Below are 43651 nucleotides of genomic sequence, written 5' to 3' on the forward strand. Positions count from 1 at the left end.
CACTCCTTTCGGAGCGGCGGGGGGCTTCTTACGAGCCTCAGCCGTTGTACGGGCCGTAGTCGTAGTCCTCCAGCGGGACAGCCTGGCCGGAGCCGGTGCCGAAGGGCGAGTAGTCGATGTCGTCGTAGCCGACGGCCGAGTACATCGCGGCCTTCGCCTCCTCGGTGGGCTCCACCCGGATGTTGCGGTAGCGGGCGAGACCCGTACCGGCCGGGATGAGCTTACCGATGATGACGTTCTCCTTGAGGCCGATCAGGGAGTCGGACTTGGCGTTGATCGCCGCGTCCGTCAGGACCCTGGTCGTCTCCTGGAAGGACGCCGCCGACAGCCACGACTCGGTCGCGAGCGAGGCCTTGGTGATACCCATCAGCTGCGGACGGCCGGAGGCGGGGTGACCGCCCTCGGTGACCACACGACGGTTCTCGGTCTCGAACTTCGACCGCTCGACCAGCTCGCCCGGCAGGAGCTCCGCGTCGCCGGACTCGATGATCGTCACGCGGCGCAGCATCTGCCGGATGATGATCTCGATGTGCTTGTCGTGGATCGACACGCCCTGCGAGTTGTAGACCTTCTGGACCTCGCCGACCAGGTGGACCTGGACGGCACGCTGGCCGAGGATGCGCAGCACGTCGTGCGGGTTGGTGGCACCCATGGTGAGCTTCTGGCCCACCTCGACGTGGTCGCCCTCGTGCACGATGACCTTGGCGCGCTTGGAGATCGGGAACGCCGTCTCGTCGCTGCCGTCGTCGGGCGTGATGACGATCTTCTTCGTCTTCTCGGTCTCCTCGATCCGCACGCGGCCGGCGGCCTCGGAGATCGGGGCGACACCCTTCGGGGTACGGGCCTCGAAGAGCTCGACGACACGCGGCAGACCCTGCGTGATGTCGTCACCGGCCACACCACCGGTGTGGAAGGTACGCATCGTCAGCTGGGTACCGGGCTCACCGATGGACTGGGCGGCGATGATGCCGACCGCCTCACCGATGTCGACCAGCTTGCCGGTGGCCAGCGAGCGGCCGTAGCAGAAGGCACAGGTGCCGACCGCGGACTCGCAGGTCAGGACCGAGCGGGTCTTGACCTCCTCGACGCCGTTGGCGACCAGGGCGTCGATGAGCACGTCACCGAGGTCGACGTTGGCCGGCGCGATGACCTTGCCGTCGATGACGACGTCCTCGGCCAGCATGCGGGCGTAGATCGAGGTCTCGACGTCGTCGGCCTTGCGCAGCACGCCGTCCTCGCCGCGAACGGCGATCTTCAGCTTCAGGCCGCGCTCGGTGCCGCAGTCCTCCTCGCGGATGATCACGTCCTGCGAGACGTCCACCAGACGACGGGTCAGGTAACCCGAGTCGGCGGTACGCAGGGCGGTGTCCGCCAGACCCTTACGGGCACCGTGCGTGGAGATGAAGTACTCCAGAACGGTGAGGCCCTCACGGAAGGACGCCTTGATCGGACGCGGGATGGTCTCGTTCTTCGCGTTCGACACCAGACCACGCATACCGGCGATCTGTCGCATCTGCATCATGTTTCCTCGGGCACCCGAGTCAACCATCATGAAGATGGGGTTCGTCTTGGGGAAGTTCGCGTTCATCGCCTCGGCAACCTCGGTGGTCGCCTTGGTCCAGATCGCGATGAGCTCCTGCGTGCGCTCGTCCTTGGTGATCAGACCGCGCTCGTACTGCTTCTGGACCTTCTCGTCCTGCGCCTCGTAGCCCGCGACGATGGCCTTCTTGGCCTCGGGCACGACGACGTCGGAGATGGCCACGGTGACGCCCGAACGGGTCGCCCAGTGGAAGCCGGCCGCCTTCAGGTTGTCGAGCGTCGCCGCCACGATGACCTTGGGGTAGCGCTCCGCCAGGTCGTTGACGATCTCGGAGAGCTGCTTCTTGCCCACCGAGTAGTCGACGAACGGGTAGTCCTCGGGCAGCAGCTCGTTGAAGAGCGCGCGGCCCAGGGTGGTGCGCAGGCGGAAGCTGTCGCCCGGCTGGAACTCCTGCTCGCCCTCCTCGGCGACCGGCGGCACCCAGCCGCGCGGCGGGATGGTGCCCACCGGGAAGCGGATGTCGACGGACGACTGCAGCGCGAGCTCGCCGGCGTCGAACGCCATGGTCGCCTCGGCCGTGGAGCCGAACGCGCGGCCCTCGCCCTTGGTGTCACGGAGCTCACCGTCGGTGGTCAGGAAGAACAGACCCAGGACCATGTCCTGCGTCGGCATCGTGACCGGACGGCCGTCGGCCGGCTTGAGGATGTTGTTCGAGGACAGCATCAGGATGCGGGCCTCGGCCTGCGCCTCCGCGGAGAGCGGCAGGTGCACGGCCATCTGGTCACCGTCGAAGTCCGCGTTGAACGCGGTGCAGACGAGCGGGTGGATCTGGATGGCCTTGCCTTCGACCAGCTGGGGCTCGAAGGCCTGGATGCCGAGGCGGTGCAGCGTGGGCGCACGGTTCAGCAGCACCGGGTGCTCGGCGATGACCTCTTCGAGCACGTCGTACACGACCGTGCGGCCGCGCTCGACCATGCGCTTCGCCGACTTGATGTTCTGCGCGTGGTTCAGGTCGACCAGGCGCTTCATCACGAACGGCTTGAAGAGCTCCAGCGCCATGGCCTTCGGCAGACCGCACTGGTGCAGCTTCAGCTGCGGGCCGACGACGATCACGGAACGCGCGGAGTAGTCCACGCGCTTGCCGAGGAGGTTCTGGCGGAAGCGACCCTGCTTGCCCTTCAGCATGTCGCTGAGGGACTTCAGGGGGCGGTTGCCGGGACCGGTGACCGGGCGACCACGACGACCGTTGTCGAAGAGGGCGTCGACGGCCTCCTGGAGCATGCGCTTCTCGTTGTTCACGATGATCTCGGGGGCACCGAGGTCGAGAAGGCGCTTCAGGCGGTTGTTGCGGTTGATCACGCGGCGGTACAGGTCGTTCAGGTCGGAGGTCGCGAAGCGGCCACCGTCCAGCTGCACCATCGGACGAAGGTCCGGCGGGATGACCGGGACGCAGTCCAGAACCATGCCCTTGGGCTTGTTGCTGGTCTGCAGGAACGCGGAGACGACCTTGAGGCGCTTGAGCGCACGGGTCTTCTTCTGGCCCTTGCCGGTGCGGATGATCTCGCGGAGGCGCTCGGCCTCCTCCTCCAGGTCGAAGGACTCCAGGCGCTTCTGCAGCGCCGCGGCGCCCATGCAGCCGTCGAAGTACGTGCCGAAGCGGTCACGCAGCTCGCGGTAGAGCAGCTCGTCGCCCTCGAGGTCCTGGACCTTGAGGTTCTTGAAGCGGGCCCACACCTCGTCGAGGCGGTCGATCTCGCGCTGGGCGCGGTCGCGGAGCTGCTTCATCTCGCGCTCGGCACCCTCGCGCACCTTGCGGCGCACGTCGGCTTTGGCGCCCTCGGCCTCGAGCTCGGCCAGGTCGGACTCGAGCTTCTTGGCGCGGCCTTCGAGGTCGGCGTCGCGGCGGTTCTCGATCTGCTGGCGCTCGACGGAGACGTGGGCCTCCAGCGACGGCAGGTCGCGCTGACGGCGCTCGTCGTCGACGAACGTGATCATGTACGCGGCGAAGTAGATGACCTTCTCGAGGTCCTTCGGCGCGAGGTCCAGCAGGTAGCCCAGGCGCGACGGGACGCCCTTGAAGTACCAGATGTGGGTGACGGGAGCGGCAAGCTCGATGTGGCCCATCCGCTCACGGCGCACCTTGGCGCGCGTGACCTCGACGCCGCAGCGCTCACAGATGATGCCCTTGAAGCGGACACGCTTGTACTTGCCGCAGTAGCACTCCCAGTCCCGGGTCGGACCGAAGATCTTCTCGCAGAAGAGTCCGTCCTTCTCGGGCTTGAGGGTGCGGTAGTTGATGGTCTCCGGCTTCTTTACCTCGCCGTGCGACCAGGTTCGGATGTCGTCCGCGGTGGCAAGGCCGATCCGCAGCTCGTCGAAGAAGTTGACGTCGAGCACTGTGCGTCAATCCCTCTTTCGGGGTCGTGTCTCTTGATCAGTGGTCTGAACGGTCCCGGGGATGACGGGGGGCTCTGTTCGTGAGCCCCCCGTCAGGCCCGTCAGACCTCTTCGACGCTGCTCGGCTCGCGCCGGGACAGGTCGATACCGAGCTCCTCCGCCGCGCGGAAGACGTCCTCGTCGGTGTCGCGCATCTCGATGGACATGCCGTCCGAGGACAGCACCTCCACGTTGAGGCAGAGCGACTGCATTTCCTTGATGAGCACCTTGAAGGACTCGGGAATGCCCGGCTCGGGGATGTTCTCGCCCTTGACGATGGCCTCGTAGACCTTCACGCGGCCGGTGACGTCGTCGGACTTGATGGTCAGCAGTTCCTGGAGGGCGTAGGCGGCGCCGTAAGCCTCGAGCGCCCACACCTCCATCTCACCGAATCGCTGGCCACCGAACTGTGCCTTACCACCCAGCGGCTGCTGCGTGATCATCGAGTACGGACCGGTCGAACGGGCGTGGAGCTTGTCGTCGACCAGGTGGTGGAGCTTGAGGATGTACATGTACCCGACCGAGATCGGGTCCGGGAACGGCTCGCCGGAGCGGCCGTCGAACAGGCGCGCCTTGCCGGACGGGAGGACCAGCCGGTCACCGTCGCGGTTCGGGATGGTGTGCTCGAACAGGCCGGCGAGCTCGTCCTCGCGGGCGCCGTCGAACACGGGGGTGGCGACGTTGGTGCCGGGCTCGACGCGGTCGGCGCCGATGGCCTTCAGTCGCTCGGCCCACTCCTCACCCAGACCGGAGACGTCCCAGCCGCGGCTGGCGAGCCAGCCGAGGTGGATCTCCAGGACCTGTCCCGGGTTCATTCGGGACGGGACACCCAGCGGGTTCAGGATGATGTCGACCGGGGTGCCGTCCTCGAGGAACGGCATGTCCTCGATCGGGAGGATCTTGGAGATGACACCCTTGTTGCCGTGGCGGCCGGCGAGCTTGTCACCGTCGGTGATCTTGCGCTTCTGGGCGACGTAGACGCGGACCAGCTGGTTCACGCCCGGAGGAAGCTCGTCGCCCTCCTCGCGGTCGAAGACGCGGACACCGATGACCTTGCCGATCTCACCGTGGGGGACCTTGAGCGAGGTGTCGCGCACCTCGCGGGCCTTCTCACCGAAGATGGCGCGGAGCAGACGCTCCTCCGGGGTCAGCTCGGTCTCACCCTTGGGCGTGACCTTGCCGACCAGGATGTCGCCGGCGACGACGTCCGCACCGATGCGGATGATGCCGCGCTCGTCGAGGTCCGCGAGGACCTCCTCGGAGACGTTCGGGATGTCCCGGGTGATCTCCTCGGGGCCGAGCTTGGTGTCACGGGCGTCGACCTCGTGCTCCTCGATGTGGATCGAGGAGAGGACGTCGTCCTGCACGAGGCGCTGCGACAGGATGATCGCGTCCTCGTAGTTGTGGCCTTCCCACGGCATGAACGCGACGAGCAGGTTCTTGCCGAGGGCCATCTCGCCCTCTTCGGTCGCCGGTCCGTCGGCGAGGACCTGGGACTCCACGATCCGGTCACCCTCGTTGACGATGACCTTCTGGTTGACCGAGGTGCCCTGGTTCGAGCGGGAGAACTTCGCGACGCGGTACGTGGTGTACGTGCCGTCGTCGTTGGCGACGGTGATGTAGTCGGCCGAGACCTCCTGGACGACACCGTCCTTCTCCGCGCGGATCGAGTCGCCGGCGTCGACCGCACAGCGGTACTCCATGCCGGTGCCGACGAGCGGGGCCTCCGCCTTGATGAGCGGAACGGCCTGGCGCATCATGTTCGCGCCCATGAGGGCACGGTTGGCGTCGTCGTGCTCGAGGAAGGGGATCATCGCGGTCGCGACGGACACCATCTGGCGCGGGGAGACGTCCATGTAGTCGACGTCGCCGCCGGCGATGTAGTCGATCTCGCCGCCGCGGCGGCGGACCAGGACGCGGTTCTCCGTGAAGCGCATGTCCTCGGACAGGGCCGCGTTGGCCTGCGCGATGACGAAGCGGTCTTCCTCGTCGGCCGTCAGGTAGTCGACCTCGTCGGTGACGACACCATCGATGACCTTGCGGTACGGGGTCTCGACGAAGCCGAACGCGTTGACGCGGCCGTAGGAGGCGAGCGAGCCGATCAGACCGATGTTCGGGCCTTCGGGGGTCTCGATCGGGCACATGCGGCCGTAGTGCGACGGGTGGACGTCTCGGACCTCGAAGCCGGCCCGCTCACGGGACAGACCGCCGGGGCCCAGCGCCGACAGGCGGCGCTTGTGGGTCAGGCCCGAGAGCGGGTTGTTCTGGTCCATGAACTGCGACAGCTGGCTGGTGCCGAAGAACTCCTTGATGGAGGCGACGACCGGCCGGATGTTGATCAGGGTCTGCGGCGTGATCGCCTCGACGTCCTGGGTGGTCATGCGCTCGCGCACGACGCGCTCCATACGGGCCAGACCCGTACGGACCTGGTTCTGGATGAGCTCGCCGACGTTGCGCAGACGACGGTTGCCGAAGTGGTCGATGTCGTCGGTCTCGACCACGATGGAGCGGCCGGACTCGCCGATCGTCTCGGTCTCGCCGGCGTGCAGCTTGACCAGGTACTTGATCGTGGCGATGACGTCGTCGGTGGTGAGCACGCCGGCGTCGAGCGGCTCGTCGGCGCCGAGCTTCTTGTTCACCTTGTAGCGGCCGACCTTGGCGAGGTCGTAGCGCTTGGGGTTGAAGTAGAGGTTCTCGAGCAGCGTCTGAGCGGCTTCACGGGTCGGCGGCTCGCCGGGGCGCAGCTTGCGGTAGATGTCGAGCAGCGCGTCGTCCTGCCCCTGGGTGTGGTCCTTCTCCAGGGTGGCGCGCATGGACTCGTACTCGCCGAACTCCTCGAGGATCTGCTCGGTGGTCCAGCCGAGAGCCTTCAGGAGGACGGTGACGGACTGCTTGCGCTTGCGGTCGATGCGGACGCCGACCATGTCGCGCTTGTCGATCTCCATCTCCAGCCAGGCACCCCGGGAGGGGATGATCTTGGCGGAGAAGATGTCCTTGTCGGACGTCTTGTCGATGGAGGAGTCGAAGTAGACACCGGGGGAACGGACAAGCTGCGACACGACGACACGCTCGGTGCCGTTGATGACGAAGGTGCCCTTGTTGGTCATGAGCGGGAAGTCGCCCATGAAGACCGTCTGAGACTTGATCTCTCCGGTCTCGTTGTTCGTGAACTCGGCAGTGACGAACAGCGGAGCCGCGTACGTGAAGTCGCGCTCCTTGCACTCGTCGACGGAGTTCTTCGCCGGCTCGAAACGGTGGTCGCGGAAGGTCAGCGACATCGACCCGGAGAAGTCCTCGATCGGCGAGATCTCCTCGAAGATCTCTTCCAGACCGGACTTGGTGGGGACGTCCTGTCCACTCTCAAGCGCCGACTCGACGCGAGACTTCCAGGCGGCATTGCCGAGCAGCCAGTCAAAGCTTTCGGTCTGCAGCGCCAGGAGGTTCGGAACCTCGAGGGGCTCCTTGATCTTTGCAAAGGAGATGCGCAGCGGGGCGGTGCTGGCACCGTTGTTCGTATTGGTCGAGGCGTTGCGCGAGGCGGCCAAGAGGGGGTCCTTCCGAGGGCTCGGACTCACTACGCGCGTACCGGTCCCAGCAGACACAGAAGACAGGCCCCCCGATTCCGGCCCAAAAGGCCAGGTCAGGGCAGATCAATCAAGTGTGCTCAAGCGTGGGCATGTCCCTGGCGACGGGCAGGGGACAGCTAACAGGCAGCGCAAAGGGTCAGTGTAGCCACTTGGCTCACTGATGTCCAGACCGCGTTTCCGGAAACCGGCAACAGGCCTTCCCCATGTCGTTCAACCCTGCGTCCAACGCTGCGGCTCTCGTGCACAGAGCGCGTATCAGTACTGCCCTCTTCGTAGTCGATCCATGCCTCGGATCTCGGATCGAGGCGGCCGACCTCCCGACGGGTCTGAGAATTGCGCGCCGCGACCCGTTCGTCAAGGCCCCCTGCTCCGAGCGGATCATCTGCGGACCCTGCGTCGGAGCAACGATGATCACCCTACTCCCCAACGAGACCAGGGCAAGTCAGGCACTGCGAATACGCCAAAGGGCGACCACCCTTACGGGTGATCGCCCCTTGGAGAGGCCGTCAGGCGGCCTCAGAGGTGTTACTTGACCTCGACGGAGGCACCGGCACCCTTGAGGGCCTCGGCGGCCTTGTCAGCGGCCTCCTTGTTGACCTTCTCGAGGACGGGCTTCGGCGCACCGTCGACGAGGTCCTTGGCCTCCTTCAGGCCCAGGGAGGTCAGCTCGCGCACGACCTTGATGACCTGGATCTTCTTGTCGCCGGCGCCGGCGAGGATGACGTCGAACTCGTCCTTCTCCTCAGCGGCCTCGACCGGGGCGCCGGGGGCACCCGGGGCGGCAACGGCGACGGCCGCGGCGGCGGTGACGTCGAACTTCTCCTCGAAGGCCTTCACGAACTCGGAGAGCTCGATGAGGGTCATCTCCTCGAACTGGGCGAGGAGGTCGTCCTGAGAGAGCTTCGCCATGATGGGCGATCCTTCCACTAATTCGGCAGGTGCCGATGTGTCTATAGAGGCGGGCGTAACGGCCCGCTACGACCCGCGCACTAGGCGGCGCGGATCAATGCGCGAGCCGAATTACTCGGCACCGCCCTGCTCGGCGAGCTTGACGCGAAGCGCTTCCGCGGTGCGGACGAACTTCGACGGCAGCGCCTGGAAGAGCGAGGCAGCCTGGGACTGCTTGCCCTTGAACGCGCCGGCCAGCTTGCTGAGCAGAACCTCGCGGGACTCGAGGTCCGCAAGCTTCTTGATGTCGTCGGCGGAGAGAGCCTTACCGTCAAGGACACCGGCCTTGATGATGAGGTTCGGGTTCTCCTTGGCGAAGTCACGCAGAGCCTTCGCCGACTCCACCGGGTCACCGGTGATGAAGGCGACCGCGGTCGGACCAGCGAAGTGCTCGTCCAGCGCGGTGATCCCGGCCTGGTTGGCCGCGATCTTGGTCAGCGTGTTCTTCACCACGGCGTACTGGGCGTTCTCACCGAGGGAGCGACGCAGCGTCTTGAGCTGCGCGACGGTGAGACCCCGGTACTCGGTCAGCACGGCGGCGTTCGAGCTCTGGAACGCGTCCGTGAGCTCGGCCACCGATGCAGCCTTGTTGGGCGTCGGCATGGTGCGTTCGCCTCCTTCCGGGTGATGAGGACCGCTCAGAAGGGGCTGACATACAAAACGCCCCGGCGCAGGCGCCAGGGCGTAGCTCGACCGGAACGAGTCCGGGAACATTCCACAGTCACCTGCGCGGGTCGTCCGCAGTAAGCGGATCCTTCGGCCACCGCACCCTGGCGGGCACAGCAACGACCAGCGGTCTTTGGCTTCCGGGGAAGACTACGTGAAGGGTTCCGGTCGAGGCAAATCGGTCAGCTGCGCAGGCCGGGGAGCCCGGCGTCCCGCAGGATCCTGTCCGCCTCTTCCAGGTCCTTGTCGGCCTGTTCGAGGTCCTTGTCGACCTGCTCGAGGTCCTTGTCGACGCCCTTCATCACGGCGTCGAAGCTGACGACCTGGTCGGCCGGCGGGGGCTGGACGGCGGGGGCCTTGCCGAAGTCGGAGAACTTCGCCGTGGTCTTCGACGTGCCCTTGCCGTCGGTGCTGGAGCTGTCGACGCGGACCGGGTATCCGTCCGCCCCGATCCAGAGGTCCACCTCGAAGGCGGTGATGTGCTTCACGGACTCGTGGAGGTACCGGCGGTTCTGCTCCTCCATGGCCTTGGTGGACTCGTCCGCCTTGACCAGGTCCGCGTTCGTGAAGCTGCCCTTGTAGTGCTGGGCGTCGATGCCGTCGGTCTGCTCGGCCCCGACGTGGGTGAGCTTCTCCTGGCCGAGCAGCATGGCGAGGTACTCGGCCGGGTCCTCGTTCAGCCGGACCCCCGGCTTGCCGTCCTTGGCCAGGTCCATCTGCATCCAGGTCTTGCCCTGGAGGGGCTTGTCCATCTGGGTGTAGACGGTGTCGCCCATCATGATCGAGCGGCTGTCGGGCTCGCCGCCTCCCTTGAGGACCACGTCGTGGCTGGACGGGTACCAACCCTTCGTGCCGGACTGGGCGCCGGTCTTGCCGTCCTTCTCGACGGTGGACAGCTCCGCCTTGGCGAACCTGGCGGCCACCGTCTTCAGGTAGGACGCCTTCACTGCCTCCACGGGGTCGTGCGCCTTGGCGTCGGCCCCCTTGGCCCCCTCGGCCCCGCCGCAGGCGGTCAGGCCGCCCACGAGCAGTGCGGTGCCTGCCATCGCCACGCCGGCCCGGGTCCGGACAGCGCTGTTCATCTGGTTCTCCCCCATGCATGGTCGGTGCGCGCCGCGCCGCCGCGGTGGAGCGGCGGCGCGACGGTACTTCGGTCGTACGGTGCTGCTGCTGCGGCGGCGGTCAGGCGGAGCCCTCGCCGGCGCCCTTCATCATCTCGGCGAGGTCGACGACCTGCTCGGCCGGAGGCGCGGTGATGTCGACGGGCTTGTTGACGTCCAGGAACTTGATGGTGACGTCCATGGGGCCGGATGTGCCGGCGCCCCGGGTGCGGACCTGCTTGGCCTGGTCGTTCTCGTCGATCCAGAGGTCCATGGTCAGGGTCTTGATGCCCTGGGCCTCCAGTGCCGCGAGGTTCTTCTGCTGGCGCTCCTTGGCCTCCGGCGTGGAGGCGGCGCTGCGGGAGCGCAGCTCGTCGACCGAGACGGTGCCGCTCAGGTGCGTCGTCTTCTGGCCGTCGACGGTCTCCTCGCCGACCTTCTTGAGGTCCTTGGCGGTGCTCAGGCTGTCGGCCGTGTCGGCAGGGTTCTGGCCCTGCTGGGCGGAACCGAGGGAGTCCAGCTCCTTGGCCTGCTCGGGAGCGAGGGCCTTGAGGTCGAACTTCAGCCACTTACCTTCGGCGCCCATGTACATGGCGCCGTCGAGGAGGCGGATCTGCACCTTCTCGCCGGGCTTCTCGGGCGAATCCATCGTCATCGACATGGCCACGGTCGGCTTGATCCGCATCGCGGCCTCGCCGGTGATCTTCTGGCCCGCCGCGTCGCCCGTGATGGTGTACCTGAGCGAGGTGATCTCCTCGGACTTCTTCTTCGCCTTCTCCAGGTACGCGGCCGCCGTCACCTCCGCAGGCTTCTCGGGAGCCTTGGCCGGTGCGGGCGCCCCGGTGTCCTTCTTCTTCGCGTCGTCCCCGTTCTCGCAGGCCGTGGCACCTCCTGCGAGCAGGAGGGCGGCCAGGACGGCTGCGACGGTCTTCTTGCGGTACGCGTTCATGTGGTCCCCACCCCGTGTCGTCGTGCAGCGCTTGGTCTTCGGCGTGTCCGCCTGACGCTGCCCGTACGACTGTACGACTCGGTGCCGGGAGCGCTGGCACAGGACTCGCACGGGGAAACGGAAAACGGGCCCCTCGCCGCCTGTGAAGGGGGCGAGGGGCCCGTTCAGCCACTCGGTGAGCCGTCAGGCTCAGACCGCAGCCGGGTCTTCCTCGACGAGGAGGTTCCGGGTGCGGTTCGGGTCCAGCTGGATGCCGGGGCCCATGGTGGTGCTCAGGGCGGCCTTCTTCAGGTAGCGGCCCTTGGCGGCGGACGGCTTCAGACGAAGGATCTCGTCCAGGGCCGCGCCGTAGTTCTCGACGAGCTGCTCGTCGGAGAAGGAGACCTTGCCGATGATGAAGTGCAGGTTCGAGTGCTTGTCGACGCGGAACTCGATCTTGCCACCCTTGATCTCGGTGACAGCCTTCGCGACGTCCATCGTGACGGTGCCGGTCTTCGGGTTCGGCATGAGGCCACGGGGACCGAGCACGCGGCCGAGGCGGCCGACCTTGCCCATGAGGTCCGGGGTGGACACAACGGCGTCGAACTCGTTCAGGCGGTTGCCCTTGGCGATCTCGTTGATCAGCTCGTCGTCGCCGACGATGTCGGCGCCGGCGGCTTCCGCGGCCGCTGCACGGTCACCGGTCGCGAAGACCAGGACCCGGGCGGTCTTACCGGTGCCGTGCGGGAGGTTCACGGTGCCGCGGACCATCTGGTCGGCCTTGCGCGGGTCGACACCCAGGCGGAAGGCGACCTCGACGGTGCTGTCGAACTTGGTCGAGGAGATCTCCTTGGCGAGACGGACGGCCTCGAGCGGGGCGTACTGCTTCTCCCGGTCGATCTTGGCGTCCGCAGCGCGGAGAGTCTTGCTGCGCTTCACTTCTGCTCCTGTATTTCGGATTCAGGCATGGAGTCGTGGTGCGGACCAGCGCTTGGTCCTACCACTGGTGGTGCTGGGGGGTGGCTGGATCAGCCCTCGACCGTGACGCCCATCGAGCGCGCGGTGCCGGAAATGATCTTCACGGCGGCGTCGATGTCGTTGGCGTTCAGGTCGGGCATCTTCAGCTCGGCGATCTCGCGGACCTGGGCAGCCGTGAGCTTGGCGACCTTGGTCTTGTGGGGCTCGCCGGAGCCCTTCTCGATGCCCGCGTGCTTCAGGATGAGGCGCGCCGCCGGCGGAGTCTTGGTGATGAAGGTGAAGGTGCGGTCCTCGTAGACCGTGATCTCCACCGGCACGACCATGCCACGCTGCGACTCGGTCGCGGCGTTGTAGGCCTTGCAGAACTCCATGATGTTGACGCCGTGCTGACCGAGCGCGGGGCCGACCGGCGGAGCCGGGTTGGCCGCACCGGCCTTGATCTGGAGCTTGATAAGCCCCGTGACCTTCTTCTTCTTGGGAGGCATTGCTCTCTCCGGGTCCTAGTGAGAGTTTTCAGCCGCCGATCCGGTCATCCGGATGGAGGCATACCGCACCACGATAACGGGTATCGGTGCGGGGCTAAAAACCGAGCAGGTCAGACTGCCCGCGAGGGGTGGTCTGACCTGTCCGGAAGCTGTGGCTCAGAAGCCCTGGTCCAGAGAGTGGATCAGTTCTTCTGGATCTGGTCGAAGCTGAGCTCGACCGGGGTCTCGCGGCCGAAGATCTCGACGAGGCCCTTGACCTTCTTCGAGTCCGGGTTGATCTCGTTGATGGTCGCCTGGAGCGTGGCGAACGGACCGTCGGTGACGGTGACCGAGTCGCCGACCTCGAAGTCCAGGACCTCGATGGTGCGCTTGACCGCGGGGGCCGGCAGACCGGCTTCCTCGGCGGCCTGCTTGGCGGCCTTCTCCTGCGCCTCCGGGGCGAGCATCTTGACGATCTCGTCCAGGGTCAGCGGGTACGGGTCGTACGCGTTGCCCACGAAGCCGGTGACACCGGGGGTGTTGCGGACGACGCCCCAGGACTCGTTCGTCAGGTCCATGCGGACGAGCACGTAGCCGGGCAGCTTGTTCTGCCGGACGTTCTTGCGCTCGCCGTTCTTGATCTGGACGATCTCTTCCTCGGGCACCTCGGCCTGGTAGATGAACTCCTCGACGTTCAGCGAGACGGCGCGCTGCTCCAGGTTGGCCTTCACGCGCTTCTCGTAGCCGGCGTAGGTGTGGATCACGTACCACTCGCCGGGGAGGAGGCGCAGCTCCTCGCGCAGGGCCTGGATCGGGTCGACCGGCTCGGCGGGCTCGGCCTCTTCGGCCTCCTCCGCGATCTCGGCGTCGTCGGCGGCCTCTTCGAGCTCGGTGTCGGCCTCGTCCTCGTCCGCCTCGTCGTCGGAGACGTGCAGCGCGGCCTCCTCGGCGGCGTCACCCGCCTCGACGTCGGCGAGCTCGGCCTCGTCCGGGTCCACAGCGTCTGCCGCCTCGACGATGTCGAGCTCGTCCTCGACGGACTCGACGGAGTCGTGGCTCGCGTTCAGGTTCGGGTCAGACACGGTGGCTGCTTCTTCCTGGAAAAAAGGTGGTGGAACATGCGAAAAGGGGCGGCACCCATCAAGGCGCCGCCCTCCGCGGGGATCAGCCGAAGACGAACTTGATGGCTTCCTGGAACCCATAGTCAATCACGGTCACCAGACCGATCATGATGACCACGAAGACAATCACCACGGTGGTGTACGTCGTGAGCTGGTTGCGAGTGGGCCAGACAACCTTGCGGAGTTCCGCGACAATCTGGCGGTAGAAAAGCGCGAGACGGCCCAGAGGACCCTTCTTGCCGCGCTTGCCGCCCTTGCGGGCCTTCTTCTCGCGCGTCTCGTCCTCGGCGTCAGGCATGTCGATGGAGCCCAGGGCGTCCGTCACGTCTCTCACCTGAATCCGGGTCGTGGCCGTACCGCGCCCGGTTGCGCCGCACGGCGTTGCATCTAAGTACGTACCTGCGCACACACATCCGAGAAGGAGTGTGGAGCAGGGCCGGAGGGACTCGAACCCCCAACCGCTGGTTTTGGAGACCAGTGCTCTACCAATTGAGCTACGACCCTTTGCGTCCCCCAACCTACCGCATCCGGGCGAGTGCACGGAGTGCTCACGCTTTGCAGCGGCTGGCGAGGTCCAACGACAGGTGAGTGTACGTGAACCGGGCCGTGACGTCGAACAGCACCCGGCCTGACATGGCCCGGCCCGTCTCCCGTCCGTTCATCGAAACGGCGTGCGGCGCTTCTGCGCGGTCTGGGACGATTGCTCGTATGACCTCTGCAACGCCTTCCTCCGAGCGCCGGGTGTCCGCCCGTATCGGCGCCATTTCCGAGTCCGCCACCCTCGCCGTGGACGCCAAGGCCAAGGCCCTCAAGGCCGCCGGGCGCCCGGTCATCGGCTTCGGCGCGGGCGAGCCCGACTTCCCGACCCCGGACTACATCGTCGAGGCCGCGGTCGAGGCCTGCCGCAACCCCAAGTACCACCGCTACACGCCGGCCGGCGGTCTGCCGGAGCTGAAGGCCGCCATCGCCGCCAAGACGCTGCGCGACTCCGGCTACGAGGTCGAGGCGTCGCAGGTCCTGGTGACCAACGGCGGCAAGCAGGCGATCTACGAGGCCTTCGCGGCCATCCTCGACCCGGGTGACGAGGTCATCGTCCCGGCCCCGTACTGGACCACCTACCCGGAGTCGATCCGTCTCGCCGGCGGTGTCCCGGTCGAGGTCGTCGCCGACGAGACCACCGGCTACCGGGTCTCCGTCGAGCAGCTGGAGGCCGCGCGCACCGAGCGCACCAAGGTCGTCCTGTTCGTGTCCCCGTCCAACCCGACCGGTTCGGTCTACAGCGAGGCCGACGCGAAGGCGATCGGCGAGTGGGCCGCCGAGCACGGCCTGTGGGTGCTGACGGACGAGATCTACGAGCACCTGGTCTACGGCGACGCGAAGTTCACCTCGCTGCCGGTCCTGGTCCCGGCCCTGCGCGACAAGTGCATCATCGTCAACGGCGTCGCCAAGACGTACGCGATGACCGGCTGGCGCGTGGGCTGGGTCATCGCCCCGCAGGACGTCGTCAAGGCGGCGACGAACCTGCAGTCGCACGCCACCTCCAACGTCTCCAACGTGGCCCAGGTCGCCGCGCTGGCCGCCGTGTCGGGCAACCTGGACGCGGTCGCCGAGATGCGCAAGGCCTTCGACCGCCGCCGCCAGACGATGGTCAAGATGCTGAACGAGATCGACGGCGTCTTCTGCCCGGTCCCCGAGGGCGCGTTCTACGCGTACCCGTCGGTCAAGGAGCTCCTCGGCAAGGAGATCCGCGGCAAGCGCCCGCAGACCTCCGTCGAGCTGGCCGCCCTGATCCTGGACGAGGTCGAGGTCGCGGTCGTCCCGGGCGAGGCCTTCGGCACCCCCGGCTACCTGCGCCTGTCGTACGCCCTGGGCGACGAGGACCTGGTCGAGGGCGTGTCCCGCATCCAGAAGCTGCTGGCCGAGGCCAAGGCCTGACGCGGCCCGCAGCAGGACCTGGGCGGCGGTACCCCCGAGGGGTGCCGCCGCCCCGGCGTTTCACGCCCCCGCCGTGCGGGGCGAGGGAGGCCCGGGGGCGGCGGGGGCGGTTCGGCGCGGTGCCCGCTCACCCGTTCGCGCAAGCCCCCGATCGGTAAAACCCCCTCCCGCCGAGCGCAGCGGTACGGCAGGATCACCAGATGGAGCACGTACGCGATCTCACGCTTCTGCCGAAGGCCCACCTCCACCTCCACTTCACCGGGTCGATGCGACCATCGACGCTGCTGGAGCTCGCCGACAAGTACGGCGTGCGCCTGCCCGACGCGCTGACCGCCGGGGAGCCGCCCAAGCTGCGCGCCACCGACGAGCGGGGCTGGTTCCGCTTCCAGCGGCTCTACGACGCCGCCCGCTCGTGCCTGCGCGAGCCCGAGGACATCCGGCGCCTGGTCCGCGAGGCCGCGGAGGAGGACGTACGGGACGGCAGCGGCTGGCTGGAGATCCAGGTGGATCCCACGTCCTACGCGCCTCTTCTGGGCGGGATGATCCCGGCCGTCGAGATCATCCTCGACGCCGTCGACGCGGCCTCCCGCGAGACCGGTCTCGGCATGCGGGTGCTCATCGCCGCCAACCGCATGAAGCACCCGCTCGACGCCCGGACCCTGGCCCGGCTCGCCGTGCGCTACGCCGACCGCGGCGTCGTCGGTTTCGGCCTCTCCAACGACGAGCGCCGCGGCATGGCCCGCGACTTCGACCGGGCCTTCGCCATCGCCCGCGACGGCGGCCTCCTGGCGGCCCCGCACGGCGGCGAGCTGACCGGCCCGTCCTCCGTCCGCGACTGCCTGGACGACCTGCACGCCGCCCGCATCGGCCACGGCGTACGGGCCGCGGAGGACCCCCGGCTGCTGAAGCGGCTCGCCGACCGCCAGATCACCTGCGAGGTCTGTCCGGCTTCCAACGTCGCCCTGGGCGTGTACGAGCGGCACGAGGACGTCCCGCTGCGGACGCTGTTCGAGGCCGGGGTGCCGATGGCGCTGGGCGCGGACGACCCGCTGCTGTTCGGGTCGCGGCTCGCGGCGCAGTACGAGATCGCCCGCCGCCACCACGGTTTCACGGATGCGGAGCTCGCGGAGCTGGCCCGCCAGTCGGTGCGCGGGAGCGCCGCGCCGGACGACGTCCAGGCCAAGCTGCTGGCCGGGATCGACCACTGGCTCACCGGGTGAGCCGCAGATCCCCCTCGTAGCAGTCGGCGCGCACCCGGCGGCCGTCGGGGAAGCCGATCTCCAGGTGGGTGCGGCCCTGCTCGGGCAGCGCGAACTCGGCGACGGAGCAGACGGTCTCGCCCAGGTGCCGCAGGAAGGGGTGGTCGCCGAGGTCCTCGCCGACCTCGACGCGGCCCCACTCCCCCATGTCGTAGGGCTCGTGGGGCCGGGCGGACTCGACGATGAGGCACTGGTCGGACCCGGTGGTGATCCGGATGGAGTCGCCGACGCTGTCGATCAGCCAGACGTCGAGGGGGGACTCGGAGCGTTCGCCGTCGCTGACGTGCCAGGACGCGACGACCCTGCTGAGCGTGCGACCCACGAGCCGAGTGGGGTCCGTACCGGCCCCGTGACGGGGACAGAGCATGGGCGGCGGGGGCTCCTCAGATGCTGACGCCGACCGTCACCGGCTCGTTGACGAGGGTGACGCCGAAGGCCGCGTGGACGCCCGCGACGACCTCGCGGGCCAGGGTGAGGAGGTCCTCGGTGGTGGCCTCGCCGCGGTTGGTGAGGGCGAGGGTGTGCTTGGTGGAGATGCGTGCCGGGCCGGTGCCGTAGCCCTTGGTGAAGCCGGCCTTGTCGATCAGCCAGGCCGCGCTGGTCTTCGTACGGCCCTCGCCGGCGGGGTAGGCGGGCGGGGCGGTGTCGGGGCCGAGGCGGTCCTGGACGCGGGCGAGGAAGGCGGCGTAGGCCTCGTCGGTCAGGATCGGGTTGTGGAAGAAGGAGCCGGCGGACCAGGTGTCGTGGTCGGCCGGGTCGAGGACCATGCCCTTGCCGGCGCGCAGCCGCAGCACGGTCTCGCGGGCGGTGGCGGCGGGGACCCGGTCGCCGGCCTCGACGCCGAGGGCGCGGGCGGTCTCGGGGTACTTGATCGGCGCCGAGAGGCCGCCGGCGTCCTCCAGGGCGAAGCGCACGCGCAGGACGACGTAGCGGTCGGGCTGGTCCTTGAAGGTGCTGTTGCGGTAGCGGAAGGCGCACTCGGCGGCGGTCAGAGTGACCGTTTCGCCGGTGGTGCGGTCGTAGGCGACGACCTCGGTGATGGTGTCGCAGACCTCCTGGCCGTACGCCCCGACGTTCTGGATCGGGGTGGCGCCGGCCGAGCCGGGGATGCCGGCGAGGCACTCGATGCCGGCGAGGCCGGCTTCGACGGTGCGGGCGACGGCGTCGCTCCAGTTCTCGCCGGCGGCGAGCTCCAGCCGCGTCCCGTCCAGGTGGAAGCCGGTGGTGGCGATGCGCAGGGCGGTGCCGTCGAAGCCCCGGTCGCCGATGACCAGGTTGCTGCCGCCGCCGATGACCAGGAGCGGGGTGCCGCTCTCGTCCGCGGCGCGGACGGCGGCGACCACCTCGGCGTCGGTGGTCGCGGTGACCAGGCGGGCGGCGGGACCACCGAGACGGAAGGTGGTCAGCGGGGCGAGGGGGGCGTCGTGGAGTTCCTGCACGTGGACAAGAGTACGGTCCGTGCCCCTCGCATCCCGGCGGGGCCACGGACCGTCCTCGCTCGTCCTCCGTACCGGCCGGGTCAGCGGTCCGCCTGCTGGGCGGCGAGGCGGCGCTCGGCCTCGTCCCAGCCCAGGGGCAGTTCGGTGGCGGGCACGGTCCAGTGGGTGAAGACGGATTCCTTCATGTACGCGGCGGCGGCGCGGGAGCTGGAGCGGTGGGGCTCGCTGCGGGCGAAGCGGTACAGCGCGTCCCGGTCCTCCCATGCGGAGAGGGTGAGGAAGGTGCGGCGCAGGACGCGGGCCCGCAGGGCGACGCCGTGGGCGCCGGGGGCCCTGCGCATCTGGCGGATGATGCCGGGCGACTTGAGGAGGAACCGGACGGCGCCGATGAGGGTGGCGGTCTCGAAGCGGGAGGCCATGACGTGGACCTCGGCACCGGGTGCGGGCGCGGTGGGCGTGGACCAGGGGATGTCGGGCATGACGTGTTCTCCTTCCGTGGTGCGGCCGCGGGAGCCGCATGGACGGACCTGATCGGGCGGGCGTACGTGCGGGCGGGCGGGCCGGGGGCCCCGTCACTGGGCGGCGGGGACCTTGTCCGCGGTCCCGGCCCCGGCCCCGGCCGCGACGGGGGCGGCGTCGGGGGCGGACGCGGCGGCGGGTACGGGGGCGGGCGCGGCGGTGGGCGTGGCGGCGGGCGCGTTCCGGGTTTTGCGGGGCACCAGGAGGGCCAGCGCGGCGGCGAGGGCGACGGCCGCGGCGCCGATCCACAGGGCGGGGACGGTGCCGTCGGTGAAGGTCTGCGGGGAGGCGTAGCCGCCCTGGGCGGAGAAGACCGAGGCCAGGACGGCGACGCCGAGGGCTCCGCCGACCTCGCGCAGTGCGTTGTTGGTGCCGGATGCCTTGCCCTGGTCGGCGGGGCGGACGGTGGACATCAGGACATTGGCCGCCGGGGCGAAGTAGAGGGCCATGCCGATCCCGCTGAGGATCAGCGGCGGCAGCTGCGCGGCGTACGAGACGTCCGTGCTCAGGATCGCGGCGAACCAGCCGAGGCCGAGGGCCTGGAACGCCAGGCCGGCGGCGACGACGGGGCGGCCGCCGATGCGGTCGGAGAGGATCCCGGCCAGCGGCGCCACGATCATCGGCATGCCGGTCCAGGGGAGCATCCGCAGGCCGGCTTCGGTGGGCGAGTAGCCGGCGACGCCTTGGAGGAACTGGCTGAGCAGGAAGATCGAGCCGAACATGCCGAGGAACATCAGCAGGCTGGCCAGGTTGATCCCCAGGAAGCCGCGGTCACGGAAGAGCCGCATGGGGAGCATGGGGTTGGCGCTGGTGAAGCCGTGGTGGACGAAGCCCGCGACGAGGGCGCTGCCGAGGATCAGGCCGGTGAGGACGGGGGTGCTGGTCCAGCCCTCGGCGTTGGCGTTGACCAGGCCGTAGACGATGCCGAAGAGGCCGCCGCTGATGAGCAGGGTGCCGGGGACGTCGAGGCGGGCGCCGGGGGCGGTGGACTCGGCGAGGCGCAGGCGGGCGAGCGGGATCAGGGCCAGGCCTGTCGGCACGTTGAGCCAGAAGATCCACTGCCAGGAGATGTGCTCGGTGAGGCTGCCGCCGATGAGGGGGCCGCTGGCGACGGCGAGGCCGGTGACGGCGCCGTAGATGCCGAGGGCCATGCCGCGCCGGGCGGCGGGGACAGCGGCGGTCAGGAGGGTGAGGGTGAGCGGCATCATGACGGCGGCTCCGACGCCCTGCACGGCGCGGGCGGCGATGAGCGCGTCGATCCCGGGCGAGAGGGCGGCCGCGGCGGAGGCGCCGGTGAAGACGGCGAGGCCGGCGATGAACAGCCGGCGGCGGCCGAAGCGGTCGCCGAGGGAGGCGCCGAACATGAGGAGGACGGCGAAGGTGAGCGTGTAGGCGTTCACCGTCCATTCCAGGTCCTCCAGCCCGCCGCCGAGGTCCTCGCGGATGGCGGGGAGGGCGGTGGTGACGACCAGGTTGTCGAGTGCGGCCATGAAGCTGGCCACGCCGGTGAGGACGAGGGCCCAGACGGCGGGGCCGCGGAGTTTGGTGTCGACGTCTTGCGTGTGCACGATTCCCCCTGCGCGTTGTTAGTTATTGCTGACTAACTTTGTTGCCCATGCGCATGCGCGTCCGGTGGCGCGCATCCTTCACTCCTCCTGGCGGTCGGCGGTACCGGCCGACGGGTAGAACCCCTCCCACACCCGGTGCCCGGGCGGGAAGCCCATCGCGGCCAGCGTGTTGATCAGCATCCCGTAGGCCATGAAGGTCGTCGTCTCCCGCGGGTCCGCACCCAGCGGCAGATGGACGGTGTCCCAGAGTTCCATCCAGCCCTGGCGGACCAGCTCGCCGAGCTCGTGATCCCCGGCCGCCTCGGCGGCGGCGACGGTGACGTACATCTGGAGCTGCATCTGGAGCTTGTCGGGATCCTCCGTGATCAGCCGGGTGTAGGCGTCGGCCATGGCACGCTCGGCCTCTTCGCCGCTCAATCCCTCGACGGCGGCGGCGAACACCTCACGCGTGTCCCGCAGGCAGCGCTCCGACGCGGCCAGGAAGATCGCCTGCTTGTTGGGGAAGAGGCGGAAGAGGTACGGCTGCGAGACGCCCACCCGCTTGGCGATCACCTCGGTGGAGGTCCCGTAGTACCCGCCCCGGGCGAACTCGTGCATTGCCGCCCGGATGACGCTCTCGCGCCGCTCCTCTGCGCTCATCCTTGCCATGACATCGAAGTTAGTGCTCAATCACTAACTTCGTCAAGGGGTGCTGTGGACCGCTGCCCGCTCCGGCCGCCGGGGCGGTGAAGGAGGCGGGCGGCCCGGGGAGGCCGGCGGTGGAGGGCCGCGGCGGGAGGCCGGCGGTGACAGCGGCCGGCGGTGAAGGGGGCGGGTGGCAGCCGCCCCCTCGCACGCGAAGGCGCCGGCCGCGCTCAGGCGAGTGCGACCACCGCGCGGGACATCCCGAGGACCTTCTGGCCGGCGCTCATGGCCGTCAGGTCGACCCGTACGCGGTTGTCGTCCAGCTTCGCCGCGACCTTGGCGGTGACCTCGATCAGGCCGCCCCGGTCGTCGTTGGGGACCACGACGGGCTTGGTGAAGCGCACTCCGTACTCGACCACCGCGCCCGGGTCGCCCACCCAGTCGGTGACGACGCGGATCGCCTCGGCCATGGTGAACATGCCGTGCGCGATCACGTCCGGCAGCCCGACCTCCTTGGCGAACTTCTCGTTCCAGTGGATCGGGTTGAAGTCGCCCGAGGCGCCGGCGTACTGGACGAGCGTGGCGCGCGTCACGGGGAAGGACGCGGCGGGCAGCTCGGTGCCGACCTCGACGTCGGCGTACTTGATCTGCGCTGCCATGTCAGGCCTCCTCGGGGGCGCGGGAGACGAGCTTCGTCCACGCCGTCACCACGTGCTCGCCGGTCTCGTCGTGGACCTCGCCGCGGATGTCGATGATGTCGTTGCCCGCGAGCGACTTCACGGCCTCGATGGTGGAGGTCACCGACAGGCGGTCACCGGCCCGCACCGGGCGGGAGTACGCGAACTTCTGGTCGCCGTGGACGACGCGGCTGTAGTCCAGCCCCAGCTGCGGGTCCGCGACGACCTGGCCGGCCGCCTTGAAAGTGATGGCGAACACGAAAGTCGGAGGCGCGATCACATCGGCGTGGCCGTGGGCCTTGGCGGCTTCGGGGTCGGTGTAGACGGGATTGGCGTCGCCCACCGCGACCGCGAATTCGCGGATCTTCTCCCGGCCGACCTCGTACGGATCGGTGGGCGGGTAGCTCCGCCCCACGAAGGACTGGTCGAGAGCCATGACTCACTACCTCCTGTTGAAGGGACACGAAACACACAGGGACAAAGACAGGAACGGGCACGGAAACGACACAAGGCCGCCCCCAATGAAGGGGACGACCTCATGACGGTGCCTGTATTCGAGACTTCGCTGGGGTCAGCGGGTCTCGCGGTGCGCGGTGTGCGAGTTGCAGCGCGGGCAGTGCTTCTTCATCTCCATGCGGTCCGGGTTGTTACGCCGGTTCTTCTTGGTGATGTAGTTCCGCTCCTTGCACTCCACGCAGGCCAGCGTGATCTTCGGGCGGACGTCGGTGGCAGCCACGTGAGTGCTCCTTGACGGACTATGGGACGGATGAACGCATAAAAGAGTAGCCGATCGGGAGACCGACCCCGCAATCGGCTACTGTGGGTAGCGGCGACCGGACTTGAACCGGTGACACAGCGATTATGAGCCGCTTGCTCTACCGACTGAGCTACGCCGCTTTGATGTGATCAGCTCCCCACCCGAGGGTGGGGGGCCTCTCTCACCAGAGCCCCAATGCGGAATCGAACCGCAGACCTTCTCCTTACCATGGAGACGCTCTACCGACTGAGCTATTGGGGCGAGCGATGAAGACATTACACGGTTGCCCGCCGATCGCCCAAATCCTTTGCGGGAACAGGGCTCCGAGGGGGTTCGGAAGCCTCTCTTGATCAACCCGCCCGCCTCTCCCGCCCCACTTCTCCCACGGTTTGTGCGCAGGCTCACACGGGGCGCGCGCCGCGGGCGCCGTGGCACGGGGGCACGGGGGCACGGGGGCACGAACCACAGGGACGGGGGCGCGGGGGCACCACACCGGTACGACTATTGCGCTCCTCCGCGAAGCGGAGTGCGCCGCGCCCTAGGCTCTGAGCACGCTGCGTGATCTTGGGCCGCGGGCCGCAGCCACGGCCCCAGGAAGCGCCCGAGCCACCGCAGGAGCGCGATGTCCGAAAGCCAGCCGCAGCAGCCGTCCCCCTTCCACCGCAGCGGCAACGGCAGTGCGGTGGGGGCCGAGGCCGCCACCCTGCTCCTCGCCGGGGCCCGCCTCACGGACGGCCGTACCGTCGACGTCCGCCTCGGCGGCGGCCGGATCCAGGCTGTCGGGACCACGGGCAGCCTCTCCTCCCCCGTCCTGGCCCGGGTGGACCTCAGCGGCTACCTGCTCCTCCCCGCTCCCGCCGAGCCGCACGCCCACGGGGACACCGCGCTGACCGCCGACGGCGACGGGCCCGTCTCGTACGCCCCCGACGAGGTGCAGCGCCGCGCCACCGAGGCGGCCCTGCTCCAGCTCGGCCACGGCGCGACCGCCGTGCGCTCGCACGTGCGCATCGGCGACATGCACGGCCTCGGCCCCATGCAGGCCGTGCTCCAGGCCCGGCGCTCCCTGCGCGGCCTCGCCGACCTGACCGCGGTGGCCGTACCCCGCCTGCTGACCGGCACGGCCGGGGCCGACGGGCTCGCCATGCTGCGGGACGCGGTCAAGATGGGCGCCTCGGTCATCGGTGGCTGCCCGGACCTGGACCCGGACCCGACGGGCTTCCTCGAAGCCGTCCTGGAGCTCGCCGACGAGCACGGCTGCCCCGTGGACCTGCACACGGACGGTGACGACCCGGCCCGTCTCTCCCGGCTCGCGGCGATGGCGGGCGGGCTGCGCCCCGGGGTGACCATCGGTCCGTGCGGCGGCCTCTCCCGGCTCCCGCTGGACGCGGCGACCCGCGCCGCCGACCAGCTCGCGGCGGCCGGCGTACGCGTGACCTGCCTGCCCCAGGGCGACTGCGCGGCCCTGGAGCGCCGCGGCCTGCGCACCGCCCCCGTACGGCTCCTGCGGGCAGCCGGCGTACGGGTCGCGGCCGGCAGCGGGGCGCTGCGGGACGCCGGGAACCCGGTCGGCCGCGGAGACCCGCTGGAGGCCGCGTACCTGCTGGCCTCCCAGGGCGGGCTGCGCCCCGCCGAGGCCTACGCGTGCGTGAGCGCCTGCGCCCGCGAGGCGATGGGCCTGCCGGAGGTGCGGGTCGAGGCCGGGTTCCCGGCGGAGCTGCTCGCCGTGCGCGGCGACCGGATCGCGGGCGTGCTGTCCCTCGCGTACAGCCGGATCGTGATCCACCGGGGGCGGGTGGTGGCCCGTACGAGCGCGGTGCGCGAGTACTGCGACTCCGCCGTCGCGGTGGCCCTGGACCTGCCCCGGCAGGGCCGCACGGAGCCCGGCCCCTGAGGTGTCTTCCCGGGCGGGGGCGCCCGGCTCGTCGTACCGTCGGGGCATGCGCATCGTCATCGCGGGTGGACACGGTCGGATCGCGCTGCGGCTGGAGCGCCTGCTCGCCGCGCGCGGGTACGAGGTCGCGGGCATCATCCGCGACCTCGAACAGGGCGACGACCTCAGGGAGGCGGGCGCCGAACCGGTGCTCTGCGATCTGGAGTCGGCCACGGTGGAGCATGTGGCGGGGATCCTCCAGGGCGCGGACGTGGCGGTGTTCGCGGCGGGCGCCGGCCCCGGCAGCGGTGCCGCGCGCAAGGACACCGTGGACCGGGGCGCGGCGGTGCTGTTCGCCGACGCGGCCGAACGGGCGCGCGTACGGCGCTTCCTGATGGTCTCTTCGATGGGGGCGGACGCCCATCACGAGGGCGACGAGGTCTTCGACGTCTACCTGCGGGCGAAGGGCGAGGCCGACGACCACGTACGGACCCGGCTGGGTCTGGAGTGGACGGTCCTGCGCCCCGGCTCACTGCTCGACGACGCCGGGCAGGGCACGGTCCGCCTGGAGGCGCGGACGGGCCCGGGGGCGGTGCCGCGCGACGACGTGGCGGCGGTGCTGGCCGAGCTGGTGGAGACGCCCGCGACGGCGGGCCTGACCCTGGAGCTGGTCTCCGGCTCGACCCCGGTCGAGGTGGCCGTCAAGGCCGTGGCGGGCAACTGACGGCCCGGCTGGAGGCCGGCTCCGGGCCCGCCTCCCGGCGGCGGCTCAGAACTGCGCTTCCAGCTTGTCGTCGGAACGGCCGACCGAGTCCTGCTGGTAGCGGCTCTCGTAGGCGTCGCGGATCCGCTCGATACGCACGCTGCGGTCGTCGGCCTCCTTCTCCGGGTACAGCAGGACCACTTCGTAGGAGGCCTCCCGGACGATCTTGCCGTCCCCGCCGCGCCACTGGCCGTACCCGTCGTGGAGCGTCAGCCCCTCGGGGAAGGCGGGGGTGATCTCCTGGTCCAGGAACCGCATGAACTCCCGCTCCGCGACCGGGCGCCCGCCGTCGGCCCGCTCGGTGCCGAAGTACAGCCGGGTCTCCCGGTAGGGCTCCCCCACGTCCGTGTGCAGGGCGGCTCCCATCAGAGCCGGAATCCCCGCGCCGAGCAGGGCCATGAGAACCCCGCCGCCGACCTTCCCCCGCGTGTCAGATGTCCACTTCACCCCCGGTGAACGACCGGGGGCCCCCGACGATGCGGCCGACGCACAGCAGCGCCTCCGGGGATGCGAAAGAACCCCCGTCCGCTGCGTTTCCGCAGATGAACGGGGGTTCCACTCGCGTGGCGGCGCCAGGATTCGAACCTGGGTAGGCTAAGCCGACGGATTTACAGTCCGCTCCCATTGGCCACTCGGGCACACCGCCATGGGATGTCGCCTTCGAGGACCGCTTCTGGGCGGTTCTCCCTGGCAACGACGTAAACGATACCTGATGACCGGGGGTGCTTCGCCACCGGATTGATCAGCGCCGCGGGTGGGTGCGGTGGCTAGGCTTTGCCGAGCGGTCCGGGGTTGTCCGGCCGCGCCCCCCGGGGCGATCGCAATCGACTTCAAGGAGCCACAGCACATGGCCGACTCCAGTTTCGACATCGTCTCGAAGGTCGAGCGGCAGGAGGTCGACAACGCCCTCAACCAGGCCGCCAAGGAGCTCTCGCAGCGCTACGACTTCAAGGGCACCGGCGCCACCATCGCCTGGTCCGGCGAGAAGATCCTCATGGAGGCGAACTCCGAGGAGCGCGTCAAGGCCGTCCTCGACGTCTTCGAGACCAAGCTGGTCAAGCGCGGCATCTCGCTCAAGGCGCTGGACGCCGGCGAGCCGCAGCTGTCCGGCAAGGAGTACAAGATCTTCGCCACGATCGAGGAGGGCATCTCCCAGGAGAACGCCAAGAAGGTCGCGAAGATCATCCGTGACGAGGGTCCGAAGGGCGTCAAGGCCCAGGTCCAGGGCGACGAGCTGCGCGTCAGCTCCAAGAGCCGCGACGACCTCCAGGCCGTCCAGGCCCTCCTCAAGGGCAAGGACCTGGACTTCGCGATCCAGTTCGTGAACTACCGCTGACCCCGAGGTCCGCGACCTGTCACCACGCCGGCCCGGCGGTCTTCACCGACCGCCGGGCCGCGGTGGTCGCAGGGTGTGCGGGGTGTGTGCCGGGCGTGTGCGGCGTGCGCGCCGCCGCGGGCTTCCGTGGGCACTTGGGGGGCGGGGGGTGCGCCCAGCACGGTGGGTGGCATCACATCACCGTGTGGCAGGGGGTTCTCGGATGCCTGGGGCCGGCACGTTTCGCGCAGACTTCGGGGCGTCCGTCGTCGTCGCACTGGTCGCCATCCCCCTGTGCGTGGGGGTGGCGGTCGCCTCCGGGGTGCAGGCCGAGCTGGGGATCGTCACCGGCGTGGTCGGGGGGCTGGTCACCGGCTGGTTCCGCGGGAGCTCCCTGCAGGTGAGCGGGCCCGCGGCCGGGCTCACCGTGCTCGTCTACGAGGCGTTGCAGACGCACGGCACGGCCGCCCTCGGGGTGCTGGTGCTGGCGGCCGGCGCGCTGCAGCTGGGCATGGGGGCGCTCCGGCTCGGGCGGTGGTTCCGGGCGATCTCGGTGGCCGTCGTGCACGGGATGCTGGCCGGTATCGGGCTCGTGCTGATCTCCGGGCAGCTGTACGCCCTGGGCGACACGGAGGCACCCGGGCAGACCCTGGCGAAGCTGGGCGGGGTGCACGGGCTCGTGGCGCGGGCCGACTGGGCCGCGGTGCTGCTCGGGGTCGGGACCATCGCCGTCATGGTGGCGTGGCGTCGGGCGCCCGCCCGTCTGCGGCTGCTGCCGGGCGCGCTGGTCGGGGTGGCCGCCGCCGCCGGCGCGGCCGCCCTGCTGCGGCTGCCCGTCGAGAAGGTGCGGGTGACGGGGGTCCTGGAGGCCGTCTCCCCGCCCGCCTGGGGCGAGTTCGGGGTGCTGGCGTCGTTCGGCGCGGCCGGGACGGTGGTCGCGCTGGCGCTGATCGCCTCCGCCGAGACCCTCTTCAGCGCGGCCGCGGTGGACCGGATGCACGACGGGCCCCGGACGGAGTACGACCGGGAACTGATCGCCCAAGGCGTGGGCAACAGCGTCTGCGGGCTGCTCGGGGCGCTGCCGATGACCGCCGTGATCGTCCGCAGCGCCGCCAACGTGGAGGCCGGGGCGCGCACCCGCGCCGCCCGGGTGATGCACGGCGGCTGGCTGCTGCTCTTCGCCGTGGCCTTTCCCCAGGTGCTGGAGCTCGTGCCGCTGGCCGCCCTGGCGGGGGTGCTCCTGTACGCGGGGTGGAAGCTGCTGCCCGTCAGGGCGGTCGCGGCGCTGTGGCGCACGCATCGGGGGGAGGCGGTGGTGCTGGTCGCCACGGCCGGCGCGATCGTCGTCACCAACCTCTTCGAGGGGGTGCTGGTCGGGCTGGGGCTGGCCATCGCCAAGGCGGCCTGGGAGACCTCCCACGTCCACATCGAGGAGGTGTGGCAGGACGGGGAGCTGTGCGTGCGGGTCATGGGGAACGCCAGCTTCCTGCGGCTGCCCAAACTCCTCGACGCCCTGGACGCGCTGCCGCACGGGAAGCCGGTGCGGCTCGACCTGAGCGGTCTGCGCCATCTCGACCACGCCTGTCTGACGGCCCTGGAGGGCTGGGAGCGCACCCGGACGCCGCTCCCCGGCCGCGAGGGCGTCATCTAGGCCGATTACCCTCCGCCCGTGGACAACGAGCTGAAGCGGACCCTGGGAGTCTCCGACGCGGTCGTCGTCGGGCTCGGAGCGATGGTCGGCGCCGGGGTCTTCGCGGCCTTCGCCCCGGCCGCGCGGGCCGCTGGCGGGGCGCTCCTCGCCGCCCTCGCGGTGGCGGCCGTGGTGGCCTACTGCAACGCGCACTCCTCGGCGCGGCTGGCCGCCCGGTATCCGGCGTCCGGCGGTACCTACGTGTACGGGCGGGAGCGGCTCGGCCCCTTCTGGGGCCATCTGGCCGGCTGGGGGTTCGTGATCGGCAAGACCGCGTCCTGCGCGGCGATGGCGCTGACGGCGGGTGCCTACCTGTGGCCCGGGCGCGAGCACGCCGTGGCCGTGGCGGCGGTGGTGGCGATCACCGCCGCGAGCTACGGCGGTGTCCAGAAGTCCGCCCGGATCGCCCGGCTGATCGTGGCGGCGGTGCTGGCGGTGCTGGCCGGGGTGGTCGTGGTGTGCCTGTCCTCGGGTGCGGCCGCACCCGAGCGGCTCGTGGGGCCGCACTGGACCCTCTTCGGGCTGTTGCAGGGCGCCGGCCTGCTGTTCTTCGCGTTCGCGGGCTATGCGCGGATCACCACACTGGGCGAGGAGGTGCGCGACCCGGAGCGGACGATCCCGCGGGCGGTGCCGCTCGCTCTGGGGATCGCCCTGGTGGTGTACGCGGCGGTGGCGGTGGCGGTTCTGTCGGTGCTCGGCGTCGAGGGGCTGGCCCGGTCGGCGGCCCCGCTGGCCGACGCGGTGCGGGCGGCGGGTGTGCCGGAGATGGCGCCGGTCGTCCGGGTGGGCGCCGCCCTGGCCGCGCTCGGCTCGCTGCTGGCCCTCGTGCTCGGGGTGTCGCGGACGGTGCTGGCGATGGCCCGGGACGGCCATCTCCCGCGCGCGCTGGCGGCCGTGCATCCCCGGCGCCAAGTGCCGCACCATGCCGAGCTCGTGGTGGGTGCGGTCGTGGCGGTGCTCGCGGCCACCGCCGATCTGCGGGGCGCGATCGGTTTCTCCTCCTTCGGAGTGCTCGCCTATTACGCGATCGCGAACGCTTCCGCGTGGACTCTCGATTCAGCTGTCAAGGGGCGGGCCGTGGCGGCGGTCGGGCTGTCCGGCTGTGTGGTGCTGGCGTGTGCGCTGCCCCTCGCGTCGGCGGTCGCGGGGGCCGTGGTGCTGGCCTTGGGCGCCCTGGCGTACGGGGTGCGCGGTCGGATCAGATCCGGGATCTGAACTCCGCCCAGGGCGCGAGTTCCAGGTCGTGGTCCTCCCCCAGGGCGGACTCCTCGCAGAACCACGCGGTGCCGTCGAGCCAGCCGCGCAGCCAGCACGCCAGGCCCGGTGCGTCGACGGACCAGGCGAGGTCGGGCTCTCCGGGATTGGGGTCGAACAGCAGCACCTGGGCCGTTTCGGATCTGCAGTCCACGCAGGCGTACATGGCGCAGCCGAGGTCGGCGACGGGCAGGACCGCCTCGGGCCACCGCCAGCCGGAGGCGCGCTGCGCCGCGTAGGCGCCGACGGCCTGACGCAGTGGCAGGAGCCCGCGCTCCGGGCCGAATCCGCCGTCCCCGACGCCGGTGTAGAGCCCGGCGAGCAGGGGCGGCAGGGCGAAGCCGAGTATGCCCTCGGCGCGGGCGATCTCCCCGGCGCCCAGCGGCGTGGGCAGGGGCTTTCCCTGGGCCCGTGCGGAGGTGCGCGCACGGTCTGCGACTTGCTCCAGCAACTGCTCGGTCTCGTTCATGCGTTCATGGTGACGCACGCCACTGACAGCTCGCCGCCCCTGTGGAAAACCGCGCCGGGACGGGCCTGGCCGTCCGCGGCGCGGTGCGCAACGATCGGCCCGCGTGTCGTCAGCGGGAGGCGAACGGGGCGTCCGTGGGGACGATTTCGCGGCCCAGCGGGAGCAGGGAGAGGGGGACCATCTTGAAGTTGGCGATGCCGAACGGGATGCCGATGATCGTGACGCAGAGGGCGATGCCGGTGACGATGTGGCCGAGGGCCAGCCACCAGCCGGCCAGCACCAGCCACAGGACGTTGCCGATGCAGGACGGGGCGCCCGCGTCGTGGCGCTCGACCGTGGTGTAGCCGAAGGGCCAGAGGGCGTAGACCGCGATGCGGAAGGCGGCGATGCCGAACGGGATGCCGATGATGGTGATGCAGAGGAGCACACCTGCGAGCAGGTATCCCAGGAACAGCCAGATGCCGCTGAGGATGAGCCAGATGACGTTCAGGATTGTCTTCATTGGCGGCGGCCTGCCATCTGTTCGAGCCGGGCGATGCGCTCGGCCATCGGAGGGTGGGTGGAGAACATCTTGGAGAGGCCCGCGCCGGGCCGGAACGGGTTGGCGATCATCATATGACTCGCCGTTTCCAGACGTGGCTCCGGCGGCAGCGGCAGCTGCTTGGTGCCCGCGTCGAGCTTGCGCAGGGCGCTGGCCAGGGCGAGCGGGTCTCCGGTGAGCTGGGCTCCGGAGGCGTCGGCCTCGTACTCGCGGGAGCGGCTGATGGCCAGTTGGATCACCGAGGCGGCCAGCGGGCCCAGGATCATGATCAGCAGCATGCCGAGCAGGCCGGGTCCCTCGTCGTCGTTCGACCGGCCGATCGGGATGAGCCAGGCGAAGTTCACCAGGAACATGATCACGGAGGCGAGTGCTCCGGCCACCGACGAGATGAGGATGTCGCGGTTGTAGACGTGGCTGAGCTCGTGGCCGATGACTCCGCGCAGCTCGCGCTCGTCGAGGATGCGCAGGATGCCCTCGGTGCAGCAGACCGCGGCGTTGCGCGGGTTGCGGCCGGTGGCGAAGGCGTTCGGGGCCTCGGTGGGTGAGATGTAGAGCCGTGGCATGGGCTGGCGCGCGGACGTGGAGAGCTCGCGCACCATGCGGTAGAGCTGCGGAGCCTCGAACTCGCTGACGGGGCGGGCGCGCATCGCGCGTAGAGCCAGCTTGTCGCTGTTCCAGTACGCGTAGGCGTTCGTCCCGAGGGCGACGATCACGGCCACGATCAGGCCGGTCCGTCCGAAGAAGCTGCCGATGAGGATGATGATTGCGGACAGCCCGCCGAGGAGTACGGCGGTCTTGAGCCCGTTGTGCCGGCGGTGCACGGTACGCCCTCCAAGTGGTGCGGCAGGGGAGCCCGTCATGGATTTGAGGGTCTACGGTCCAGTGGACCCTCCCTTCCTGGTCAACGCGAGGTGGCGGCGTCTGGTTCCCAGGGCGCGCCGCGGCGGCGGCCCGCCGCCGCCCCCTCGGCGGGGGTGGCGGGGCCGCCGCGCGCATTACTCCGTACGGGGCAACCGCCCGGGTGCGGGCTACTGCGTGAAGAGGCTCCCCGACGCGACGCGCAGGACGAGCTGCGGGGCACCCGAGAGGACGACCGCGGTGACCGCGGTCGCGACGATGGCCGCCGCGACCGGCCAGGGGGCCTTCGTGCGGGCCCGTGCGCCCTCCGCGCCCTCGGGTGCTCGGAAGAGCAGCGCCGTCCACCGCAGGTAGTAGTACAGGGCGATGACGACGTTGATCGCCATGAGCACGGCCAGCCAGCCCAGGCCGGCGTCGACGGCGGACTGGAAGACGGTGACCTTGGCGAAGAGCCCGATGATGCCCGGCGGCAGTCCGGCGAGGCAGAGCAGGAAGAAGGCCAGGGACAGGGCGGCGAGCGGGTGCTCGGCGTACAGGCCGCGGTAGTCGCTGATGCGGTGTTGCGGCTTCGTGCGGGCGACGAGGGCGGCAACGGCGAAGGCGCCGAGGTTCACGGCGGCGTACATGAGGGCGTAGGCCAGGGTGGAGCCGATCTGGTCGCGCTCGGAGTACGCGGCGGCCGCGATCGGGACCAGCAGGTAGCCGGCCTGGCCGACCGAGGACCAGGCGAGCAGCCGGACGGCGCTGTTCGGGCGGTCGGCGGACTGCCGCACGGCTGCGGCGTTGCCCAGGGTCATGGTGAGCGCGGCGAGGACGGCGACGGCCGGGCCCCAGACCTGCGAGTACGCCGGGAAGGCGATCACCGTGACGAGGATGAGGCCGGTGAAGCCGACGGCCTTGCCGATCACCGAGAGGTAGCCGGCGATGGGCAGGGGCGCGCCGACGTAGGTGTCGGGCACCCAGAAGTGGAACGGGACGGCCGCGGTCTTGAACGCGAAGCCGACCAGGGTGAGCGCGACGCCGGCCATGGCGAGGGTGTCGAGCTGCCCGGGGACGTCCTCGAGCCGGTCCGCGACCTGGGTGAGGTGCAGCGATCCGGTGACGGCGTAGACGAAGCTGACGCCCATCAGCGACACGGCGGTGGCGGTGACGGAGGACAGGAAGAACTTCAGGGCGGCCTCGGAGGAGAGCCGGTCGCCGCGGCGCATGCCCACGAGCGCGAAAGCGGGCAGGGAGGCGACCTCCAGCGCGACGATCAGGGTGGCGAGGTCGCGGGAGGCGGGCAGCAGGGCGGCGCCGGCGGCGGAGGAGAGCAGCAGGAACCAGTACTCGCCGGCGGGCATCCGCGTGTCGCGGACGGCGGTGACCGACAGGAGGGCGGTGAGCAGGGCGCCGGCCAGCACCAGGAACTGGACGACCACCGTGAAGTGGTCGGCGACGTAGCTGCAGGCCTCCGGGTCGGCGGTGAGGCAGAAGGTGGAGCGGTCCCCGGCGCGCAGCGGCAGCAGGGTGGCGGTCGCGGCGGCCAGGCCGGCCACGGAGATCCAGCCGAGGACCGGCTTGTGGCGCTCGGTGACGAAGAGGTCGGCGACGAGGACGGCCACGCCGACGACGGCGGTGATCACCACGGGGGCGATGGCGAGCCAGTCGACGGACTGGACCAGGCTGGGGGTGTCGGCCGCGAGGGCCGGCAGGGCCGTCATGAGTTGCCTCCTGCGAGGAGCTGCTGAACGGCCGGGTCGGTGAGGCCGAGGAGGAGCGCGGGCCACAGGCCGGCGAGGACGGTGAGGGCGACGAGCGGGGTCCAGGCGGCGAACTCGTAGCGCTGGACGTCCGCGACGGCGAGGGCGGGGCCGGCCTTCGGGTCTCCCATGCAGACGCGCCGTACGACGACCAGCAGGTAGGCGGCGGTGAGCAGGGTGCCGAACGCTCCGACGGCCGTGTACGTGAGGAATGCGGCGCGGGACAGGCCCTCGGCCGGGTCGAAGGCGCCGAAGAGGGCCAGCATCTCGCCCCAGAAGCCGGCCAGGCCGGGCAGGCCCAGGGAGGCGACGGCGGCGAAGGCGAGGAGCGCGCCGAGGCGGGGGGCGCGGCCGTAGAGGGCGGCGCCGGTGGCTCCGGCGAGGGTGTCGAGGTCGGCGGTGCCGTAGCGGTCCTTGAGGGCGCCGACCAGGAAGAAGAGGAGGCCGGTGATCAGGCCGTGGGCGATGTTGGCGAAGAGGGCGCCGTTGACTCCGGTGGGCGTCATGGACGCGATGCCGAGGAGGACGAAGCCCATGTGGCCGACGGAGGAGTAGGCGATGAGGCGCTTGAGGTCGCCCTTGTTCCCCTTGCGGGCCAGCGCGAGGCAGGCGAGCGATCCGTAGACGATGCCGACGGCGGCGAAAGCACCCAGGTAGGGGGCGAAGGTGGCCATGCCGTCGGGGGTGACGGGGAGCAGGATCCGGACGAACCCGTACGTGCCCATCTTCAGCAGGACGCCGGCCAGGAGGACGGATCCGACGGTGGGGGCGGCGGTGTGGGCGTCGGGCAGCCAGCTGTGCAGGGGCCACATCGGGGTCTTCACGGCGAGGCCGAGGCCGATGGACAGGACGGCCAGCAGCTGGGTGGTGTGGGACAGTTCGCGGCCGTTGTCAGAGGCGAGTGCCACCATGTCGAATGTGTCCGCCGTCACACCGATGAGGAGGAGGCCGAGCAGCATCACGACGGAGCCGAGGAGCGTGTAGAGGATGAACTTCCAGGCGGCGGCCTGCCGCTGGGCGCCGCCCCAGCGGGCGATGAGGAAGTACATCGGGATGAGGACCATCTCGAAGGCGAGGAAGAACAGCAGCAGGTCGAGGACGGCGAAGGTCGCGAGGGTGCCGGACTCCAGGACGAGGAGCAGTGCGACGAAGGCCTTCGGGGAAGGGCCGGCGGGGAGCTTGAAGTAGCTGTAGAGCGCGCAGAGGAAGAACAGCAGCGCGGTCATCACGAGGAGGGGGAGCGAGATGCCGTCGACACCGAGGTGGATCCGGACGTCCAGCGCCGGGATCCAGCTGATGTCCGTCGTCGCCTGGAAGCGGGACGGGGCGTCGTGGTCGAAGCCGAGGGCGAGGGCGATCGCCGCGGCGAGGATCACGCCGGTCACGGTCACGCCGTGGCGGAGCACGGCCTGCTCGGGGCTGCGGCCCTTGAGGCCGGGCGGGGCCGGCAGGAGGGCCGCGACGGCGCCGAGGAGCGGCGCGGCCACGATGAACGCCAGAAGGAACTGCATCACGGACGGGCTGATATCAATCACGGCTGACTCACGGCTCACGATCCGGCGTTGACGTTGGCGAGGACGGCGGTGGCGATCGCCAGGACCACGGCGCCGGCGAGCAGGGCGCTCAGGTAGCTCTGCACGTTGCCGGTCTGGGCCCGGCGGACGAGGCCGCCGAGCAGCCGGGTGCCGGTGCCCGCGCCGCGGACGTAGGTGTCCACGACCTCGCGGTCGAGGAAGCCGACGAGGCGGGCGGCCGCGCGGACGGGGCGGACGAACAGCCGGTCGTAGACGGCGTCGAGGTGGAAGCCGGCGGCGGCGTGGCGGTGCAGGGGGCCCAGGAGGGCCCTGGCGGGGTCGGCGGCGGGACCCGCCGGGACGGCGGGGTGCTCGTGGGTGACTTCCGCGACCTCGGGCGTCTCGGCCGCGGACTCGGCGGCCGCGGTGGCCGCGGACACCGCGGCGGCCACGGCGGCCGGCTCCTCGGCGGCGGTGGCGGCGCGGGCGGGTCCGGCGGCGGGGGCGGTGGCGGCCTTGGCCGTGGCGCGCTGCCAGAGGGCGTAGGTGAGCATCGCGCCGATGACGGCGGCGCCGGTGCCGAGGACGGAGGTGGCCAGGGTCGGGGTGAGGGCCCTGCCGTCGAACCAGTCGGCGAGCGGGTCCGCCGCGAGGCCGAAGGCGACCGAGGGGACGGCCAGCAGCCACAGCACGCCGGTCATGGCGAAGGGCTCCTTGCCGTGGTCGGGGGCGGCGGCGCCCCGGCCGCGGAAGGCCATCAGCCACAGCCGGGCGGCGTAGGCGGCGGTGAGCAGGGCGGTGAGCACGCCGGCGGCCAGCACCAGCCAGCCGGCTGCGGCGGGAGCGGCGTCCGAGTGGCCGGTGGCGGCCTGCTCGGCGGCGACGAGGACGGCTTCCTTGGAGAAGAAGCCGGCGAAGGGCGGGATCGCGGCGAGGGCGAGCAGCGCGATCGTCATCGTCCAGAAGGCGTCGGGAATGCGCTTGGCCAGGCCGTCCATCCGGGACATGGCGGCCAGGGAGTTCGTACCCGCGGCGTGGATGATCACGCCCGCGCCCAGGAAGAGGAGCGCCTTGAAGGCGCCGTGGGACAGGAGGTGGAAGACGGCCGCGCTGCGGTCGGCGACGGCCAGGGCGCCGGTCATGTAGGCGAGCTGGCCGATCGTGGAGTAGGCGAGCACCCGCTTGATGTCGTCCTGGGCGAGGGCGGCGAGGCCGGAGCCGACCATCGTGACGGCCGCCATGACGGCCATCACCACCAGTGCGGCGGCGGAGGCCGCGAAGACGGGAAGGAGGCGCGCGATGAAGTAGACACCGGCGGCGACCATCGTCGCGGCGTGGATCAGCGCGGAGACGGGGGTGGGGCCCGCCATCGCGTCGGGGAGCCAGGTGTGCAGCGGGAACTGCGCGGACTTGCCGGCGACTCCGGCGAGCAGGAGCAGCGCGATCAGCGTCGGGTGGTCGAGTCCGCCGGCGGCGACGGTCCCGAGGATCTTGGTGATCCGGAAGGAGCCGGCGTCGGTGGCGAGCGCGAACAGGCCGATGAGGAAGGGGACGTCGCCGAGCTTGGTGACGAGGAAGGCCTTCAGGGAGGCGGAGCGGGCCGCTTCGGTCTCCCAGTAGTGGCCGACGAGGAAGTAGGAGCAGATGCCCATGACTTCCCAGCCGACCAGCAGCACCATCAGGTCGCCGGAGTAGACGACGAGCAGCATGGCGGAGGTGAACAGGGAGACGAGGCCGGCGTACGAGGGGTAGCGCGGGTCCTCGCGGAGGTATGCCGTCGAGTAGAGCTGTACGCAGGTGGCGACGACGCCGACCAGGACGGCGACCAGTGCGGCGAAGCCGTCGATGTACAGCGAGAGGTCGATCGGCACCGAGCCGGTCGGGGTCAGCTCGGTCGCGGTGCTGATGGGCTGCCCGCCGCCCTGGCGGACGGCGACGGTCACGGCCAGTACGGCGGCGGTGAGCGTCGGCAGGATCGCGAGCGGGCGGACGAAGCCGGGGGCGGTGCGGCCGAGCAGCAGGCCCGCCACCGCGCCCAGGAAGGGCAGCAGCGGGACGAGGACGGCGAGGGTCGTGGTGCTCACGCGGCGACCTCCGGCCGGGCGGTGCTGGTGGTGTCTGCGGTGCTGCCGCCGGTGGTGTTCGGGTCGGGCTCGTGGCCTTCGGCGGTGTCGCGCAGGCGGTCGACGTCGGAGGTGCCGCGGTTGCGGTACACCATCAGCACGATCGCGAGGCCGATGCCGATCTCGGCGGCGGCGATGGCGATGGTGAAGAGGGTGAGGGCCTGGCCGGCGTGCAGGGTGTCGCGCAGCCATACGTCGAAGGCCACCAGGTTGAGGTTGACGGCGTTGAGCATCAGCTCGACGGACATCAGGACCAGGATGGCGTTGCGGCGGGCGAGCACTCCGTACAGGCCCGTGCAGAAGAGGAGCGCCGCGAGCACGGCGGGGTAGGCGAGGTGCATCAGCGCTTCCCCTTGTCACGGGCGTCGGCGGGGTCGTTGCGGCGGGACAGCACGATGGCGCCGATGAGGGCGGCGAGGAGGAGAACGGAGAGTGCCTCGAAGGGCAGCACCCAGTGCTGGAAGAGGATCTCGCCGGAGACCTTCGTGGAGCCCTGGACCGGCCCGTCCAGGTCGATCCAGGTGGTGCGGAAGGCGTCGACGACCACCCAGACCAGGGACGCTGCGGCGACGACGGCGACGCCGAGCGCGATCCACCGGTTGCCGGAGTCCGCGTCCGGGGAGCGGCCGATGGGGGCCTTGGTGAGCATCAGCCCGAAGAGGAGGAGGACGATCACGGAGCCGAGGTAGATCAGGACCTGGACCCAGGCGATGAACTCGGCGGTCAGCAGCAGGTACTCGACGGCGATGCCGCCGAGGGCGACGACCAGCCAGAGGGCGGCGTGCACCAGCTGCTTGGTGGTGACCGTGACGAGGGCCGCGCCGAAGGTGGCGAGGCCCACGAGGAGGAAGGCGATCTCGACGCCGGTCGGGGACAGGAAACCGGGCCCGTTGGTGGCGGCTGCGGCCACGGTGGCGGCGGGGGTCACGCGTCTGACTCCGGGGTCGGGGTGGTCGGCGGTTCGTTCTCGGCCGCCTGCGCTGCGGCTTCGGCTGCGGCGGCCGCCGCAGCGGCTGACGCTGCCGCTTCGGCCTTCTCCACCGCCTTGCGGGCGGCGCCGATCTCCTTGGGCTCCTCGGCCCGCGGGTCGAGGGCGGGCGGGGCGGGGACCGTCCACATCCACTCGCGCAGTTTGTCGCGCTCGTGGGTCAGCTCGTGGATGTCGGTCTCCGCGTACTCGAACTCCGGCGACCAGAAGAGGGCGTCGAAGGGGCACACCTCGATGCAGATGCCGCAGTACATGCAGAGCGAGAAGTCGATCGCGAAGCGGTCGAGGACGTTGCGGCTGCGCTCACGCCCACCGGGTGTGACGGCGGGGACCGTCTCCTTGTGGGAGTCGATGTAGATGCACCAGTCGGGGCACTCACGGGCGCAGAGCATGCAGACCGTGCAGTTCTCCTCGAACAGGCCGATGACCCCGCGGGAGCGGGGCGGGAGCTCGGGCTGGACGTCGGGGTACTGGGCCGTGTGCGAGCGCTTCGTCATGGTGCGCAGCGTGACGGCCAGGCCCTTGGCGAGGCCGGATCCGGGGATGGGCATTACTGGATCGCCACCTTCACGATGCCGGTGAGCGCGATCTGGGCGAGCGCGAGCGGGATGAGTGCGGTCCAGGCGAGCTTCTGGAGCTGGTCCTCGCGCAGGCGCGGGTAGCTCACGCGGAGCCAGATCACGACGAAGGCGAGGACTGCGGTCTTGAGCAGCGTCCAGACCCAGCCGAGGCCCTCGGCGCCGAGGGGGCCGTGCCAGCCGCCGAGGAACAGGACGGTGGTGAGGAAGCACAGGACGACGATGCCTGCGTACTCGGCGAGCAGGAACAGGGCGAAGCGCAGGCCCGTGTACTCGGTGTACGCGCCGAAGATGATCTCGGAGTCGGCGACGGGCATGTCGAAGGGGGGCCGCTGCAGTTCGGCGAGGCCGGCGGTGAAGAACACGAGGGCGCCGACGATCTGCCAGGGCAGCCACCACCACTCGAAGGCCTCCACGATGCCGGGGAGGGAGACCGTCCCGGCGGCCATCGCCACGGAGGCGGCGGCGAGCAGCATGGGGAGTTCGTAGGCGAGCAGCTGTGCGGCGGTGCGCAGGCCGCCGAGCAGGGAGAACTTGTTCGCGGAGGCCCAGCCGGCCATGAGGGAGCCGAGGACTCCGACGCCCATGACGGCCAGTACGAAGAACACGCCGGCGTCGATGACCTGGCCGACCGCGCCCTCGCCCGGGCCGATCGGGATGGCGAGGAGGACGAGGAGGTACGGCAGCAGGGCGACGGCGGGGGCCAGCTGGAAGATCCGGCGGTCGGCGCCCGCGGGGACGACGTCTTCCTTCTGCGCGAACTTCACGCCGTCGGCGACGAGCTGGGCCCAGCCGTGGAAGCCGCCGGCGTACATCGGACCGAGGCGGCCCTGCATGTGGGCCATCACCTTGTGCTCGGTCTGCCCGACGACGAGCGGGAGCACGAGGAAGACGGCGAAGACGACGATCAGCCGCAGGGCGACGTCGAGGACGTCGTTCACGCGTCGCCTCCGTTGTCGGTGGTGGGGTCGGTCTCGGGGGATGCCCCGGGCCCGTCCTTCTGGGCCGGCCGGGGGGCCGGCTCGCCGAAGGCGGGCTTCGGGTCGTGCCAGGGGGCGTCGGAGCTGCGGGGTGCGGGGCGGCGCGGGGCGCGCGGCGCGGGCTCCGCGGCCGGGGCGTCGGCGTCCGGGGCGGCCGGCCCCGTGCCGGTGGCCTCGCCGGCCGGCGCGGCCTCGGCCTGGCTCGCCGAGCCGTCCGCCGCGCTGCGGGTGCGGCGCGGCGGGCGGGCCGGAGCTTCGGTGGTCTCCGTCGCCGGAGCGGCAGCATCCGGGGCTGCCTGCTCCGGAGCGGCATCGTCCGCGGCGGCGGCGTCGGCCGCCTGGCTCGCGGAGCCGTCCGCCACCGAGCGGGTGCGGCGCGGCGGGCGGGCCGGGGTTTCCGGGCTCGGCGCGGCCTCGGCCTGGCTCGCGGAGCCGTCCGCCACCGAGCGGGTACGGCGCGGCGGCGGGGCGGCGGCGGCTTCGGCGGCCTGGGTGGCCGAGCCCTCGGCGACCGATCGGGTCCGGCGGGCGGGGGCGCCCTCGCGCGGGGTACGCGCGGCGGCGCCGGCTGCTCCGGCGGCACGCGGGGTGCGGGCCGGACGGGTCGGGGCCGGCGGGAGCTGGCCCTTCAGCGGGCCCCAGTCGTTGGGGTCCGGCACACCGGGCGGCAGCATCTGGCGGCGCTTCGGGGCGTCGGGGTCGTGGGCCTCGCCCGGCTCCTTGGCGCCCGGCCAGGCCTTCGCGACGCGTGCGGCCAGCACGAAGTCCTTGCGCAGCGGATGCCCCTCGAAGTTCTCCGGGAGGAGGAGGTGCACCAGGTTCGGGTGGTCGGTGAAGGTGATCCCGAACATCTCGAACGTCTCGCGCTCGTGCCACTCCGCCCCCGCGTAGACGGCGACCGCCGACGGAAGGGAAGGGGCGCCGTGCGGGACGGTCGTGCGCAACAGGAGCCGGCGTACGCGGTGGTTCTCCAGCGACGCGACGTGGGCGCAGACCCGGAAGCCGGTGCCGGGCTCGTCCACGGCGCTCAGCCAGTCGAAGTACGTGCAGCCCAGCTTGTCCCGGGCGATCTCCAGCGAGGAGATCCAGCTGCCGACGGGCACGTCCACGGTGAGGACGTCGTACGACAGCTCCGCGGTGGCCTCGGCGCCGAAGACCGTCGGCGCGGCGTCGGGGAGGGAGTCGTAGAGGTTCACGCGCCGGCCCCCTGTCCGGGTGCCGGCGGGGCCGTGACCAGGCCGCTGGTCAGCTGGGAGACGGACGGACCGGAGGCGTAGCGTTCGGCCAGCGACTCGCGGGCGATCTTCTCCTGGAGCTTGAGGATGCCCTGGAGGAGCGCCTCCGGGCGCGGCGGGCAGCCGGGTACGTAGACGTCGACGGGGATGATCTGGTCGACGCCCTTCGTCACCGAGTACGAGTCCCAGTACGGGCCGCCGCAGTTGGAGCAGGCCCCGAAGGAGATGACGTACTTCGGCTCCGGCATCTGCTCGTACAGCCGCTTGACGGCCGGGGCCATCTTGTCCGTGACGGTGCCCGAGACGATCATCAGGTCGGCCTGGCGCGGCCCCGGTGCGAAGGGGATGACGCCGAGGCGGATGAAGTCGTGCCGGGCCATGGAGGCGGCGATGAACTCGATCGCGCAGCAGGCCAGGCCGAAGTTGAAGACCCACAGGCTGTACCGGCGGCCCCAGTTCAGGACCACCTTCATCGGTTCCGGGGCCAGACGGGAGAGGACTCCGAGGCGCTTGGGCTCGGGGAGCAGCTCCGGCTGAGGTGTCACGTCCATTCGAGGACGCCCTTCTTGTACGCATAGAGCAGGCCGACGGCGAGGAAGCCCAGGAAGATGAACATCTCGACCAGGGTCGTGGCGCCGTAGCCGGCAGCGGCGAACACCGTCGCCCACGGGAAGAGGAAGATCGAGTCGACGGCGAAGATGACGTAGAGGAAGGCGTAGACGTAGTAGCGGACCTGGGTGTGCGCCCAGCCCTCGCCGACGGGGTCCACGCCGCATTCGTACGTCAGCAGCTTCTCGGGCGTCGGGACCACGGGCCGCAGCAGGCGGCCCGCGCCGAAGGCGACGGCCACGAAGAGCACACCGAGAGCCGCGAGCAGTCCGACGACCGAATAACTCCGGAAGTAGTCCGCCGCGAGCACGGTTACGGTCGATACCGTTGGTTCGGGCACGTCCGTTCCTCGCTCCTCGGTCACTGTCGACGATCTGGTACGGACGGGAGTCTAGGGCCTGCCTCACACGGGGTGGGGTTATCCCCCGTTCACAGCACCCCGGCCACCCCATGGCATCAGCGAGCCGCGCTTGACAGGCTGTCGCGCATGACCACGAGCCATGCCATCGCCGACGACGACAGGCCTCCCCGCGTCCGGCCCGTATTCAGCGCCGTCACGTGGAAGGAAATCGCCCATCTGGTGACCAATCTGCCTGAGGCGATCCTCGGTTTCGTTTACGCGGTTGTCATGGTTTCCACCGCGGGCGGTCTTTCCGTGACCGCGATCGGACTTCCTTTGCTTGCCGTCGGTCTCTTCCTGTCTCGGCAATGGGGACGGCTGGAACGCGCCCGCGCGCGAATGCTCCTGGGCGTACGGGTGGAGGAGCCGACCCCGCTCCCCGGGCCGCGGCGGTCCGGGGGGTTCTTCCCCTGGCTGTGGACGGGCATCAAGGATCCGGTGGGCTGGCGGACCGTGCTGTACCAGCTGATCCGGCTGCCCTGGGGGGTTCTCACCTTCACGGTAGTCCTGGCCGGGCTGTTCGTGCTGTGGCCGGTGCTGCCGTATCTGGTGCGGCTGCTCGCGAACGCGGACCGGGCGATGGTACGGGGCCTGCTGTCGCCCTCCGACGACCTGGAGCGGCGGATCGCGGAGCTGGAGTCGGACCGCGGCGTGGTCGTCGACACGGCCGCCGCCGACCTGCGGCGCATCGAGCGGGATCTGCACGACGGTGCGCAGGCGCGGCTGGTCGCGCTGGCGATGGGGCTGGGCCTGGCGAAGGAGAAGCTGCTGGAGGACCCGGAGGGTGCGGCGGCGATGGTCGACGAGGCCCACGGGGAGGTGAAGCTGGCGCTCCAGGAACTGCGGGACCTGGCCCGCGGGATCCACCCGGCCGTGTTGACGGACCGGGGGCTGGACGCGGCGCTGTCGTCGGTGGCGGCACGGTGCGTGGTGCCGGTGAAGGTACTGGTGGACCTGCCGCCGGGGCAGGAGGCCCGGCCGGCGGAGGCGATCGAGGGGATCGCGTACTTCGTGGTGTCCGAGCTGCTGCAGAACGTGAGCAAGCACGCGCGGGCGCGGGGCGCGACGGTGGAGGTCTGGCGGGCGGAGGCCCGGCTGATGATCCGGGTGTCGGACGACGGGCGGGGCGGCGCGGACACGACCGGCGGGAGCGGGCTGGCGGGGCTGGCGGAGCGGCTGGACGCGGTGGACGGGGTGCTGGTGGTGGACTCCCCGGAGGGGGAGGGGACGGTGGTGACGGCGGAGCTGCCGTGGCGGGACCGGGTCCCGGGCCGGGGCTGAGGTCGCGGCACCGGGGGACTCCCGTCCGGGGTGGGCGGGGGTCCCGTTCGCGCGTCCGGCCCGCCGCCGCTTCCCGGCCCGCCGCCGGACCGCGCCTCGCCTCGCCGGCGCCGGTGGCTCGCGCCCTTGCGGGGCGGCGGTGGCCCGGCCCCGCTGGCCGCCCCCGGCCCCGCCGGCGTCTGCGGTCTGAAGCCCGCGCCGATCCGGCCCGCCGGGGGCGCCAGCGGTAGCCGGGGCACCCCGCAGGGGGCCAGGGCCCAGGGGGTCAGGGCCGGGGCCAGGGGGCTCCCGCAAGGGCCAAGGCCACGGGCGCGCCCGCAGGGCCGGGCCGCCGCCCCGCAGGAGGCAGGGCCGGGGACACCGGCGCGCCCGCGGGGCAGGCCGGGGTCACCACCGCCCCTGCAAGTGCCCGCGCCACAGGCGCCCCGCAGGGCCCAGGCCATCGGCGCGTCCGCAAGGGGCAGGGGCTCGGGCGCGGCCGCAAGGGGCCCGCCCCGCGTCGGCGGCGCCCCCGCAAGGCCCGAGCCTCTCGCCGCACCCGCAGGGCCCCCGCCACCCGTGCGCCCGCAGGGGGACGGCCACCGGCGCGCCCGCAAGGGCTGGGCTCGGGCGCGGCCGTAGGGGCGGCCCGGGACCGCGCCGCGCCGCAGGGGCCGGGCGGCGTCGGCGCAGGGCCGGGTGGGAACGGCGCAGGGGGCGGTGCGCAGGCCGGGGCAGGGGGCGGTGCGCAAGCCGGGGCAGGGGCCGGGGCGGCGTCGGCGCAGGCCGGGGCGGCGTCCACGCAGGCCCGGGCGGCGTCGGCGCAGGGGGCGGTGCGCAGGCCGGGGCAGGGGGCGGTGCGGGGGGGGGCGGGGGGGGGTTAACCCCCGGGGGGGGAGGCCTACCCGCCGCATGG

The 43651-nt window shown here is 70.9% G+C and carries 40 protein-coding genes and 4 tRNA genes; 8 read left to right on the forward strand and 36 right to left on the reverse strand.

Going from position 1 to position 43651, the window contains the following annotated elements:
* Window positions 1-37 precede the first annotated feature (37 nt).
* The 11 genes from AVW11_RS25220 to AVW11_RS25275 form a co-directional block, all read right to left on the reverse strand.
* Entirely contained in the window at window positions 38-3937 is a 3900-nt protein-coding gene (locus AVW11_RS25220) for a DNA-directed RNA polymerase subunit beta' (RefSeq protein ID WP_030842649.1), read from the reverse strand.
* 101 nt (window positions 3938-4038) lie between these two features.
* Window positions 4039-7521: a DNA-directed RNA polymerase subunit beta gene (gene rpoB / locus AVW11_RS25225; RefSeq protein ID WP_030026653.1), complete on the reverse strand. Its 3483-nt coding sequence runs from the start codon at window positions 7519-7521 to the stop codon at window positions 4039-4041.
* 567 nt (window positions 7522-8088) lie between these two features.
* Window positions 8089-8472, reverse strand: coding sequence for a 50S ribosomal protein L7/L12 (rplL, locus tag AVW11_RS25235; protein ID WP_030773785.1), 384 nt, complete (start codon window positions 8470-8472; stop codon window positions 8089-8091).
* A 111-nt stretch (window positions 8473-8583) separates the two neighbouring features.
* A complete protein-coding gene (gene rplJ / locus AVW11_RS25240; protein WP_030026650.1) occupies window positions 8584-9114 on the reverse strand; it encodes a 50S ribosomal protein L10 in 531 nt (176 codons plus the stop codon).
* Window positions 9115-9359: 245 nt separating this feature from the next.
* Complete coding sequence (locus AVW11_RS25245) at window positions 9360-10259, reverse strand: SCO4651 family lipoprotein (protein ID WP_030842646.1); 900 nt, start codon at window positions 10257-10259, stop codon at window positions 9360-9362.
* A 100-nt stretch (window positions 10260-10359) separates the two neighbouring features.
* On the reverse strand, window positions 10360-11226 hold the full coding sequence (locus tag AVW11_RS25250; protein WP_076046096.1) for an SCO4651 family lipoprotein: 867 nt from the start codon (window positions 11224-11226) through the stop codon (window positions 10360-10362).
* 189 nt (window positions 11227-11415) lie between these two features.
* Window positions 11416-12144, reverse strand: coding sequence for a 50S ribosomal protein L1 (rplA, locus tag AVW11_RS25255; protein ID WP_030773774.1), 729 nt, complete (start codon window positions 12142-12144; stop codon window positions 11416-11418).
* Window positions 12145-12233: 89 nt separating this feature from the next.
* The gene (gene rplK / locus AVW11_RS25260; protein WP_030773771.1) at window positions 12234-12668 is read right to left on the reverse strand and encodes a 50S ribosomal protein L11; all 435 of its coding nucleotides are present in this window, start codon (window positions 12666-12668) and stop codon (window positions 12234-12236) included.
* Between the two features lie 182 nt (window positions 12669-12850).
* Window positions 12851-13729 carry a transcription termination/antitermination protein NusG gene (gene nusG / locus AVW11_RS25265; RefSeq protein WP_060179566.1) on the reverse strand — a complete coding sequence of 293 codons (879 nt, stop codon included), beginning with the start codon at window positions 13727-13729 and terminating at the stop codon, window positions 12851-12853.
* An 82-nt stretch (window positions 13730-13811) separates the two neighbouring features.
* A complete protein-coding gene (gene secE / locus AVW11_RS25270) occupies window positions 13812-14093 on the reverse strand; it encodes a preprotein translocase subunit SecE (protein ID WP_030825982.1) in 282 nt (93 codons plus the stop codon).
* A 106-nt stretch (window positions 14094-14199) separates the two neighbouring features.
* Window positions 14200-14272, reverse strand: a tRNA-Trp gene (locus AVW11_RS25275).
* A gap of 204 nt (window positions 14273-14476) precedes the next feature.
* Between AVW11_RS25275 and AVW11_RS25280 the strand changes: the two genes are divergently transcribed.
* Entirely contained in the window at window positions 14477-15703 is a 1227-nt protein-coding gene (locus AVW11_RS25280; protein ID WP_030842637.1) for a pyridoxal phosphate-dependent aminotransferase, read from the forward strand.
* A gap of 200 nt (window positions 15704-15903) precedes the next feature.
* Window positions 15904-16923 (forward strand): adenosine deaminase, encoded by a 1020-nt coding sequence (locus tag AVW11_RS25285; RefSeq protein ID WP_030842635.1) that lies wholly within the window; start codon window positions 15904-15906, stop codon window positions 16921-16923.
* Here AVW11_RS25285 and AVW11_RS25290 read toward each other — a convergent pair.
* The 10 genes from AVW11_RS25290 to AVW11_RS25335 all read right to left on the reverse strand — a co-directional run bounded on the left by AVW11_RS25290 (window position 16913) and on the right by AVW11_RS25335 (window position 22807).
* On the reverse strand, window positions 16913-17284 hold the full coding sequence (locus tag AVW11_RS25290; RefSeq protein WP_225884907.1) for a hypothetical protein: 372 nt from the start codon (window positions 17282-17284) through the stop codon (window positions 16913-16915). The two genes, AVW11_RS25285 and AVW11_RS25290, sit on opposite strands and share 11 nt — an antisense overlap.
* 61 nt (window positions 17285-17345) lie before the next feature.
* Window positions 17346-18485 (reverse strand): UDP-N-acetylmuramate dehydrogenase, encoded by a 1140-nt coding sequence (locus AVW11_RS25295; RefSeq protein WP_263973263.1) that lies wholly within the window; start codon window positions 18483-18485, stop codon window positions 17346-17348.
* Window positions 18482-18880 carry a DUF3291 domain-containing protein gene (locus AVW11_RS25300; RefSeq protein WP_076046098.1) on the reverse strand — a complete coding sequence of 133 codons (399 nt, stop codon included), beginning with the start codon at window positions 18878-18880 and terminating at the stop codon, window positions 18482-18484. Before AVW11_RS25300 ends, AVW11_RS25295 begins: the two co-directional genes overlap by 4 nt.
* Before the next feature lie 93 nt (window positions 18881-18973).
* A complete protein-coding gene (locus tag AVW11_RS25305) occupies window positions 18974-20488 on the reverse strand; it encodes an MFS transporter (protein WP_076046100.1) in 1515 nt (504 codons plus the stop codon).
* A 78-nt stretch (window positions 20489-20566) separates the two neighbouring features.
* Window positions 20567-21136, reverse strand: a complete 570-nt coding sequence (locus tag AVW11_RS25310; protein ID WP_076046102.1) for a TetR/AcrR family transcriptional regulator — start codon at window positions 21134-21136, stop codon at window positions 20567-20569.
* Window positions 21137-21342: 206 nt separating this feature from the next.
* Window positions 21343-21771, reverse strand: coding sequence for a MaoC family dehydratase (locus AVW11_RS25315; protein ID WP_030842617.1), 429 nt, complete (start codon window positions 21769-21771; stop codon window positions 21343-21345).
* Between the two features lies 1 nt (window position 21772).
* Window positions 21773-22225, reverse strand: coding sequence for a MaoC family dehydratase N-terminal domain-containing protein (locus AVW11_RS25320; RefSeq protein WP_060179561.1), 453 nt, complete (start codon window positions 22223-22225; stop codon window positions 21773-21775).
* 135 nt (window positions 22226-22360) lie between these two features.
* Window positions 22361-22525 carry a 50S ribosomal protein L33 gene (gene rpmG / locus AVW11_RS25325; protein WP_007265873.1) on the reverse strand — a complete coding sequence of 55 codons (165 nt, stop codon included), beginning with the start codon at window positions 22523-22525 and terminating at the stop codon, window positions 22361-22363.
* 88 nt (window positions 22526-22613) lie between these two features.
* Window positions 22614-22686: transfer RNA gene (locus AVW11_RS25330), tRNA-Met, on the reverse strand.
* A 48-nt stretch (window positions 22687-22734) separates the two neighbouring features.
* Window positions 22735-22807, reverse strand: a tRNA-Thr gene (locus AVW11_RS25335).
* Window positions 22808-23168: 361 nt separating this feature from the next.
* Here AVW11_RS25335 and AVW11_RS25340 point away from each other — a divergent pair.
* Complete coding sequence (locus AVW11_RS25340; protein ID WP_076046104.1) at window positions 23169-24437, forward strand: amidohydrolase family protein; 1269 nt, start codon at window positions 23169-23171, stop codon at window positions 24435-24437.
* 46 nt (window positions 24438-24483) lie between these two features.
* Window positions 24484-25140, forward strand: coding sequence for an SDR family oxidoreductase (locus AVW11_RS25345; protein WP_060179560.1), 657 nt, complete (start codon window positions 24484-24486; stop codon window positions 25138-25140).
* Between the two features lie 45 nt (window positions 25141-25185).
* On the opposite strand, the gene AVW11_RS25350 is transcribed toward AVW11_RS25345, so the two are convergent.
* Together AVW11_RS25350 and AVW11_RS25355 are read right to left on the reverse strand one after the other, a co-directional pair.
* Window positions 25186-25626: a DUF3574 domain-containing protein gene (locus tag AVW11_RS25350; RefSeq protein ID WP_030842606.1), complete on the reverse strand. Its 441-nt coding sequence runs from the start codon at window positions 25624-25626 to the stop codon at window positions 25186-25188.
* A gap of 117 nt (window positions 25627-25743) precedes the next feature.
* A tRNA-Tyr gene (locus AVW11_RS25355) sits at window positions 25744-25825 on the reverse strand.
* A 201-nt stretch (window positions 25826-26026) separates the two neighbouring features.
* Between AVW11_RS25355 and AVW11_RS25360 the strand changes: the two genes are divergently transcribed.
* The 3 genes from AVW11_RS25360 to AVW11_RS25370 all read left to right on the forward strand — a co-directional run bounded on the left by AVW11_RS25360 (window position 26027) and on the right by AVW11_RS25370 (window position 29399).
* A complete protein-coding gene (locus AVW11_RS25360) occupies window positions 26027-26515 on the forward strand; it encodes a YajQ family cyclic di-GMP-binding protein (RefSeq protein ID WP_030030284.1) in 489 nt (162 codons plus the stop codon).
* 202 nt (window positions 26516-26717) lie between these two features.
* Window positions 26718-28145, forward strand: a complete 1428-nt coding sequence (locus AVW11_RS25365) for a SulP family inorganic anion transporter (protein ID WP_076046106.1) — start codon at window positions 26718-26720, stop codon at window positions 28143-28145.
* A gap of 18 nt (window positions 28146-28163) precedes the next feature.
* A complete protein-coding gene (locus tag AVW11_RS25370) occupies window positions 28164-29399 on the forward strand; it encodes an APC family permease (protein ID WP_030842598.1) in 1236 nt (411 codons plus the stop codon).
* On the opposite strand, the gene AVW11_RS25375 is transcribed toward AVW11_RS25370, so the two are convergent.
* From AVW11_RS25375 to AVW11_RS25435, 13 genes are all read right to left on the reverse strand, one after another.
* Window positions 29383-29907, reverse strand: coding sequence for an SMI1/KNR4 family protein (locus tag AVW11_RS25375; protein ID WP_076046108.1), 525 nt, complete (start codon window positions 29905-29907; stop codon window positions 29383-29385). The genes AVW11_RS25370 and AVW11_RS25375 overlap by 17 nt on opposite strands.
* Window positions 29908-30016: 109 nt before the next feature.
* Complete coding sequence (locus AVW11_RS25380; RefSeq protein WP_030842592.1) at window positions 30017-30409, reverse strand: YccF domain-containing protein; 393 nt, start codon at window positions 30407-30409, stop codon at window positions 30017-30019.
* Window positions 30406-31269 carry a zinc metalloprotease HtpX gene (gene htpX / locus AVW11_RS25385; RefSeq protein WP_060179538.1) on the reverse strand — a complete coding sequence of 288 codons (864 nt, stop codon included), beginning with the start codon at window positions 31267-31269 and terminating at the stop codon, window positions 30406-30408. The genes AVW11_RS25380 and htpX overlap by 4 nt, the downstream gene beginning before the upstream one ends.
* A gap of 207 nt (window positions 31270-31476) precedes the next feature.
* Window positions 31477-33009: an NADH-quinone oxidoreductase subunit N gene (locus tag AVW11_RS25390; RefSeq protein WP_076046110.1), complete on the reverse strand. Its 1533-nt coding sequence runs from the start codon at window positions 33007-33009 to the stop codon at window positions 31477-31479.
* Window positions 33006-34559 (reverse strand): complex I subunit 4 family protein, encoded by a 1554-nt coding sequence (locus tag AVW11_RS25395; protein WP_076046112.1) that lies wholly within the window; start codon window positions 34557-34559, stop codon window positions 33006-33008. Before AVW11_RS25395 ends, AVW11_RS25390 begins: the two co-directional genes overlap by 4 nt.
* Before the next feature lie 38 nt (window positions 34560-34597).
* Window positions 34598-36646 carry an NADH-quinone oxidoreductase subunit 5 family protein gene (locus tag AVW11_RS25400; protein WP_076046114.1) on the reverse strand — a complete coding sequence of 683 codons (2049 nt, stop codon included), beginning with the start codon at window positions 36644-36646 and terminating at the stop codon, window positions 34598-34600.
* Complete coding sequence (gene nuoK, locus AVW11_RS25405; protein WP_060179534.1) at window positions 36643-37026, reverse strand: NADH-quinone oxidoreductase subunit NuoK; 384 nt, start codon at window positions 37024-37026, stop codon at window positions 36643-36645. Before nuoK ends, AVW11_RS25400 begins: the two co-directional genes overlap by 4 nt.
* A complete protein-coding gene (locus AVW11_RS25410; RefSeq protein ID WP_030842574.1) occupies window positions 37026-37613 on the reverse strand; it encodes an NADH-quinone oxidoreductase subunit J family protein in 588 nt (195 codons plus the stop codon). Before AVW11_RS25410 ends, nuoK begins: the two co-directional genes overlap by 1 nt.
* On the reverse strand, window positions 37610-38224 hold the full coding sequence (locus AVW11_RS25415; RefSeq protein WP_076046116.1) for a NuoI/complex I 23 kDa subunit family protein: 615 nt from the start codon (window positions 38222-38224) through the stop codon (window positions 37610-37612). Before AVW11_RS25415 ends, AVW11_RS25410 begins: the two co-directional genes overlap by 4 nt.
* A complete protein-coding gene (locus AVW11_RS25420; RefSeq protein ID WP_030842569.1) occupies window positions 38224-39192 on the reverse strand; it encodes a complex I subunit 1/NuoH family protein in 969 nt (322 codons plus the stop codon). Before AVW11_RS25420 ends, AVW11_RS25415 begins: the two co-directional genes overlap by 1 nt.
* Entirely contained in the window at window positions 39189-40427 is a 1239-nt protein-coding gene (locus AVW11_RS25425; RefSeq protein WP_076046118.1) for an NADH-quinone oxidoreductase subunit C, read from the reverse strand. The genes AVW11_RS25420 and AVW11_RS25425 overlap by 4 nt, the downstream gene beginning before the upstream one ends.
* A complete protein-coding gene (locus AVW11_RS25430; RefSeq protein WP_030842564.1) occupies window positions 40424-41017 on the reverse strand; it encodes an NADH-quinone oxidoreductase subunit B in 594 nt (197 codons plus the stop codon). The genes AVW11_RS25425 and AVW11_RS25430 overlap by 4 nt, the downstream gene beginning before the upstream one ends.
* Window positions 41008-41415, reverse strand: coding sequence for an NADH-quinone oxidoreductase subunit A (locus tag AVW11_RS25435; RefSeq protein ID WP_030012240.1), 408 nt, complete (start codon window positions 41413-41415; stop codon window positions 41008-41010). Before AVW11_RS25435 ends, AVW11_RS25430 begins: the two co-directional genes overlap by 10 nt.
* Window positions 41416-41562: 147 nt before the next feature.
* Between AVW11_RS25435 and AVW11_RS25440 the strand changes: the two genes are divergently transcribed.
* Window positions 41563-42756 carry a sensor histidine kinase gene (locus AVW11_RS25440; protein ID WP_030842561.1) on the forward strand — a complete coding sequence of 398 codons (1194 nt, stop codon included), beginning with the start codon at window positions 41563-41565 and terminating at the stop codon, window positions 42754-42756.
* Window positions 42757-43651 lie beyond the last annotated feature (895 nt).

The organism is Streptomyces amritsarensis (assembly GCF_001953875.1).
In the GTDB taxonomy this organism is placed as follows: Bacteria; Actinomycetota; Actinomycetes; order Streptomycetales; family Streptomycetaceae; genus Streptomyces; species Streptomyces amritsarensis.

What these genes read in the sequence shown, in the direction of transcription:
- rplL (WP_030773785.1), bottom strand. Translation starts at nt 8,472, where the DNA reads ATGGCGAAGCTCTCTCAGGACGACCTCCTCGCCCAGTTCGAGGAGATG.
- rplJ (WP_030026650.1), bottom strand. Translation starts at nt 9,114, where the DNA reads ATGCCGACGCCCAACAAGGCTGCATCGGTGGCCGAGCTCACGGACGCG.
- AVW11_RS25245 (WP_030842646.1), bottom strand. Translation starts at nt 10,259, where the DNA reads ATGAACAGCGCTGTCCGGACCCGGGCCGGCGTGGCGATGGCAGGCACC.
- AVW11_RS25250 (WP_076046096.1), bottom strand. Translation starts at nt 11,226, where the DNA reads ATGAACGCGTACCGCAAGAAGACCGTCGCAGCCGTCCTGGCCGCCCTC.
- rplK (WP_030773771.1), bottom strand. Translation starts at nt 12,668, where the DNA reads ATGCCTCCCAAGAAGAAGAAGGTCACGGGGCTTATCAAGCTCCAGATC.
- AVW11_RS25280 (WP_030842637.1), top strand. Translation starts at nt 14,477, where the DNA reads ATGACCTCTGCAACGCCTTCCTCCGAGCGCCGGGTGTCCGCCCGTATC.
- AVW11_RS25285 (WP_030842635.1), top strand. Translation starts at nt 15,904, where the DNA reads ATGGAGCACGTACGCGATCTCACGCTTCTGCCGAAGGCCCACCTCCAC.
- AVW11_RS25300 (WP_076046098.1), bottom strand. Translation starts at nt 18,880, where the DNA reads ATGCCCGACATCCCCTGGTCCACGCCCACCGCGCCCGCACCCGGTGCC.
- AVW11_RS25310 (WP_076046102.1), bottom strand. Translation starts at nt 21,136, where the DNA reads ATGGCAAGGATGAGCGCAGAGGAGCGGCGCGAGAGCGTCATCCGGGCG.
- AVW11_RS25315 (WP_030842617.1), bottom strand. Translation starts at nt 21,771, where the DNA reads ATGGCAGCGCAGATCAAGTACGCCGACGTCGAGGTCGGCACCGAGCTG.
- AVW11_RS25320 (WP_060179561.1), bottom strand. Translation starts at nt 22,225, where the DNA reads ATGGCTCTCGACCAGTCCTTCGTGGGGCGGAGCTACCCGCCCACCGAT.
- AVW11_RS25340 (WP_076046104.1), top strand. Translation starts at nt 23,169, where the DNA reads ATGTCCGAAAGCCAGCCGCAGCAGCCGTCCCCCTTCCACCGCAGCGGC.
- AVW11_RS25345 (WP_060179560.1), top strand. Translation starts at nt 24,484, where the DNA reads ATGCGCATCGTCATCGCGGGTGGACACGGTCGGATCGCGCTGCGGCTG.
- AVW11_RS25360 (WP_030030284.1), top strand. Translation starts at nt 26,027, where the DNA reads ATGGCCGACTCCAGTTTCGACATCGTCTCGAAGGTCGAGCGGCAGGAG.
- AVW11_RS25365 (WP_076046106.1), top strand. Translation starts at nt 26,718, where the DNA reads ATGCCTGGGGCCGGCACGTTTCGCGCAGACTTCGGGGCGTCCGTCGTC.
- AVW11_RS25375 (WP_076046108.1), bottom strand. Translation starts at nt 29,907, where the DNA reads ATGAACGAGACCGAGCAGTTGCTGGAGCAAGTCGCAGACCGTGCGCGC.
- AVW11_RS25380 (WP_030842592.1), bottom strand. Translation starts at nt 30,409, where the DNA reads ATGAAGACAATCCTGAACGTCATCTGGCTCATCCTCAGCGGCATCTGG.
- AVW11_RS25390 (WP_076046110.1), bottom strand. Translation starts at nt 33,009, where the DNA reads ATGACGGCCCTGCCGGCCCTCGCGGCCGACACCCCCAGCCTGGTCCAG.
- AVW11_RS25395 (WP_076046112.1), bottom strand. Translation starts at nt 34,559, where the DNA reads ATGCAGTTCCTTCTGGCGTTCATCGTGGCCGCGCCGCTCCTCGGCGCC.
- nuoK (WP_060179534.1), bottom strand. Translation starts at nt 37,026, where the DNA reads ATGCACCTCGCCTACCCCGCCGTGCTCGCGGCGCTCCTCTTCTGCACG.
- AVW11_RS25415 (WP_076046116.1), bottom strand. Translation starts at nt 38,224, where the DNA reads ATGCCCATCCCCGGATCCGGCCTCGCCAAGGGCCTGGCCGTCACGCTG.
- AVW11_RS25430 (WP_030842564.1), bottom strand. Translation starts at nt 41,017, where the DNA reads ATGGACGTGACACCTCAGCCGGAGCTGCTCCCCGAGCCCAAGCGCCTC.
- AVW11_RS25440 (WP_030842561.1), top strand. Translation starts at nt 41,563, where the DNA reads ATGACCACGAGCCATGCCATCGCCGACGACGACAGGCCTCCCCGCGTC.